The organism is Arthrobacter sp. NPDC097144 (genome assembly GCF_044762205.1).
Lineage (GTDB): Bacteria > Actinomycetota > Actinomycetes > Actinomycetales > Micrococcaceae > Arthrobacter_B.
On record NZ_JBIWDW010000001.1, the window covers coordinates 705,265 to 760,089 of the forward strand.

At 66.2% G+C, this 54,825-nt stretch carries 56 protein-coding genes (1 of these 56 only partly in view); 19 read left to right on the forward strand and 37 right to left on the reverse strand.

Annotation, left to right across the window (positions count from 1 at the left end):
• Window positions 1–135: 135 nt before the first annotated feature.
• Together ACIQXM_RS03270 and ACIQXM_RS03275 are read right to left on the reverse strand one after the other, a co-directional pair.
• Window positions 136–1,305 carry a GDSL-type esterase/lipase family protein gene (locus tag ACIQXM_RS03270; protein ID WP_400927491.1) on the reverse strand — a complete coding sequence of 390 codons (1,170 nt, stop codon included), beginning with the start codon at window positions 1,303–1,305 and terminating at the stop codon, window positions 136–138.
• A gap of 130 nt (window positions 1,306–1,435) precedes the next feature.
• Window positions 1,436–2,260 (reverse strand): helix-turn-helix domain-containing protein, encoded by an 825-nt coding sequence (locus tag ACIQXM_RS03275; protein WP_400927494.1) that lies wholly within the window; start codon window positions 2,258–2,260, stop codon window positions 1,436–1,438.
• Window positions 2,261–2,348: 88 nt separating this feature from the next.
• On the opposite strand from ACIQXM_RS03275, the gene ACIQXM_RS03280 reads away from it, so the two are divergent.
• On the forward strand, window positions 2,349–2,900 hold the full coding sequence (locus tag ACIQXM_RS03280; RefSeq protein ID WP_400927497.1) for a VOC family protein: 552 nt from the start codon (window positions 2,349–2,351) through the stop codon (window positions 2,898–2,900).
• 27 nt (window positions 2,901–2,927) lie between these two features.
• Here ACIQXM_RS03280 and ACIQXM_RS03285 read toward each other — a convergent pair whose 3' ends face one another.
• The 10 genes from ACIQXM_RS03285 to ACIQXM_RS03330 form a co-directional block, all read right to left on the reverse strand.
• Window positions 2,928–3,344, reverse strand: coding sequence for a VOC family protein (locus tag ACIQXM_RS03285; RefSeq protein WP_400927500.1), 417 nt, complete (start codon window positions 3,342–3,344; stop codon window positions 2,928–2,930).
• A 133-nt stretch (window positions 3,345–3,477) separates the two neighbouring features.
• Window positions 3,478–4,440, reverse strand: coding sequence for an AEC family transporter (locus ACIQXM_RS03290; RefSeq protein WP_400927502.1), 963 nt, complete (start codon window positions 4,438–4,440; stop codon window positions 3,478–3,480).
• A gap of 167 nt (window positions 4,441–4,607) precedes the next feature.
• Complete coding sequence (locus ACIQXM_RS03295; RefSeq protein ID WP_400927505.1) at window positions 4,608–4,943, reverse strand: DUF202 domain-containing protein; 336 nt, start codon at window positions 4,941–4,943, stop codon at window positions 4,608–4,610.
• Window positions 4,943–5,317, reverse strand: coding sequence for a YidH family protein (locus ACIQXM_RS03300; RefSeq protein ID WP_400927507.1), 375 nt, complete (start codon window positions 5,315–5,317; stop codon window positions 4,943–4,945). The genes ACIQXM_RS03295 and ACIQXM_RS03300 overlap by 1 nt, the downstream gene beginning before the upstream one ends.
• A 107-nt stretch (window positions 5,318–5,424) precedes the next feature.
• Entirely contained in the window at window positions 5,425–6,630 is a 1,206-nt protein-coding gene (gene mmsB, locus ACIQXM_RS03305; RefSeq protein ID WP_400927509.1) for a multiple monosaccharide ABC transporter permease, read from the reverse strand.
• Window positions 6,627–8,174, reverse strand: a complete 1,548-nt coding sequence (mmsA, locus tag ACIQXM_RS03310) for a multiple monosaccharide ABC transporter ATP-binding protein (RefSeq protein WP_400927512.1) — start codon at window positions 8,172–8,174, stop codon at window positions 6,627–6,629. The genes mmsB and mmsA overlap by 4 nt, the downstream gene beginning before the upstream one ends.
• A gap of 69 nt (window positions 8,175–8,243) precedes the next feature.
• A complete protein-coding gene (chvE, locus tag ACIQXM_RS03315; RefSeq protein WP_400927514.1) occupies window positions 8,244–9,365 on the reverse strand; it encodes a multiple monosaccharide ABC transporter substrate-binding protein in 1,122 nt (373 codons plus the stop codon).
• Window positions 9,366–9,742: 377 nt separating this feature from the next.
• Entirely contained in the window at window positions 9,743–10,534 is a 792-nt protein-coding gene (locus ACIQXM_RS03320) for a glucose 1-dehydrogenase (RefSeq protein WP_400927517.1), read from the reverse strand.
• Between the two features lie 263 nt (window positions 10,535–10,797).
• Window positions 10,798–11,190 carry a hypothetical protein gene (locus ACIQXM_RS03325; RefSeq protein WP_400927519.1) on the reverse strand — a complete coding sequence of 131 codons (393 nt, stop codon included), beginning with the start codon at window positions 11,188–11,190 and terminating at the stop codon, window positions 10,798–10,800.
• Between the two features lie 179 nt (window positions 11,191–11,369).
• Window positions 11,370–12,557, reverse strand: a complete 1,188-nt coding sequence (locus ACIQXM_RS03330; RefSeq protein WP_400927752.1) for an ROK family protein — start codon at window positions 12,555–12,557, stop codon at window positions 11,370–11,372.
• A gap of 129 nt (window positions 12,558–12,686) precedes the next feature.
• Here ACIQXM_RS03330 and ACIQXM_RS03335 point away from each other — a divergent pair, with 129 nt between their 5' ends.
• A complete protein-coding gene (locus tag ACIQXM_RS03335) occupies window positions 12,687–13,844 on the forward strand; it encodes a Gfo/Idh/MocA family protein (protein WP_400927522.1) in 1,158 nt (385 codons plus the stop codon).
• A gap of 36 nt (window positions 13,845–13,880) precedes the next feature.
• Here the strand turns inward: ACIQXM_RS03335 and ACIQXM_RS03340 are convergent, their stop codons facing one another.
• Window positions 13,881–14,270, reverse strand: a complete 390-nt coding sequence (locus ACIQXM_RS03340; protein ID WP_400927525.1) for a VOC family protein — start codon at window positions 14,268–14,270, stop codon at window positions 13,881–13,883.
• A gap of 129 nt (window positions 14,271–14,399) precedes the next feature.
• Here ACIQXM_RS03340 and ACIQXM_RS03345 point away from each other — a divergent pair, with 129 nt between their 5' ends.
• The gene (locus tag ACIQXM_RS03345) at window positions 14,400–14,837 is read left to right on the forward strand and encodes a nitroreductase family deazaflavin-dependent oxidoreductase (RefSeq protein WP_400927527.1); all 438 of its coding nucleotides are present in this window, start codon (window positions 14,400–14,402) and stop codon (window positions 14,835–14,837) included.
• Here ACIQXM_RS03345 and ACIQXM_RS03350 read toward each other — a convergent pair whose 3' ends face one another.
• The 5 genes from ACIQXM_RS03350 to ACIQXM_RS03370 all read right to left on the reverse strand — a co-directional run bounded on the left by ACIQXM_RS03350 (window position 14,838) and on the right by ACIQXM_RS03370 (window position 20,431).
• A complete protein-coding gene (locus ACIQXM_RS03350; protein ID WP_400927530.1) occupies window positions 14,838–16,307 on the reverse strand; it encodes an amidase in 1,470 nt (489 codons plus the stop codon).
• 2 nt (window positions 16,308–16,309) lie between these two features.
• Window positions 16,310–17,575 carry an amidohydrolase gene (locus ACIQXM_RS03355; protein WP_400927533.1) on the reverse strand — a complete coding sequence of 422 codons (1,266 nt, stop codon included), beginning with the start codon at window positions 17,573–17,575 and terminating at the stop codon, window positions 16,310–16,312.
• A gap of 91 nt (window positions 17,576–17,666) precedes the next feature.
• Complete coding sequence (locus ACIQXM_RS03360) at window positions 17,667–18,392, reverse strand: hypothetical protein (protein ID WP_400927536.1); 726 nt, start codon at window positions 18,390–18,392, stop codon at window positions 17,667–17,669.
• Window positions 18,393–18,419: 27 nt separating this feature from the next.
• Window positions 18,420–19,163: a DUF5058 family protein gene (locus tag ACIQXM_RS03365; RefSeq protein WP_400927539.1), complete on the reverse strand. Its 744-nt coding sequence runs from the start codon at window positions 19,161–19,163 to the stop codon at window positions 18,420–18,422.
• Window positions 19,160–20,431: a M20 family metallo-hydrolase gene (locus tag ACIQXM_RS03370; protein ID WP_400927541.1), complete on the reverse strand. Its 1,272-nt coding sequence runs from the start codon at window positions 20,429–20,431 to the stop codon at window positions 19,160–19,162. The genes ACIQXM_RS03365 and ACIQXM_RS03370 overlap by 4 nt, the downstream gene beginning before the upstream one ends.
• A gap of 314 nt (window positions 20,432–20,745) precedes the next feature.
• Here ACIQXM_RS03370 and ACIQXM_RS03375 point away from each other — a divergent pair, with 314 nt between their 5' ends.
• A complete protein-coding gene (locus ACIQXM_RS03375) occupies window positions 20,746–21,822 on the forward strand; it encodes a LacI family DNA-binding transcriptional regulator (protein ID WP_400927544.1) in 1,077 nt (358 codons plus the stop codon).
• An 86-nt stretch (window positions 21,823–21,908) separates the two neighbouring features.
• Here the strand turns inward: ACIQXM_RS03375 and ACIQXM_RS03380 are convergent, their stop codons facing one another.
• The 10 genes from ACIQXM_RS03380 to ACIQXM_RS03425 form a co-directional block, all read right to left on the reverse strand.
• Window positions 21,909–23,372 (reverse strand): dihydroorotase family protein, encoded by a 1,464-nt coding sequence (locus ACIQXM_RS03380; RefSeq protein WP_400927547.1) that lies wholly within the window; start codon window positions 23,370–23,372, stop codon window positions 21,909–21,911.
• Window positions 23,369–24,847: an MmgE/PrpD family protein gene (locus ACIQXM_RS03385; protein ID WP_400927549.1), complete on the reverse strand. Its 1,479-nt coding sequence runs from the start codon at window positions 24,845–24,847 to the stop codon at window positions 23,369–23,371. The genes ACIQXM_RS03380 and ACIQXM_RS03385 overlap by 4 nt, the downstream gene beginning before the upstream one ends.
• Window positions 24,844–25,656: a cyclase family protein gene (locus ACIQXM_RS03390; protein WP_400927552.1), complete on the reverse strand. Its 813-nt coding sequence runs from the start codon at window positions 25,654–25,656 to the stop codon at window positions 24,844–24,846. The genes ACIQXM_RS03385 and ACIQXM_RS03390 overlap by 4 nt, the downstream gene beginning before the upstream one ends.
• Window positions 25,653–26,882 carry a CaiB/BaiF CoA transferase family protein gene (locus ACIQXM_RS03395; RefSeq protein ID WP_400927554.1) on the reverse strand — a complete coding sequence of 410 codons (1,230 nt, stop codon included), beginning with the start codon at window positions 26,880–26,882 and terminating at the stop codon, window positions 25,653–25,655. Before ACIQXM_RS03395 ends, ACIQXM_RS03390 begins: the two co-directional genes overlap by 4 nt.
• Window positions 26,883–26,947: 65 nt before the next feature.
• The gene (locus ACIQXM_RS03400; protein WP_400927557.1) at window positions 26,948–28,336 is read right to left on the reverse strand and encodes an FAD-binding protein; all 1,389 of its coding nucleotides are present in this window, start codon (window positions 28,334–28,336) and stop codon (window positions 26,948–26,950) included.
• Window positions 28,333–29,748, reverse strand: a complete 1,416-nt coding sequence (locus ACIQXM_RS03405) for an MmgE/PrpD family protein (RefSeq protein ID WP_400927560.1) — start codon at window positions 29,746–29,748, stop codon at window positions 28,333–28,335. Before ACIQXM_RS03405 ends, ACIQXM_RS03400 begins: the two co-directional genes overlap by 4 nt.
• Window positions 29,745–30,395, reverse strand: a complete 651-nt coding sequence (locus ACIQXM_RS03410; protein ID WP_400927563.1) for a hypothetical protein — start codon at window positions 30,393–30,395, stop codon at window positions 29,745–29,747. Before ACIQXM_RS03410 ends, ACIQXM_RS03405 begins: the two co-directional genes overlap by 4 nt.
• A 50-nt stretch (window positions 30,396–30,445) precedes the next feature.
• Window positions 30,446–31,150 carry an ABC transporter ATP-binding protein gene (locus ACIQXM_RS03415; protein WP_400927565.1) on the reverse strand — a complete coding sequence of 235 codons (705 nt, stop codon included), beginning with the start codon at window positions 31,148–31,150 and terminating at the stop codon, window positions 30,446–30,448.
• A complete protein-coding gene (locus ACIQXM_RS03420; protein WP_400927568.1) occupies window positions 31,147–31,866 on the reverse strand; it encodes an ABC transporter ATP-binding protein in 720 nt (239 codons plus the stop codon). Before ACIQXM_RS03420 ends, ACIQXM_RS03415 begins: the two co-directional genes overlap by 4 nt.
• Window positions 31,863–32,819 carry a branched-chain amino acid ABC transporter permease gene (locus tag ACIQXM_RS03425; protein ID WP_400927571.1) on the reverse strand — a complete coding sequence of 319 codons (957 nt, stop codon included), beginning with the start codon at window positions 32,817–32,819 and terminating at the stop codon, window positions 31,863–31,865. Before ACIQXM_RS03425 ends, ACIQXM_RS03420 begins: the two co-directional genes overlap by 4 nt.
• Before the next feature lie 28 nt (window positions 32,820–32,847).
• Between ACIQXM_RS03425 and ACIQXM_RS03430 the strand changes: the two genes are divergently transcribed.
• Window positions 32,848–32,952, forward strand: coding sequence for a twin-arginine translocation signal domain-containing protein (locus ACIQXM_RS03430; protein ID WP_400927755.1), 105 nt, complete (start codon window positions 32,848–32,850; stop codon window positions 32,950–32,952).
• Here the strand turns inward: ACIQXM_RS03430 and ACIQXM_RS03435 are convergent.
• Both ACIQXM_RS03435 and ACIQXM_RS03440 read right to left on the reverse strand, forming a co-directional pair.
• Window positions 32,906–33,907: a branched-chain amino acid ABC transporter permease gene (locus ACIQXM_RS03435; RefSeq protein ID WP_400927574.1), complete on the reverse strand. Its 1,002-nt coding sequence runs from the start codon at window positions 33,905–33,907 to the stop codon at window positions 32,906–32,908. The two genes, ACIQXM_RS03430 and ACIQXM_RS03435, sit on opposite strands and share 47 nt — an antisense overlap.
• 13 nt (window positions 33,908–33,920) lie before the next feature.
• Window positions 33,921–35,156: an ABC transporter substrate-binding protein gene (locus ACIQXM_RS03440; protein ID WP_400927577.1), complete on the reverse strand. Its 1,236-nt coding sequence runs from the start codon at window positions 35,154–35,156 to the stop codon at window positions 33,921–33,923.
• A 225-nt stretch (window positions 35,157–35,381) separates the two neighbouring features.
• On the opposite strand from ACIQXM_RS03440, the gene ACIQXM_RS03445 reads away from it, so the two are divergent.
• The 7 genes from ACIQXM_RS03445 (at window position 35,382) to ACIQXM_RS03475 (ending at window position 43,757) form a co-directional block, all read left to right on the forward strand.
• On the forward strand, window positions 35,382–36,152 hold the full coding sequence (locus ACIQXM_RS03445; protein WP_400927579.1) for an IclR family transcriptional regulator: 771 nt from the start codon (window positions 35,382–35,384) through the stop codon (window positions 36,150–36,152).
• A 7-nt stretch (window positions 36,153–36,159) separates the two neighbouring features.
• Complete coding sequence (locus ACIQXM_RS03450; RefSeq protein ID WP_400927582.1) at window positions 36,160–37,044, forward strand: HpcH/HpaI aldolase/citrate lyase family protein; 885 nt, start codon at window positions 36,160–36,162, stop codon at window positions 37,042–37,044.
• Between the two features lie 85 nt (window positions 37,045–37,129).
• Entirely contained in the window at window positions 37,130–37,888 is a 759-nt protein-coding gene (locus tag ACIQXM_RS03455; RefSeq protein ID WP_400927584.1) for a LamB/YcsF family protein, read from the forward strand.
• Window positions 37,885–39,654, forward strand: coding sequence for a carboxyltransferase domain-containing protein (locus ACIQXM_RS03460; protein ID WP_400927587.1), 1,770 nt, complete (start codon window positions 37,885–37,887; stop codon window positions 39,652–39,654). Before ACIQXM_RS03455 ends, ACIQXM_RS03460 begins: the two co-directional genes overlap by 4 nt.
• On the forward strand, window positions 39,651–41,411 hold the full coding sequence (locus tag ACIQXM_RS03465) for an acetyl/propionyl/methylcrotonyl-CoA carboxylase subunit alpha (protein WP_400927589.1): 1,761 nt from the start codon (window positions 39,651–39,653) through the stop codon (window positions 41,409–41,411). Before ACIQXM_RS03460 ends, ACIQXM_RS03465 begins: the two co-directional genes overlap by 4 nt.
• A gap of 84 nt (window positions 41,412–41,495) precedes the next feature.
• Window positions 41,496–42,167, forward strand: a complete 672-nt coding sequence (locus ACIQXM_RS03470) for a GntR family transcriptional regulator (protein ID WP_400927592.1) — start codon at window positions 41,496–41,498, stop codon at window positions 42,165–42,167.
• A gap of 102 nt (window positions 42,168–42,269) precedes the next feature.
• Window positions 42,270–43,757 (forward strand): DUF222 domain-containing protein, encoded by a 1,488-nt coding sequence (locus ACIQXM_RS03475; protein ID WP_400927595.1) that lies wholly within the window; start codon window positions 42,270–42,272, stop codon window positions 43,755–43,757.
• Between the two features lie 60 nt (window positions 43,758–43,817).
• Here ACIQXM_RS03475 and ACIQXM_RS03480 read toward each other — a convergent pair whose 3' ends face one another.
• The 3 genes from ACIQXM_RS03480 to ACIQXM_RS03490 all read right to left on the reverse strand — a co-directional run bounded on the left by ACIQXM_RS03480 (window position 43,818) and on the right by ACIQXM_RS03490 (window position 47,278).
• On the reverse strand, window positions 43,818–44,597 hold the full coding sequence (locus ACIQXM_RS03480) for a putative hydro-lyase (RefSeq protein ID WP_400927758.1): 780 nt from the start codon (window positions 44,595–44,597) through the stop codon (window positions 43,818–43,820).
• Window positions 44,598–44,778: 181 nt separating this feature from the next.
• On the reverse strand, window positions 44,779–45,624 hold the full coding sequence (locus tag ACIQXM_RS03485) for an MBL fold metallo-hydrolase (protein ID WP_400927598.1): 846 nt from the start codon (window positions 45,622–45,624) through the stop codon (window positions 44,779–44,781).
• 70 nt (window positions 45,625–45,694) lie between these two features.
• Complete coding sequence (locus tag ACIQXM_RS03490) at window positions 45,695–47,278, reverse strand: exonuclease domain-containing protein (RefSeq protein ID WP_400927601.1); 1,584 nt, start codon at window positions 47,276–47,278, stop codon at window positions 45,695–45,697.
• Window positions 47,279–47,386: 108 nt separating this feature from the next.
• On the opposite strand from ACIQXM_RS03490, the gene ACIQXM_RS03495 reads away from it, so the two are divergent.
• A complete protein-coding gene (locus tag ACIQXM_RS03495) occupies window positions 47,387–47,977 on the forward strand; it encodes a GNAT family N-acetyltransferase (protein WP_400927604.1) in 591 nt (196 codons plus the stop codon).
• Between the two features lie 9 nt (window positions 47,978–47,986).
• Window positions 47,987–48,910, forward strand: a complete 924-nt coding sequence (gene gluQRS, locus ACIQXM_RS03500) for a tRNA glutamyl-Q(34) synthetase GluQRS (protein ID WP_400927607.1) — start codon at window positions 47,987–47,989, stop codon at window positions 48,908–48,910.
• On the opposite strand, the gene ACIQXM_RS03505 is transcribed toward gluQRS, so the two are convergent.
• A complete protein-coding gene (locus ACIQXM_RS03505) occupies window positions 48,907–49,200 on the reverse strand; it encodes a hypothetical protein (RefSeq protein ID WP_400927610.1) in 294 nt (97 codons plus the stop codon). The two genes, gluQRS and ACIQXM_RS03505, sit on opposite strands and share 4 nt — an antisense overlap.
• A gap of 296 nt (window positions 49,201–49,496) precedes the next feature.
• Between ACIQXM_RS03505 and ACIQXM_RS03510 the strand changes: the two genes are divergently transcribed.
• The 5 genes from ACIQXM_RS03510 to ACIQXM_RS03530 all read left to right on the forward strand — a co-directional run bounded on the left by ACIQXM_RS03510 (window position 49,497) and on the right by ACIQXM_RS03530 (window position 52,961).
• Window positions 49,497–49,862, forward strand: a complete 366-nt coding sequence (locus tag ACIQXM_RS03510; RefSeq protein ID WP_400927612.1) for an ArsR/SmtB family transcription factor — start codon at window positions 49,497–49,499, stop codon at window positions 49,860–49,862.
• Complete coding sequence (locus ACIQXM_RS03515; protein ID WP_400927615.1) at window positions 49,859–50,365, forward strand: SRPBCC family protein; 507 nt, start codon at window positions 49,859–49,861, stop codon at window positions 50,363–50,365. The genes ACIQXM_RS03510 and ACIQXM_RS03515 overlap by 4 nt, the downstream gene beginning before the upstream one ends.
• A complete protein-coding gene (locus tag ACIQXM_RS03520; RefSeq protein ID WP_400927618.1) occupies window positions 50,365–50,853 on the forward strand; it encodes an SRPBCC family protein in 489 nt (162 codons plus the stop codon). Before ACIQXM_RS03515 ends, ACIQXM_RS03520 begins: the two co-directional genes overlap by 1 nt.
• Window positions 50,854–50,867: 14 nt before the next feature.
• Window positions 50,868–51,287, forward strand: coding sequence for a VOC family protein (locus ACIQXM_RS03525; RefSeq protein ID WP_400927621.1), 420 nt, complete (start codon window positions 50,868–50,870; stop codon window positions 51,285–51,287).
• 69 nt (window positions 51,288–51,356) lie between these two features.
• Entirely contained in the window at window positions 51,357–52,961 is a 1,605-nt protein-coding gene (locus ACIQXM_RS03530) for an SLC13 family permease (RefSeq protein ID WP_400927623.1), read from the forward strand.
• Here ACIQXM_RS03530 and tatA read toward each other — a convergent pair.
• The 3 genes in view from tatA to ACIQXM_RS03545 are tightly spaced (at most 51 nt apart) and all read right to left on the reverse strand, a layout consistent with a single transcriptional unit that may run on beyond the window.
• Window positions 52,934–53,197, reverse strand: coding sequence for a Sec-independent protein translocase subunit TatA (gene tatA / locus ACIQXM_RS03535; protein ID WP_400927626.1), 264 nt, complete (start codon window positions 53,195–53,197; stop codon window positions 52,934–52,936). The two genes, ACIQXM_RS03530 and tatA, sit on opposite strands and share 28 nt — an antisense overlap.
• Window positions 53,198–53,248: 51 nt before the next feature.
• A complete protein-coding gene (locus ACIQXM_RS03540) occupies window positions 53,249–53,926 on the reverse strand; it encodes an N-acetylmannosamine-6-phosphate 2-epimerase (protein ID WP_400927760.1) in 678 nt (225 codons plus the stop codon).
• A 19-nt stretch (window positions 53,927–53,945) separates the two neighbouring features.
• Window positions 53,946–54,825, reverse strand: the 3' portion of a protein-coding gene (locus tag ACIQXM_RS03545) for an ROK family protein (protein WP_400927628.1). The gene runs 95 nt beyond the window's last position; only the last 880 of its 975 coding nucleotides appear in the window; its start codon lies beyond the right edge, outside the window; the stop codon is at window positions 53,946–53,948.

Sequence of the window (54,825 nt, forward strand, 5' to 3'; positions counted from 1 at the left end):
CATATAAATAAAAAAAAAATATGCCAAACGTAAAGCAATATATTTGGTAAATTTAGGCGTATTTTTTATTTGATGTTGGGGGGGGGGGGGCGGGCTTACCCCCGCCCCCACCCCTCCTTTCTTGTCTGACTTCGCCTACCTCATAACCCGTTTGGCGGCCTGCCCAAACGGCCCCTCACCCGCAAACGCATACTTGGCAAACCGTTCCCCGATCAGCCGGTGCGTGGCGCTGTCCGGGTGGAGCGCGTCCGGCAGCGGATGCTCGTCGGCATCGGCCGCACCGAACAGTTCAGTACCGTCCAGGTAGTACAGGTTCGCGTCCTCGGACCGCCGCTCCACCAGGGACGCGAGCGCCTCACGGATCACCCGCAGCGTCAGCTGGCCGGCGGCCACGCCCGCCGGCGACCCGGTGGCAATGAACTTCACCTGGTCCGTGGCGAACGACGCCGGATCAAACGCACCCGGCCCCGGAGTGTCCTCATGGATTCCGCAGAAAATGGGCGACACGAGCAGCAGCGGCGTCTCCGGATGCCCCTCACGGATGGTGTCCAGGAACCCGTGCACCGCGGGCACAAAAGCCCGCAGCCGCATCGCATCCAGGTTCACCACGTTGATGCCCAGCTTCACGCTGATGATGTTGGCTGGGGTATCGCGCATCACCTGGGCGGTGAAGGGGTCGACGACGGCGCTTCCGCCCAGGCCCAGATTGTGCAGTTCCACGCCGCCCAGCTGCGCCGCCACGGCGGGCCAGATGCCCGACGGCGTTGCCGCGTTGGATCCGTGGCTGATGGAGCTGCCGTGGTGCAGCCAGACCGGCCGGTCCGGGCGGTGCGCCTGAACCGGCGCGTCGCTGCGCAGTTCCACCAGCTCCACCGACTCGTTGTGCGGCAGCCAGATTTCCACCAGCTTGGACCCGGCCGGCAGCCGGGGAAATCCACTGGTGTGCGAGGGTCCCTCCACCTGACGGGCGGCCCCGGTGGACATGTTCACTTCGGTGTACGAGCCGCCGGTGAGTTCGTCGCTGTGCACCAGTTCGCCGTCGGCCATCAGGTCCACGTGGCCGCGCGGCCGGTCGGCCCCGAGGTAGACCACCCGGGTGGGATGGATGACGAGTTCCAGCTGCTCCGCCGTCGTCGAGAAGGCCAGCCGGACGCTGGAAGGCTGCGACTCGGCCATCAGCAGCTGCGGGTCCGGGAAACGCATGCGCACCGGGGCGGGCAGGCGGTGCGGCCGCAGTCCCCGCGGAGTTGTTTCGAGTTCCGCGGCCCCGTGAACGAGCTCGGGAGCAATGGCAGTGGAAACCATGGTGCCTTTCATGAGGGGTCAGTGGATTGCAGACAGGCAACATTAGTGCATCCGGCCGCCCGGCCTTTCCGGCAGGGAACAGAGAGCTGCGGAGCCGGCAGGGAACCTGGCAGCGGAACTGGCGGGAGGACTATGACCCGCCTGCGGACCGCCGGTAACTGCTGGCCGTGAAGCCAAGGACCTCCCGGAACGCCGCCGCCAGATGCGCATGATCGGCGTAGCCCAGTTCCGCAGCGATGTCCGCAATCGGAGTTTCCGGATTCAGCCGCACCCGTTCCGCCGCCTCCTGCAACCGGTACCGGCGGATCATGGCCAGCGGAGGCAGTCCCACATGCCGCCGGGCCAGTCTCTGCACCGTCCGGACCGAGATCCCCAGCAGCTCGGCACCCTGATCCACCCGGAGCAGTGACGTGTCCGCCTGGATCACGTCCTCCAGCCGGTTGGCCAGCAAAGCATCGGCGCCGGGGGCCCGGACATTGTCTTCCAACCAACGGGCTGCCGCCGCCACCGCGTCAGCACGACGGCGGGACGCGCCGCCATCGTCGTCGCGGGCTTTGCTGTCGGGTTCGTCGTCCGCCGATATGGCTGCTGAGACAGCAGCCAGCAGCTCCGGAGCCTCGAACGGGATTTCGGTATCACGAAGGCTCCCCGGGTCCTGGACGAACACCGGCACCGCCGCCGGACGCAGCAGCATCCCCACCGCCCAGCCCCGTCCGGACAAATCACGGAAGGAACGCCGGGTCGCCGGGCCGGACAGCGTGACGCCGTCGGGCTGGACCACGAGGTTCAGCGCCGGAAAGGGAAGGATTTCCTGCCGGGACACCCGGCCCGGTGCCAGGTTCCACTCCGGAATCCAGAACCAGCGCACCCGGTCCGCGAGCTCCTCCGCCGGAAGAATACGGTGGAAGACGGGCAGCCGCGCCGGGTACAGCGTGCCGCGCCACTGCTCCTCCACCGCTCCCCTTCCATCGCTGTTGCTGCCCGATTTATACCTGTCGCGAATCTTCAAGCCCGGCCCCGGGGACGCTGCCTACGCTGGCACCATGACTACAACAAACAGCCCCAGTTCAAGCCCAAGCTCCGCTTCACATACCCCGGCCTCCCCTAAGGCCGGCGTCTCCGGTGACCACACCTCCGCGGGCATTCCGCACGGCGTCACCACACTGACCCCGTTCCTGGCCGTCCCGGATGCCCGGGCCGCCATCGACTTCTACAGCGATGTCTTTGGCGCCCGGACGGTGGACGTCACCGAGATGGGAGGCGTGGTGGTGCACGCCGATTTGGACTTCGGCAACGGCCGGCTGCAGTTGGGAGAACCGAACCCCCAGTACGGCCTGGTTCCGATGCCCGTCGGAGACGAGGACTGCTATTCGATGGGACTCTACTGCGCCAATGTCGATGAAACGGTCGCCAGGGCCGAGGCCGCCGGTGCAACCATCCGTGAACCGCTGAGCACGTTTGTGTCCGGAGACCGGTTCGCGAGCATCCGCGACCCGTTCGGCGTCCGCTGGTCCATCATGAGCCGGGTCGAGGACCTGTCCGAGGAGGAAAGCGCCCGCCGTGTCGCCGAATGGGCGGCCGAGCAATCCGGGTAGGAGCCGGTCGGGTGAGGAACAATCCGGCTAGGAATCCTGTCCTTCGATGCTGATCATCCAGCTGGTGCCGAACTTGTCATTCAGCATGCCGAACACATCGCCCCAGGGTGCCTTTTCCAGGGGCAGCGTCATCTGGCCGCCGTCGAGCAGCTTGTCCCAGTAGCCGCGCAGCTCTTCGCCGTCGTCACCGCTCAGGGAAATCGAGTAGCTGCTGCCCTCGTCCAGGTTCATGCTGGCCGGTGTGTCCGAGCCCATCAGGACAAACCCCTTGTCCGTCTTCAGGGACGCGTGCATGATCTTGTTCGCCTCGGCGGGGTCTTCGGCCATGTTCATGTCACCGAAGGTGCTGCTTTCCAGTGTTCCGCCGAATACGCTCTGGTAGAACTCCATCGCCTCCCGGGCATTGTCCCGGAAGCTGAGGTAGGGATTCATGGTGCTGGACATGGTGATCTCCTTCAAACATGTGGGATCCCGGACGGGCCGGGGCGTTTTCGTACGCCGCCAGAGTAGGCGCTCGGCCCGTGCGGACGGAAGAGAAAACGCTTAGCGGCTGGTTTCGGGCGAGGCGGCTGGCGGTTCAGCCCAGGAAGACCACGGCCACCACCGGAATGGTCACCAGGGCCAGAATGGAGCTAAGCACAATGTTGGCGGCCGTTGCTTCGGCATTGTCGGTCTCGGCCTGCGCCAGGATAAAGCCCGACGCCGAGGTGGGCATCGCGGCCAGCAGCACCAGCACCTGGTACCAGTCGGAAGGAAGCCCGGGCAGCAGACCGGCGATGAGAACGGTGATCACCGGAAAAACAATCAGCTTCCCCAGTGACGCGCCGATCACCGGAGCGAAGGACAGGTGCCCCGAGCGCAGCGACGTCACGGTGCGCCGGAGCGTCAGCCCGATCGCGAACAGCGCCACCGGGGCGGCGGCCGCGGCAAGCAGGTTGGTGGTGTCCGCTATCGGTCCGGGCAGCGGCACGTCGATTGCCGCAACGAGCAGCCCGGCGGCGATGCCCCACACCACGGGGTTCTTCAGGATGGCCTTGTCCGCGGCGGTCCGGATCTTTGCCCCGAATGACCCTTCTGTTTTCGCAGCGGCCAGCAGCGGAAACAAGATGGGATAGAGCAGCATGAAAAAGAGGTTGTGCGTCAGCTGGCCGATGCCGGCGGCGAGCCCTGCGTCGGACCCCACTATTCCGAGAATGACGGGGACGCCGAGGTAGGCGACGTTGCCGAAGCTGGAACCCAGCGCGTACTGCACCGCCGCCGGGCGGTCCTGCCGGAACAGGAACCGGGAGGCCAGGATGCTCAGCGCGGAGAACAGTGCGCAGGCGGCCACGATAATCAGGGGAAACTGCAGTGGAACTCCCTCGCTGATTTTGGCTTCGGCCACCACTTTGAACAGCAGCGCAGGCAGCGCAATGTAGAACACGAAGGCGCTGATGGCAGGTTCCGCGCCGGCACCGAATTTTGCCGAACGGCTGGCCAGATAGCCAATGAGCATAATCAGGAACAGCGGCAGAATGCTGAACAGGACAGTGGTTAGCACAGCACTCCCGTGCCTGCTGCTCCGATTTTCATGCCCGTTCCCCGCTCTGTTGTGCCGCTTCCGAGACAGCCCGGCCCGCCCGGGCCGGCCGGGCCGGCCCAACCGCTCGATCAATAAATTTCAGGATACAGAAACGGGATCTCACCTTGTGAAACAAGACGAACGGGTCAGGCGGTCAGGAGGACGCCCAGGCCCAGCAGGCCGATCAGCAGGACTGATCCGCTGAGCCAGCAGACGGACCCGACGTCGGCGTGGAATCGTTCGCCGGCAATCCCGCGGACCCGTACGGAATAGCGGCGGCGCTGGGTGAAGTAAATGGCCAGGGCCACCACGCCCGCGGCGGCGACCAGCACCAGAATCCAGGGACCGTAGTGCGGGAGCCAGCGCAGGAACACCAGTGCGGCGGTGAAGAGGGCCAGCACCGTGCGGCCCCAGGACAGCACGGTGCGCTCGGGCTGCAGACCGGGATCCTCATGCCTGGGGACCGGCTCCTGGTCACGCATCAGCCCAGGATAATCAGGGCGACTATGACCCCAGCCGTAACAGCCCCGGCCAGCCCCAGGAACGGAACAATGAGCGGCAGCGGCAACGGCCGTCCATGCCGCATGCTGGATTCAATGGCCACCCACCGTACGGCAGCCCCGGCACTGAGCAGCATCCCGGTCAGCACCAGAAGGATGGCCAGCACTTTGCGCAACGGTTCCGGAAACGCCTCGAGAGCGAACGCCTCCAAAGCCAGTCCGCCGGCGAGGAAGGCCAGGGAGGTGCGGATCCAGGCGAGGAAGGTGCGCTCATTGGCCAGCGTGAACCGGGGATCGGGCTCTGTTCCACCGGGAAGCACTTTGCGCGCGAGCCATCCGCGTTCCTGCTCGGTCATTGTTTTCCTGAGGACTGCATTCTGTCCATGGTAGTGACCCGCCCCATGCAAACGGCGGCCGGGTCCCCAGGGAACCGGCCGCCGTCGTCGTTCCGCAATAAATAGACTTAGCGCGCGCTCTTGCGCCGGCTGAAGCCGAAGGCCACCGCTGCCAGCAGCACGAGGCCCTTGATGATCTGCTGCCAGGCGGCATCCACGGACAGGATGGACAGGCCCTGGTTCAGCACGCCCATCACCAGGCCGCCGATCACGGCGCCAATCACGGTGCCCACGCCGCCCTGGACGGAGGCGCCGCCGATGAACACGGCAGCAATCGCATCCAGCTCAAAGCCGGTGCCGGCCGAGGCCACCGCTCCCCCGGCGCGGGCCGTGCTGACCACGCCGGCCAGACCGGCGAGGAAGCCCATGTTCACGAAGATGAAGAAGTTCACCCAGGTGGTCTTCACGCCGGACATCATGGCCGCGTTCAGGTTCCCGCCCATGGCGTAGATGTGCCGGCCGAACACGGTGCGGCTGAGCATGAACGAGTAGGCCAGCACCAGCACCGCCAGCACAATGAGGATGATCGGCGTGCCGCGGTTGTAGGCAAGCAAATAGCACAAGTACATGATGGCCACCACGGCCACGCCGATCTTGAACACGAAGGACACGGTCCGCTCCCGCGGCAGGCCGAGCCGGCGCAGATCCGCGCGGCCCTTGAGCTGCTGGACCACCAGTGCGATCGAGGCAATCGCGCCGATCCCGAGGGTGACCAGGTCAGGGGATCCGGTGGAGGGAAGGGTCCCGGAGCCGATGGCGTTGAACGGCCGCGGCAGGCCGCTGACCGTTCCGCCGGTGAGCAGCACCAGCGCCACGCCGCGGAAGACCAGCATTCCGGCGAGGGTGACAATGAACGCGGGTATCCCCACGAACGCCACCCAAAAGCCCTGCCAGGCACCGATCAGTGCGCCCACCACAAGGGAGAGGACGACGGCGGCCCACCAGGGCAGGCCCCAGCTGTTCATGGACAGCGCGGCCACGGCGCCCACCGTGGCGACCACCGATCCCACGGAGAGGTCGATGTGCCCGGCAATAATCACCATGACCATGCCGATGGCCAGAATCAGCACATAGGCATTCTGCTGGATGAGGTTGGAGACGTTTCCGGGATAAAGCAGCCGTCCGCCGGTAAGGATCTGGAACAGCACAATGATGACAACAAGCGCGGCGAGTATGCCGTACTGCCGGAGATCAACGCGGCGGCGTCTTTTGGCCGGCGCCGTCCCGCGCGGCGGAAGCGGTGCCTTCGCCTGTTCTGGGGTGGTGGTGCTCACGAGGCTTGTGCTCCTAGGGTCCGGGCGGCGGTCATGTGGCGCATCAGTTCTTCCTGGGTCGCTTCGGCGCGGGGCACCTCGGCGGTGAGCCGGCCTTCGGCGATGGTGTAGATGCGGTCCGAGAGCCCGATCAGTTCGGGCAGTTCGGACGAGATGACGATGACGGCTTTGCCCGCCGCTGCCAGTTCGTTGATGATTCCGTAAATTTCAAATTTGGCGCCGACGTCGATTCCGCGCGTCGGCTCATCGAGGATCAGCACATCGGGACCGGAATAGATCCATTTGCTGAGCACGACTTTCTGCTGGTTTCCGCCGGAAAGGTTCCCCACGACGGAGGACACCGTGGGCGTCTTGATGTTCATCTGCTTCCGGTAGTCATCCGCGACGGAATATTCGCGGTGCCGGTCGATGATGCCCAGCTTTGCGAGTTTGCGCAGCGCGGATGCTGAAACGTTCACCGTGATGCTTCCAATGAGGTTCAGCCCGTAGCGCTTGCGGTCCTCGCTGACGTAGGCGATGCCGTTGCGGATGGCTTCGCTGACGGTGCGGGTGCGGATTTCCGTGCCGTCCTTGAAGACGCGTCCGGAGATCCCGGATCCGTAGGAGCGACCGAAGATGCTCATCGCCAGTTCGGTGCGCCCGGCGCCCATGAGTCCGGCGAAACCCACGATTTCCCCGGCATGGACATTGAAGGAAGCGTTGTCGACGACGACGCGGTCCACGTCGATTGGGTGGTGCACCGTCCAGTCCTCCACCCGGAACTTCTCTTCGCCGATCTGCGGCTCCCGGTCCGGGAACTGGCTGTCCAGGGGCCGGCCGACCATGGCGCGGATGATCCGGGTTTCAATGTCGGCGGTATCAGCCACCGGGAAGGTCTCGATGGTTTGGCCGTCGCGGATCACCGTCACGTTGTCCGCGATGGCGCGGATTTCGTTGAGTTTGTGCGAGATGACGATCGAGGTGATGCCCTGGTCCCGGAGCTGGTCGATCAGCCCGAGGAGGTGGGCCGAATCGCCGTCGTTCAGGGCCGCGGTGGGCTCATCCAGGATGAGGATCTTCACTTCCTTGGACAGTGCCTTGGCGATTTCCACCAGCTGCTGCTTGCCCACGCCCAGCTCGAGGACTTTCGTGGCCGGGTTTTCCTGCAGCCCCACGCGCTCCAGCAGCGCCTTTGCCTGCAGGTTGGTCTGGTTCCAGTCGATCACTCCGCCGCGGGAGACCTCGTTGCCCAGGAAAATGTTCTCCGCGATGGACAGGAACGGGCTGAGCGCCAGTTCCTGGTGGATGATCACGATCCCGTCCCGCTCGCTGTCATTGATCGAGCCGTAGGACACCGGCTTGCCCTCAAGCGTGATGGTTCCCGCGAAGCTGCCGTGGGGGTACACCCCGCTGAGCACCTTCATCAGGGTGGATTTACCGGCACCGTTTTCGCCGCAGACGGCGTGCACTTCACCGCGTTCCACGGCCACCGAGACGCCGTCGAGCGCTTTGATGCCGTTGAATTCCTTGACGATGCCGTCCATGGAGAGGATGACGTCATTCATGCCGTTCTCGTTTCGATACAGGGTCAGCGGGGCGCGGACCTGCCGCGCCCCGCTGTTCCGGAAGGTAGGTCAGAGCCCGATGTCGTCAGCGCTGACAAAGCCCGAGTCGACGAGCGTGGTCTGCACATCCGGCTTGGTCACCACAACCGGATCCAGGATGTAAGTGGGGACCACCTTCACGCCGTTGTCGTAGGTCTCGGTGTCGTTGACCTCGACGTCGTTGCCGGCCACCAGTGCGTCAATCATGGTTTCCACCTGCGCACCCAGTTCGCGGGTGTCCTTCCAGACGGTCATGGACTGGCGGTCGGCCAGCAGCGCCTTGATGTTCGCGACGTCGGCGTCCTGTCCGGTGATCAGCGGCCAGTCGGTGCCGGGCTTGTATCCGGCGCCGTCCAGCGAGGCCTCGATACCCAGCGCCAGGCTGTCATTGGGCGAGAGCACGACGTCGACCTGGTCACCGCCGGTGTAGAAGGACTGCAGGCGGTTGTCCATTTCAGCCTGGGCATCGGCGGACTGCCAGCCGAGGATGCCAATGGAGGTCCACTGATCGTTGCTGGCCGGAGACTTGCCGGACGGCACCACCAGCTGGCCCTTCTCGACGTAGGGAAGCAGGACGTCCCAGGCGCCGCTGAAGAAGAAGCCGGCGTTGTTGTCGTCCGGGCTGCCGGCGAACGGCTCAAGGTTGTACGGGCCCTTGCCGTCGGCCAGGGCGAGCTGCTCTTCGAGGAATTCGCCCTGCAGCTGGCCCACCTTGTAGTTGTCAAAGGTGGCGTAGTAGTCAACTGCGTCGGTGCCGTTGATCAGGCGGTCATAAGCGATGACGGTGACGCCCTGATCCTTGGCGCTCTCCAGGGTGGGGCCCAGGGTCTTGCCGTCAATGGCGGCCACCACGAGGATCTTCGCTCCGCCGGCGACCTGGTTCTGGATCTGGCTGATCTGCTGATCTGTCTTGTCATCGGCGTACTGCAGGTCCACGTCGCAGTCCTTGGCTTCGAGCTTTTCCTTCAGGCCCTCGCCGTCGTTGATCCAGCGCTCCAGGCTGCGGGTCGGCATCGAGATGCCTACGTTGCACTCGACGGCGGAGTCGCCGTCCTCCGAGGCGTCATTGGAACCGGCGGGTGCACATGCCGACATGCCGGCGGCCAGCCCAAGGGCAAGAAAGAGGGTTGAAACATGCTTGATACGGGTCATGGTTGAGCCTTTTGAAAAGGATCCTGCCACTGCTTCTTCGCCTCTGAAGCGGCCGGATCGGACGGATACAACGCTGTAACGCCACTGCCAACGGGAACCCCGCCGACTTATTTGCAGGCCAAGACAACATATGCCAGTGCAGGGGCCGGAACAAGAGGTTTCGCTATCTTTATGCAAACGCAACATCTTCCCGCCGCCCGTCCGCATCTTTCCCGTCCATCCGGCGCCCCGGTACATCCTTCGGACGCCGGGCGGCTCCGGTGCCGGCGAACAAAAAACGGCACCTGCCGGGCGCGAGGCCCGGCAGGTGCCGGAGGGGGAACAACCAGGCGGAGGCAGCGATTCGAGCTGCTGTTTACCGCCTGTTGTGTTGCTTGTCAGTACTTGATGGACTGTCCGCCGTCGATGGGCAGCACGGCGGCGTTCACGTATGAAGCATCGTCCGACAGGAGGAAGGCGACAACGGAGGCAATCTCCGGCGCTTCCCCGTAGCGCTTGGTCGGGTTGACCTGAATGAACTCCTCAGCGGCCTTGCGCGGGTTCTCAGCGTCCAGCTGCAGCATGGAGTTCTCAACCATGGGGGTCCAGATGGCACCCGGAGCAATGGCGTTGATGCGGATGCCGTACTGGCCGTATTCGATAGCCGAGTTGCGGGTCAGCCCCACGACGCCGTGCTTGGCAGCTGCGTATCCGGACTGGTTGCCGATGCCGGTGATGCCTCCGACGCTGGCCGTGTTGACCACCATTCCGGATCCTTGTTCGCGCATGACCTTGAGGACCTTCTCCAGGCCAAGGAACACGCCGCGGAGGTTGATGGCAACGACCTTGTCGAACTCGTCGGCGGTGAAGTTCTCGGTGAGGTTCTGCCGCCCCTCGATGCCCGCGTTGTTAAAGAAACCATCGATGCGGCCAAAGCGCTCCATCGTTGCCGCAACGTAAGAATCGACGTCGGCTTCCTTCGAGACGTCTGCGAGGGTGCTCAGGATCTCGGCTTCGGGAACGGCTTCCAGGACTACTTTCACGGTCTCGTCGAGGCCTGCCTGGGAGATGTCGACGAGCGCCAGTTTTGCGCCTTCGGAGGCAAGGCGGAGAGCGGCGGCGCGGCCGAGGCCGGAACCTCCGCCCGTAATGAGGATGACGCGATCGGTAAAGCGGGCGGTGCTGGTCATGGCTGCGATACTCCTGCCTGGGGTGTTGGAGGGCTTGGGTCAATCAGGGCTTCCAAGTCCAACTTCATGCATTTGCATGAACATTTTCAGGCTATACCCCGACCGACCAAACACCCAATTCCCGGCCAGGGCAGGGTCCCATGAAGAATTCCCCCGCCCCAGGGCCGACGTCGTCACCAGGGATGAGCAGTACCCGCAGCCGAACAAGTGAACAAATGGCCGGCGAAAGTGAAGGCCTGATCAGCTAACGGCGGGACCGGCGGCTACTTCGGCGTCGGCTGTCCGCGGACTGCGGACCACTCATCATTCACCGACGCATCCGCCAGCGGTTCCCAGCCGTTATCCTCCATCAGGGAGACCACGGTGTCGCGGTTGAGGTCGCGCTCCTGGCCTTCGACTCCCGAGGGGTAGCAAACCCACAGCACTCCGCCGGGCTCCACCGCGTCTGCGGCAGAGGACAGGTCGTGCGCCAGGTCCGCGGCCGAACCGGCAAACAGCAGAACGACGTCGGCCGGCATCAGAGAGCCCCTCGCAGCGATGTTCGCCTGGGCAGGCAGGAGCTCGGCAACCTCCGGACGGTCCTGCGCGCCGTAGACCGTGACACGGTTTTCCGGTGAGATTCCGAAGATTCGGGCGGCAGATGAGTCGGATGACATGTGGCGGAGCTCCATTCCAAGGGCGTGAGACTGTGTTTGATAAAAGGTACCCGGCGGCACACCGACCGCCGGACCTTCCATTCTTTCAGGTTCCAGCAGCGCCAGGATGATGCACCGTCTCACCGACCCCGCGCGCCGCAGCAGCGCGCCTGCAATGGGATAAGTGCGGTAGGTGCGCGCTAAACCCCCGCCGCCAGCATGGCGTCGATGCTCTCCGGTGACAGGGCATGCTGGATTGCCAGCATGCCCGCCCCCACCATTCCGGCGTCGAGCCCCGAGGCGGACTGCACAATCTGCAGGTGCTGCGTTGCCAGCGGCATGCTGCGTGAGTAGATGACCTCCCGCACCCCGGCAATGAAGTGCTCCCCGGTCAAGGCCATGGATCCGCCGATGACGATCACCGCCGGGTTCATCATGCTCAGGCAGGCGGAGAGGACATCGCCCACGTCCCGCCCGGCCTGCCGAACCACCTGCACCGCTTCAGAGTCGCCCTGCTGCACCAGATCCACCACGTCGAGGCTGTCCTTGGCAGCCCGTCCCAGCGCCTGGAGCTTCAGCGCCACGGCCGGACCCGATGCCACCGCTTCCAGGCATCCGTGGTTTCCGCAGCGGCAGGGCAGGTCCTCTCCGCGGGGCCCCCGGATGTGCCCGATGTCCCCGGCCACTCCGTCCGCGCCGCGCAGCAGCGTTCCGTTGGAGATGATGCCGGCACCAATACCCGTGGCCACCTTCACGAAGATCAGGTCCTGGACTCCGGACCAGGCCAGCTCGCGCTCCCCCACGGACATCACGTTGACGTCGTTGTCCACCAGCACCGGGACCTCAAAGTGCTCCTGCAGATAACCGGGGACATCAAAACCGTTCCAGCCGGGCATGATTGGCGGATTGATCGGCCGGCCGGTGGTGTGTTCCACCGGGCCCGGAACGCCGACGCCGATCGCGAGCAGGTCCGCCGCGGACCGGCCGGCCCGCTTCAGCAGCTCATCCCCCACTTCCGCTACGGCGTTCAGCACCGCTTCCGGACCGTCGGTGACCCGCACGTTCCGGGAGCCGTCCTGCAGGCGGATGCCGCCCAGGTCGGTGAGTCCCACGCGCAGGTGCGAGGCGCCGATATCCACGCCCAGCACCACTTTGGTTTCGGTGCGCAGCGCAAAGCGCGACGACGGCCGCCCGCCGGTGGAGACGGCGTCGTCCACCGGCGCCACCAGCCCCAGTGCCATCAGCGCTTCCACCCGCAGGGCGATGGTGGAGCGGGCAACACCGAGCACATCCGCGAGTTCGGTGCGGGTCCGCGGCCTGCCGTCGCGGAGCAGCTGGAACAGCTCGCTGGTCCCGGAGACGGCGGGCAGGGGCTTCCGAGTATCGATCACCGTGTCATTCAAACACAGCGGCAGGGTCCTTATGTCGACCGGCAGCACAATCCCGGCATTCCATCGTCGAAAACTGTTAGGGTGACCGCAAGCACACCCCGCCCCCGGCTGACGCAAGGAGAAAACATGACCACGGAAAAGCCGCTGCGGATAGCCATGGTGGGCCACGGATGCATGGGGGCTGCGCATTCGCAGGGCTGGCGGGTGGCTCCCCGGTTCTTCGACCTGCCACTGCGCCCGGAAATGGCGTTGCTGGTGGGCCGCGATGCTTCCCGCACAGAGGCTTCCGCGCAGCAATGGGGCTGGGCCGAGGTTTCCACCGACTGGCGGGAGGCCGTCACCCGGGAGGATATCGACGTCGTCGACATTGTCACTCCGGGTGCCTCCCACGCGGAGATCGCCGTTGCCGCGCTGGAGGCCGGCAAGCATGTGCTCTGCGAGAAGCCGCTGGCGAACACCGTGGAGGAAGCCCGTGCCATGGCCGACGCCGCCGAGCGCGCTGCCGGCCGCGGTGTCCGCGCGATGACGGGCTTCACCTACCGGCGGCTGCCGGCCACCACCCACGCACGGAATCTGGTGGCTGACGGCGCCATCGGCACGGTGCGCCAGGTCCGCGCCCGCTATCTGCAGGACTGGCTGGTGGATGCTGATGCTCCCATGTCCTGGCGGCTGCAGCAGGAGCACGCCGGATCCGGTGCGCTCGGCGACCTGGGCGCGCACATCGTGGACCTGGCCCAGTACGTCACCGGCCATCACCTGACCGAGGTCAGCGGCACCCTGCAGACCCTGGTTCCCACCCGTCCCCTTCCGGGGAACGACGGCGGTGCCGCCGAACGCGCGTCCGTCACGGTGGATGACGCCGCCCTGTTCACCGGCCGCTTCGACGACGGCGTCCTGGGCACCTTCGAGGCCAGCCGCATGGCCACCGGCAGCAAGAACGCCCTGCAGCTCGAGATTTCCGGCAGCCTCGGCGCCCTCCGCTTTGACCTGGAAAACCTGAACTACCTGGACTTCTATGACACGGCGGCCGCCCCGGACCGCCAGGGCTTTACCCGGATCATGGTGACCGAACCGGAGCATCCCTACGTTTCGGCCTGGTGGCCCGCCGGGCACTCACTGGGCTACGAGCACGGCTTTGTCCACCAGGCCAAGGACCTGGTGGAGGCGATTGCGGCCGGAACCCAGCCCGCGCCGTCGTTCGCTGACGGCCTGCAGGTGCAGGAAGTGCTCGGAGCCGTATCCCGCAGCGCGGACAAGGCAGGCAGCTGGACGCCCGTCCGCTAAACGCTGCCCGCTGGCCCGGAACTACTCGGCCCGGAACTACTGGGCCAGCGGCGAGAGGACTTCCACCCGGTTGTTGAAGGGGTCGCGGCAATGGAACCGCTCATAGCCTTCAAAGGTGTGCCGTTCCTGCCAGGACACCTCGAACCCGCGGGATTCGATCCGTGCGCCCAGCTGTTCGAGTTCTTCGGCGGATGCCACCACCAGCGCGGGGTGGGCTTTCTGGGCCGGAACAAAGGGTGAGTCGACGCCCAGATGGATTTCAGCCACGACGCTGTCGCCCTCGAAGGCCCGGAACCAGCAGCCGCCCCGGCCGGCCAGCGACGGCGGTTTGGGAACCTCGGTCAGTCCCAGCGCTTCGGCGTAGAAGCTGCGCGCCTGGTCCTCTCCGTCTTTCGGGATCGAGACCTGAACATGATGTAGCCGCATTGTTCCCCCGGGATTCGTGCTTTCTGAAGTGCTTTGGCGTGTGTCGCGGCAGCTAAGGCCGCGGCAGCAATCATCATGGCACAGCAAGGCTTACTGGACCTTGCCCCGGCAAAGCGGTTGACTGTGCCTATGCCTCTTACCGGTGAATACGCCCCCAGTGCCAGCAAGTTCGCCCGCCAGCAGGCGGAACTGATTGAAAGCTCCGGCGGAACGGAGGGCACCACCCTCAACGGCCGCCCCGTCATCCTGCTGACGACAGTCGGTGCCAAGTCCGGAAAGCTGCGCAAGACGCCGCTGATGCGGGTGGAGCACGACGGCGACTACGCCGTCGTCGCCTCCCTGGGCGGCGCCCCCAAGCATCCCGTCTGGTACTTCAATATCCTGGCCAACCCGCACGTGGAACTGCAGGACGGTCCGCAGAAGTGGGACATGCGCGCCCGGGAAATCAGCGGCGAGGAGAAGGCTGCCTGGTGGGAGCGCGCCGTGGCCGCCTATCCCCCGTACGCGGACTACCAGGCCAAAACGGACCGGGAGATTCCGGTGTTTGTCCTGGAGCGCATGGAGTAATCAGCCCATGCCCGCCCCGTCCCCAGTCGTCAGGGCAGGGGCCCGGCGGGCATATCCGGTGGCCTGTTCAAAGGCCGCCGCCACCTGAAGCAGCTGGAAGTCCTCCCCGTGGTTCATCACCATCTGCAGCCCCACGGGAAGCCCGTCAACGCTGAATCCCGCAGGCATGGACAGCGCCGGCAGCCCGGTGGCTGATATGACGCAGGCCGAGCGCATCCAGTCCAGGTACGTGGGAAGTGCTTCGCCGTTGATGGTCTCCGGGTAGCGCAGCATCGCGTCGAAGGGCAGCACCTGTGCCGCAGGTGCCAGCAGCACATCGTAGCCGCCAAAGAATTCATGGACCTTCAGTGCCAGCCGGGTGCGCGCGGCCGCGGTGTCCGCGATGTCCTGGCCCGTCAAGACCCTGCCCTGCTCCACGTTCCAGCGGATTTCCGGCTTGATCAGCTCCGCGTGGTCCCGGACCAGATCTCCCAGAGAGTGCACAAACTCCAGTGCCCGCACGTTGCGGAACACCAGGTCTGCATCGCGCAGGTCGGGGCAGGCCTGTTCCACGCTGGCCCCGAGCTCCTCGAAGATTCCAAGCTGGGCTTCCAAGACGGCCAGCACCTGCTTGTCCACCGGGATGCCCAGGCCGAAATCCGGGGTCCAGGCGATTTTCAGCCCGGTCAGGTCCCTCTGCAGCGGCTGGGCGAAGGTTTCCGGCGGAATGGAGGGCAGGACTTCCGGCCCGGGACGTTGTCCTGCCACTGCGGTCAGCATCAGCGCAATGTCCGCCACGTCCCGTGCCATCGGCCCGCTGCGCGCAAGCCAGCTCCACAGATCGGAGGACGGCCAGGTGGGCACCACTCCTGCGGAAGGCCGGAAACCCACCACATTGCAGAACGACGCCGGGATCCGCAGCGAACCGCCCATGTCGCTGCCGTCGCTGATCGCCTGGATGCGCGCGCCCAGGGCGGCCGCCGCCCCGCCGCTGCTGCCGCCGGCGCTGAGCTCGGGGGCATACGGGTTGGTGGTTGTGCCGAAGACGTCGTTGAAGGTGTGTGAACCGGCGGCGAACTCGGGGACATTGGACTTACCCGTGGTCACCGCCCCCGCAGCCTTCAGCCGCGCAATGATCAAATCATCGGCATCGGGAACAAAGTCCCGGAACAGGACGGACCCCTGCGTGGTGCGCATCCCCCGCGTGTTGTGGGTGTCCTTGTGCGTCATCGGCAACCCGTGCAGCGGCGGCAAACTGTCCGCCGCTGAGGCTCCCGCGGCGGCGGTGCGCTCGTCGGCAGCGGCCGCCAGCGCCTGGGCGCCCTCCGGATCCAGCGTGACCACCGCATTGATCCGGCAGTTCACTGCCGATATCTGCTGCAGATGCGCGTCCAGGGCTTCGCGGGCTGACAGTTCCCTGGCCCTGATGGCACCGGTCAGCTCGACGGCGGACATGGCCTGGATGGCTTCGGCTGACGGTGAGATCCCCATGCTCACGCCCGTCCGTCCGCAGCCAGCCGCGTGCCGATGGCGGCGAGCGCAGCTGCCAGTCCGGTGCTCAGGGTCGGCTCCAGCTCGGGAGCGAATTCCGGGGAATGGTTTCCTGCCACCGCCTCTCCGGCGTCGATCCTTTCGGCACTGGTGGAACCGAACATCCAGTAGACGGAAGGAACCCCGATGGCGTCCGCCAGCAGGCCGAAGTCTTCGCTGCCCATCACCGGCGGAACCACACTGACGTTGTCCTCGCCCAGCGCCGCGCGCAGCTCGGCCAGCACCTCGGCGGTGGCCTCCGGATCGTTGTAGCAGCGCGGGAAGCTGGAGATTTCCTCGATCAGCGGCTCCGGGGCGTTGGAGGCTGCGGCCTCCGCAGCGATGATCCGCCGCAGGGCGGCCAGCACCTGTTCCCGGATGGCCGGTTCGAAGGTGCGCACGTTCACGGTGAACTCGGCGCTGCCGGGAATGATGTTCTCCTTCAGCCCGCCGTGGAAGGTGCCGATGGTGATCACGGCGGAGTCCCGCGCCGGGACTTCCCTCGAGAGGATGGTTTGGATCCGGACAATCATGTGCGCGCCCAGCACGATCGGATCTATGGACTTCTCCGGCTGCGAGCCGTGCGCCTGCTTGCCGATGACGGTGATCTTCCAGGAGTCCGCCATGGCCATGGCCGTGCCGCTGCTGATCTCCAGCCCGCCGGCAACGCCGGGCCAGACATGCTGTCCGTAGATCACTTCGGGCTTCGGCGCCTTGTTCCACAGGCAGTCAGCGACCATGGCCTGTGCTCCGGCGGCGGTCTCCTCGCCGGGCTGGAAGATGAACACCACGGTTCCGGACCAGGCATCGGTGCTGCGGGCCAGCAGTTCGGCACTGGCCAGGGCCACGGACATGTGGGTGTCATGGCCGCAGCCGTGCATCACCGGAACCGCTGTGCCGTCCTCCAGGGTGCCGGTGGCAGTGCTGGCAAAGTCCAGGCCGGTGTTCTCGACGATGGGCAGCCCGTCGGTGTCCGCACGGAATCCCACCACCGGTCCGTCCCCGTTGCGCAGGACGCCGACGACGCCGGTTCCCCCGCAGGTGAACGCGTCAAGCCCCAGCTCCTGCAGCCGCTGCAGCAAAAACGCTGCCGTGTCCGATTCCTGCATGGACAGTTCAGGGTTGGCGTGCAGGTGGCGGTACGTGTCATGCATTTTCTGCTGGTCAGCGGCGGTATAGCTGTAGGCGGAGAGGATGGCCGGTGCTGCGGTTGCGGTAGTGGTGTTCATGGAATGAACCTTTCAGTTGCGGGCGTGGCCCGGAGGAGTGAGGACGCCGGCGTGCGGCGGTGCACGCCGGCGTCGTTGTGGTTAGGCGGTGCTAGTTGACCAGTTCGGCCTTGCCGGCGGCGGCGTTGCGGTCCCGGACGAACCAGGCCAGCACTGCGGTCACCAGCACGCTGACACCGGTGGCCAGCTTGGCCAGGGCCGGCACAAGCGGGACCAGGACGAAGACGACCAGCAGTGCAACGCCCACGGCCACAAAGGTGATGCGCGGCTGCTTGGCAGAGACCACCAGCTGCACGATTACGGCGCCGATGATGGCCGGAAAGATGTAGATCCGGGTGACCTCCATGACCTCCAGCGGAATCAGGCTCAGCAGCCAGGTGCCCAGCAGGCCCACGAAGAAGAGCATGGACAGCACGTGCACCATGGCGGCGCCGCAGATGGCCATGATGGCGGAGAAGTCGGCTTTCTTGGTACCGGATTTTGCGCCGATGGTGGCCTGGGCAACCATCGCGGCTGGCAGCAGCTTGTTGGCCAGGTTGCCGATCATGAACGCCTGGTACATGGCGGCCGGTCCCAGCACCGGGTAGTAGGTGATGGGTTCAACGAACCAGAGGACAAAGAATGAGGCCCCCACGGCGAGGGCTGCGGTAAGCACCATGGTGCCGGTGACGCCGAGGTCTGCGAAGAACACCAGGTAGGCGGGCCCGGCGAGGGACAGCAGCAGGGCCGCGATCATCGTCAGCTGGCCCCAGCGGGAGGTGGTCCGGTCGAATTCGGCGAGTGCGGAGGCGTTGGTGCTCGTGGCGGTGGTGGACATAAGCCGTTCTCCTTCGAGGATGGGGGGTTAGGCAGCGGCGGTGTGGGCGAGGTAGGCGATGACCAGGCCGAGCACGATGGAGATGCCAAGTCCCCACTCGCGCAGCCACGGTGCCTGCAGCCGCTTTGCCAGGAACAGGCACATGCCCATCACGGCGGCGGAGGCAGCCACTGTTATCACGTGCACTCCGCTCTTGGGCAGTTCGGCCACGCCCAGGCTCGCGAACGCACCCAGCAGCGCGGCGGTGGGGATAATCGCCATCAGGCCGGGGTTGACCTGGCGCAGCTTGGTGTCGCCGCGCCGCAGCAGCGGGGTGAAGATCAGGCAGCAGACCATCCACATGGCGCCGGAGAGGCTCATGGCGGTGAACGCCACCGCGTAGACGGTCTGCGTGTAGTCCGCTCCGCCCAGTTCCGCGCCCATGGTGCCGGCGGCGATGGAGGCCGACGCCGTCTCGGTCGCCGCGGAGCCCACCAGGCCGATCCGGGTGAGGACGGCAGGGGTGCCGAACAGGGACAGCAGGGCGATGCTCACCAGCACCACGGCCAGCGACGGACCGATGGCAGCCACCGCTCCGGCACGGAAAGAGGCCCGCAGTTCGGTCTGGGAAATGTCCGCGGCCGGTCCGGCCTTGGCTGCGGCCTTCATGTAGATCAGGCTCTGGATAATGACGACGGCGAACACCGCCAGAGCGAAGACCCAGAGGATGGGCGTGTTTGCCACCCCGAGGATGTTGGTGGAACTGCCGTCGCGGGGAAGGAGAGGGCTCATAAGGTACTCCTTTGGGTTGTGGGGGGAGTGCTGGAAAACTGGTGCGAATCCAGTTGCAGCAGGGTGTCCGCCAGAACACGGACTCCGGTTGCTATCTGGTCAGTGGCCGTGAATTCCTCCGGGCAGTGGCTCTTGCCGGCGGCGGACGGAATGAAGATCATGCCCATGGGAGCCAGTGCGGCCATGTGCACGGCATCGTGTGTGGCGCCGCTGGGAACGGGCATCCAGTCAATGCCGGCAGCTGAGGCGGCGTCACCGGCAAGATCCTGAACACTGTCCGAGGCGCGGACCACGGTGTTGTCAGTGGACCAGCTCAGGTCCGCTTCGACGTCGTGCTCTGCGGCCTTGGCCGCGATCTCGGCGGCGAGCCGGCCGCGGGTGCCGGCAAGCCAGGACTCGTCGACGCTGCGCACTTCCCCGTAGAGGCGGACCAGCGACGGCACCACGTTGGGTGACCGGGACGCATTTTCCAACCGGGTCACCGTGGCCACGCCGTGCTTCGGTGCGCCGCAGCCTTCCGCCCGGATGGCCAGCACCGCTTCGGCGGCAGCCACCATGGCGTCCCGGCGGTCGTCCATGGGACGTGTTCCGGCGTGGTCGGGCGTACCGGTGAAACTGGCCACCAGGCGTTCGATGCCGGTAATGGCAGTGACGATGCCGATGGGTTTGCCGCGTGCTTCCAAGGTGGGTCCCTGCTCAATGTGCAGCTCGAGGTAGGCATGCGGACGCCGGCTTCCCGTCCAGCCTTCGAAGGACAGCAGCGCGGACGGATCCACGCCGAAGTCCGAATAGGCCGCGGCCAGGGTTCGGCCCGAATAGTCGGTGCGGGCCAGGTCAGTCGCTGTCAGCTCCCCTGCCAGGGCGCGGCTGCCGAGGCAGCTGAGGCCAAAGGGGTTGGATTCTTCGCCGAGGAAGTCGACAACCAGCAGATCCCGTTCCAGGACAGCGCCGGATTCGCGCAGCATCTGCACGGCCTCCAGGGCGCCCAGCACGCCGACGACGCCGTCGAACCGTCCGCCGCCGTCCACGGTGTCCGTGTGGGAACCGGTAACCAGCGGTTTGGCGGCGGGGTTCCGTCCTGCAAGCCTTCCCACCAGGTTTCCCGCCGCGTCCCTGTGGACCTCCAGCCCGGCGGCCTTCATTTGATCCGCCACCCACTGCCGCGAGTCAAGGTAGGACTCGCTGAAGACCTCGCGGGTCCACCCCGGGCGGCCCGCGGCGTGGAATTCCGCCAGGCCGGCCAGGGCTGCATTGAGCCGGCCTGTCATTTCTCCGGTATCCGGCAACGGCACAGACAATGGCTTACCTCCTCAAATGCAATCGTTTGCACAAAGACGCTTGTAAAAGGCCCGGATCCGGGGGTTCTGACGATCCCCGCAGCGGGCTTGGGCATCACCATCACACGACGGAGCAGGGGGCGTCTAGGGTATTCGGAGTTTTTTCAAATTATTTCTTTCGGGACAATGCTGAAAGTAAATTCTTTGATTCGATTGTGTAAACCCTTCAGCACCCGCAAATTGATGGCTTACACTGGCTCATCCGGTGCGCTTCGGCAAAACCGGTTCCTGAACCCCTGGAAGGCTTGCCCATCAGTTCCGACCGCAGCAGACCCCTTCGTCGTCCCGCCACCCTTGAGGACGTCGCCCGGCTTGCCGGTGTCCATGCCTCCACCGCGTCGCGGTCGCTGACAGAACGCCCGGTGCGGATCAGTTCAGCCACAGTGGCACGGGTGCGGGAGGCCGCCCGGACCCTGGGCTACCAGCGGGACAACGCCGCAGCGGCACTGCGCACCGGCAACTCCAAGCTGATCGGCGTCCTGGTCCACCGGTTGACGGATTTGGCACTGTCCACCATGTACGGCGGTGTTGACGCCGCGGCTGCCGCGGCCGGCTACAGTGCGGTGGTCGCCAACGGGCTGGACGACCCGGCGGTCCGGCGCGGACGGCTGGATGCCTTGCTGGCCCGCCGCATCGACGGCGTGATCCTGGCCGATGCGCGGCTTGATGACACGTTGGCCGGGCACCTGCAGGAACTCGGGGTGCCCTATGTCCTGGCCATGCGCACGCTGCGCGGTCATTTGAGCGTCAGCACCGATGACCTGGAAGGCGGCCGGTTGGCGGCGCGGCACCTCTTGGAACTGGGCCACCGCCGCGTGGCCGTGGCAGCCGGAGATCCGCTGGCCAGCACCGGACGGGACCGCACCGCCGGGTTCAGGGAAGTGTTTGCCGCCGCAGGCCTGCCCGTTACGGACGGGCGGGTGGCCGCCACGGGGTTTGGGGTGGCAGCCGGGCATCAGGCCGGAGATCTGCTCTGCCGGTTGGATCCTGCGCCGTCGGCGGTCTTTGCGGTGGATGACCTCACGGCGGTGGGTGTTATTGGCGCCCTGCGGGACGCCGGAAGGACCGTGGGGTCCGACGTCGCGCTGGTGGGGTACAACGACGTCGAACTGGCCGCGGATCTGCCGGTGCCGCTGACCTCGGTGCGCTCGGACCGGGATTTGATGGGCCGGCTCGCGTTGGAGCTGCTGCTGGACCGGATTGCCGGCCGTGAGGTCTCCTCGGTGCTGCTGCCTCCCGTCCTGGTGCCCCGCGCGTCGACCCTTGATCCGCGCCCGGACGGCAATTCGCCGCTCCGTCCTGGTGCTCGAACCGGCCCGTGACGCCCCAACGACGACGGCGAAGCCGCCTGGGCTCCGCCGTCGTCGTTGTTGTTAGGGTGCGGAAAACTCCTGCGCCTCCCCGGGTGCTAGTTTCCGGAGCGCTTCACATACTTGCCCCGGGGTTCGCCGACCATCTGGCCGTCCCCGAAGACCTGCGCACCGCGCAGGTAGGTGTCCGTCACGGCCGCCGTGAGCTCGAAGCCCTCAAACGGGGTGTAGTCCTGAGTGGACATGGAGTCCTCGGCACGGACGGTGTACTGCACGCCGTCGTCCACCAGGCAGAAGTCTGCGTCGAAGCCGACGGCCAGGTCACCCTTGCCGGGCATGCCGTAGCGCTCAGCCGGGTTCTTGGAGACCAGCTCCGCGATCCGGTTGTAGGACAGCCCGCGCTTGCGGCCCTCGGAGATCATGCCCGGCAGCAGGTATTCCGCGCCGCCGAACCCGGACTTGGCCAGGAACACGTCATCACGGGGGTCGCCGAACTTGGTTTCGTCCTTGCAGCAGGCGTGGTCGGAGGTGACCCAGGAGAAGTCTCCGGCCAGCAGGTGTTCCCACAGCGCTTCGACGTCTTCCGGGGAGCGCAGCGGCGGGTTGACCTTGCCGCCCATGTTGGCGGTGTTGTAGTCCGCCAGCAGGTGGCCCACGGTGACCTCACGGCGGAAGTTGATGTGCGGAAAGGTCTCCTGCATCATCATGGCCGCTTCGATGGCCTTGCGGGAGGACAGGTGCAGCAGGTTGATGTTCGGCAGCTCGGTTTCGTACGCCAGGTAGGAGGCGATGGTGATGGCCAGGCCCTCGGAGTGCGGCGGCCGGGACGCACTGTAGGCCTCCAGGCCCTTCAGCTCGCCGGCGTCCTCCACCAGTTTGGTGTAGGCCCGCATGATTTCCGCGGTCTCGCAGTGCAGGGACAGGGAGATCTGGTCCGCGATATCCGCGTACTTCGGATCCCGGCGGGCCTTTTCGATGGCGCGCATGACAAATTCGAAGTGCGCGTAGTCGTAGGAGTCCTCCGGCGGAATCATCAGGAACTTGCCCTGGTCGCTGGACTTGCCGTGCAGGCCGTGGATTCCGTAGAACATGAAGATCTTGAAGGACGGCACGCCCATGTCCAGCAGGTCGGGGATTTCCTCGATGTGTTCCTTGAGGATGGGTGCCACGTGGAAGCCGTAGTCGATGTAGGCCCGGCCGTCCGCGGCCTCCAGGATTTCCGGGAAGATCTCCTTGTAGGGGCCGGACTTGTTCAGGTAGTAGGCGCCGGTGCGGATGTAGGTGATGCCGCTGGTGACGCCGCCCTGCGCGCTGGCGCGGCTTTCGGACTCGGTGTCCTCGCCCAGCTCGTTGTAGATGCCCCAGTGCTGGTGGACGTCCACCACGCCCGGGAACAGGTGCTTCCCGCCCCCGTCCACCACTTCGGCGGCGGTGGCGGGATCAATGTTGGCCTCGATGGCGGCGAACTTGCCGTCCTTGACGGCAAGGTCGAGGGCTTCGGCGCCGTTGCCGCCGGGACGGACAACCTGGACGTTCTTTACCAGCAGGTCATAGTTGCTCATTTGTTTCCTCTTTCTACATTGGGGAGGTTTGCGGGGGTGCCGGGCACCGGGGTGTCGGCTGTGGAAAGGTCCTTGAACAGGACGGAGAGGTCAGTGCAGTCCTGCAGCGTCCGGCAGGTCTCGCGCAGATGGTCGCGGGCGGCCGGGGCCAGGGTGCGGCGGGCATTGTCCTCGAATTTGCGGCCCAGGTCCTCAAAGCCCAGCGGACGCTGCGGCCCGCCGCGGGTGGTGAGGACCTTCTCGGTGACGGTGCGGCCGTCGGTGAGCCGGGCGGTCAGCACGGCCGGGAACTGCATCGGGAAAATCGCGGTGCATTCGTCGTCGGGCACCACATCCACGCGGGCCATGATGGCCCGGCGGACGGGGTCCTTGGCGAGCTCGTCCGTGTAGTCGTCCAGGCCCACTTCCAGGCCGCCGCCGCCCAGCAGCCCGGCGGCCACCGCGTACGGTCCGGAGAACTGGGCCATGTAGCCCGTTTCCGGCTGCTGCTTGACCGCCAGCGGTTCGCCGATGGTGCGCAGGTTCGGTGCCGGCACGCCGAGGGTGAAGGATTCGACGTCGTCGGGCCCGATGCCGGCGCGGCGCAGCGCGGCCGCGGCGTCCACCGCGGCGTGGGTGAAGTGGTTGGCCGGATAGGGCTTGAAGAAGATGTCCGGCACCTGCCACTGCTCCCCCAGCCCCTCGGTGATGGCGTCCGGACTGTACTTGCCCTGCAGCCACGCCTGGAAGAAGCCGAACCTTCCCTCCAGCACGGTGGGCGGGCCGGTGAGCCCGTAGCGGACCAGTTCCACCGCGCTGACGGCGGCGTGCGCGGCCCAGCCGCAGTGGATGCGCTTGACCGTGCCGCCGGTGCGGTTGGATTCGATGATGCCCGAGGCCATGGACGCGGTGACGCCCAGCGCATCGGTGACCAGCTGACCGTCGCCGAGCAGTGCGGCTACCCCGGCTGCGGCGCCCATGGCCCCGCAGATGGAGGTGGCGTGCTGGCCGTGCTCAAAGAAGGTGGAGTTCTTCGCTTCCACGTCATAGCCGGCCATGCCCAGCCGAACGCAGATTTCCAGTCCGACGGCGATGGCGCGGATGGTCTCCCGTCCGTCCTTTCCGGCGGCCTCCGCAGCGGCAAGGACTGCCGGGATCACGCTGGCGCTGGGGTGCAGCACGGAGGGCAGATGCGTGTCGTCATAGTCCAGCGAGTGGGCCAGGACGCCGTTGACAAACGCCGCCTGGCTGGCCGGCAGCCGGTCAGCGATCCCTACGGCGGAGGCCGACGGCGTGCCGCCCTGGTCTGCGGCCCAGCGGCGGGCGGCCCGGCTGGTGTCCAGTGGGGCTGCGGCGGCGGCGATGCCCAGGATGTCCAGCACCCGGGCCTTGACGCTCTGAATCACCTCGTCGGGCAGGTCCTCGTAACGGGTTTCCGCGGCGAAATCGCCAAGTTGCTGTGCCAGGGTCCGTTCCCCGGCGTCGACGGCGCTCATGCGCTCACCAGCGCCAGCGGGCGGACGGGGGATCCGGTGGCGCCGAAGATGTTCAGCGGCACCAGGACAAACGTGAATTCGTAGATCCGCCGCTGGGCCAGTTCCTCCAGGTCCAGGGCTTCGATGATGTAGATGCCGTTTTCCACCAGGAACACCCGGTGCGCCGGCAGGGAGGCGTGGCCGCCGCCGGGGGCCAGGCGTTCAAAGGCGATGCTGTCCGCACCGGCGGCATGGATGCCCTGCGCGGCGAGCCATTCGGCGCCGTCCTCGCTGATGCCGGGCACTCCGGAGTCCTTGCCCACGTAGGCGGTGCCTTCGGTGAACCTTTGCCCCCAGCCGGAGCGGATCAGCACCACATCTCCTTCGCGCAGGTCCACCTGCTGGGCGGCCAGGCAGCCCTGCAGGTCTGCCACGGTGATTTCATAGCCGCCCTCCAGCACGTCGACGCCGAGGTGCCCGGCGGCGTCCAGGAGGATGCCGCGGCGGACCATGGGCTCGATCGTGTGCACCCCGTGCTCCACGTATTTGCCGCCCAGGCAGGACTGGCCTGCGTCCGCCCCGCCGAACAGCTTGCCGTCCTGGCTGACGTGCGCGAGCGCATCGATGTGGGTGCCCACGTGGGTGCCGGTGGTGATCATGTCATTCGCGGCGCTGCCGCCGTCGGCGCGGACCATGTCCCCGTGCCGGCGCGGCAGGGTGTGCCAGAACTGCGGATGGTTGGGTGACTGCGGCATGCCTACGCTCAGCTGCCGGCCAAGATCCACGAAGGTGATGCCGTTGGTGACTGCTTCCAGCAGTGCATCGCTCATTTGATAACGTCGCTTTCCCTGAGACTGGAGACCTCTGTGTCCGAGTAACCGATTTCGTGCAGTATGTCCGCGGTGTCCGCGCCGAGGCTGCGCCCGGTGAACCGGATCTGCCCCGGGCTTTTGCTGAGCCGGAACATCACGTTGTGCTGCAGCAGCGGGCCGAGTTCCGGGTCTTCCACCTCAAGCAGCATCTGGGTTTCACGGATGTGCGGGTCCTCCACCACATCGCGGGCGTCATAGACGGCCGCGACGGCGGCACCTGCCGCGGAGAAGGCCGCCAGCACATCTTCCCGGCTGCGGTCCGCGATCCAGCTTCCGACGTACGCGTCCAGTTCCTCCACGTGCTCCACGCGGGTGTTCCCGGCGGCAAACCACGGCTCGGCAATCACTTCCGGATGCCCCACCAGTTCCATCACGCGCTCGGCAATGCGCTGTGCGCTGGTGGAAACGGCCACCCATTTGCCGTCCTTGGTCAGGTAGGTGTTGCGTGGAGCGTTGTTGGTGGAGCGGTTGCCGTGGCGCTGTCCCACCTCGCCCAGCTGCTGGTAGACGGTGGGGCTGGGTCCCACCGCGGTCATGATGGGTTCCAGGATGCTCATGTCCACGGTTTGTCCCTCGCCGGTCTGGTCCCGGTGGCGCAGGGCCATCAGGACAGCGGAGGAGGCCGCGATGCCGCAGATGCTGTCTGCCAGTCCAAAAGCCGGAAGGGTGGGCGGGCCGTCTGCCGGTCCGGTGAGATGGGCGAACCCGCTCATGGCCTCGGCCAGCGTGCCGAAACCAGGCCGATCCTTGTACGGGCCGGTCTGGCCGAAACCGGTCAGGCGCACCAGGACCAGTCCGGGGTTCAGCTCCGCCAGCACTTCCGGGCCCAGTCCCCAGCGCTCCAGGGTGCCCGGACGGAAATTCTCCACCACAACGTCGACCGTCGCAGCCAAACGCCGAAAGACCTCTGCACCGTCTGGTGTGCTCAGGCTCAGACCGAGGGTGCGCTTGTTGCGGGAAATCTCCTTCCACCACAGGGAAACCCCGTCTTTGCTCTCTCCGTGTCCGCGCATGCTGTCACCCATTCGCGGGTGCTCAATCTTGATGACTTCAGCACCGAAGTCACCAAGCATCTGGCAGCAGAGCGGGCCGGCAAGAATGGTGGACGCGTCCAGGACCCGCAGGCCCTGCAGCGGACCGGTGCCTGTGCCTGATTGCTCAGGGGATACAACTTGCTCGCTCACGTTGTCTTGTTCCGTTCTCATGGTTGGTTCAAATCTGGGGGGTTGCTTCGCCCGTGGGACGGCTGTCAGGGGCCCTGCGGGTCCGGACCGTTGGCGGCTGCATCTTCGGCTGCCAGCAATGCCAGTCCCAGGGCCGGCAGCAAACCGTTGCCGGCCAGATAGCCGCCCGCCCCGTGCCCGGAGATACCGTTGGCTGCACCGCCCGAGGCGTAGAGCCCGGCGATGGCGGTGCCGTCGGCTTTCAGTACCCGGGCGTTGCCGTCCACCCGGAGCCCGCCCTGGGTGTGGAAGAGGGCGGGAACCACTGAGATGGCACCGATTCTTCCGGCCAGGGGCTCCTCCCAGTGGGTCCGGCCGTAGCTGTCCGCGGCCTCTCCGGCTGCGATCCGCTGTGTCTGGTCCAGGGTTTGCTGCAGTCCCGCAGCGCTGATCCCGGTGGCGGCGGCCAGTTCGGCGGCATCATCGGCCCACTTCAGGGCGCCTGATTCAACGGTCGCCTGGAAGTCCGAGAAGCTTTCGCAGGCCTCGAAGATCCGTTGGTCAAGCACTATCCAGGCCTGCCCGTTGGCGTGCTTCAGGGATTCCAGGGCGTACTCGGAATATCCCATGGTCTCGTCGCCAAAACGCTGGCCTTCCGCATTCACCAGGAATCCCCCGTGCATCACGGTGGCCCAGCCGGCCAGCGTTGCCGACGCCGCTGCGAGCGCTGCATGGCCCTGGTAAGCATCCAAATAGGCCGTATCGGCGCCAAGCCCGGTGCCGATGCGCAGTGCGTCTCCGCGGGATTCTTCGCTCCCGTAATACTGGGCACCGGCAATTTCGGGAAGGTGCTTGCGGACCAGTTCGGTGTTGTTGCCGAATCCGTTGGTCGCCAGCAGGACAGCTCTGGTGGGGATTTCCTCGTCCCCGTCCGGGGTCTGCACGACGACGCCGGTGACCGCTCCAGCGTCGGTGGTCACGTCCATCAGCCGCGCGGGGCTGTACAGGTCAATCAGGGGTTCAGCGGCAACTCGTTCCCAGATGCCGTCCAGCAGTGCAGTGCCGATTCGGCCCGGAACGGTATGGCAGCGGTGGCTGCTGTGTCCGGGATAGGAGAAATCCGTCACCAGGCTCAGGGGCAGCTTGAGGTCATCGGCCATCCATTCCACCAGCCGGGCGCTGACCTTCGCCAGCGCTGCGGCGAGCACGGGATCCGCGGTTCCCTTGGTCTTTGCCATGATGTCCGCGACAAAAGCCTCCGGCGAGTCACGGACCCCGGCCTCCGCCTGCCAGCGGGAGCCGGCTCCGGGGATCATGGCAGTGGACATGGCGGTGTTGTTGCCGCGGCGGAAATGTTCATTGGGTTCAACCACCAGGACGGACAGTCCCAGCTGGGCGGCACGCAGGGCAGCGATCAGCCCTCCGCCCGCGCCGGCAACCACCAGATCGGGTCCAGCGAAATCGTCTTCGCTCATTGGGCTTCTCCTTCCGGGGAGGTCATCGGGGCTATCAGGGTGTTGAGGAGGGCTGCTGCATCGGCTGTGGCCGGCAGGCCGCGGACTGCCTCATCCAGCCGGCTGGCTGGGCCGGCGCCGATCAGGGCGGCCAGTTTGGTGCCGAGGCCGGCGCGGTCCAGCGGGAAATGATCGACGTCGCCGCGCGGGTTGGGCGACTCGGCAGCGGTAACGGTGCCGTCGGTGAACCGGATCTCCAGCCGGGTGCGCCGCTGGTCCGGCAGCACCCGGTCATACGCCGGATCGGCCGTGACGCTGACCTTGGCTGCCAGCTGCTGCGCGGCGTCGAACCCCGGAGCCTGAGGGGCCATGCTGGCCGGAGAGATTTCCCCGGCCAGCAGCGCGTTGGCCACTACAAACGGAAAGTCGAACATGGCCGCGAGCCGGTTCCGGGGCCCGCCGTCGCCGGCCCCCGGGAACAGCGGCGCGGCCAGGGAATGGGTGTGCACCCGTACTTCGGTGACCCGGTCCGGATCGAAGGGCTCCGGCCGCAGTTCCAGGGCAAGGTCCACGGCTCCGTGCGTGTAGGAGCAGGAGGAGTGCAGCTTCGCGTAGCCCTGCGGAAGCAGCCAGTCCCGGCCGAGTCCTTCCACCAGCCGCTCCGGGTCCAGGGTGCCTGCCAGCGTACCCAGGCTCATGACTGCTGCACCGTCATTGCCTGTCAGTCCGGAAGCGGCCAGCCGAGCGGCGTTCAGTCCGGCCAGGTTGGCGCCGGCGGCCCAGAGGTTGCGGGTGTACTGACCGCCCAGCACCATGTCCCAAGCGGCTACCTGCACCAGCCCGGCGGCGGCGTCGATGGCGGCCGCGATCTGATCCGCCGGCAGCCGGCGGATCAGGGCAGCTGCGCAGGCAGCACCGGTGGCGCCCCAGTGTCCGTGGGTGTGCCAGCCCGGGTTACGGGTCAGGGCTCGGCCAAATCTGGCGGCCACTTCATAGCCTGCGGCCACGGCGGTGAGGAATTCCTTGCCGGACACCGGCCGGGATTCTCCCTGGACGGCGGCCATCGCGGCGAAGACTACGTGCACGGCGGGGTGGCCCTGGGCGTGTTTGTTGCCCTCATCCAGTTCCAGCTGGCAGGCGGCCACGGCGTTCAGGAACGCAGCTGTCTCGGGGGTGGAGCTGATTCCGCTGCCCAGCACGGGACAGTCCCCGGGTGCGGCCTGCCAGGCGGTGCACAGTGCCTGCTGTTCCGGTGTGCCGCCGCCGGCCGCCGTGACGCCCCACAGATCCGTGAGCATGAGGGCCAGGCGTTCACGGACCGGTTCGGGCAGCCCAGCGTAGTCCAGGTCCGCGGCGAAACGGGCCAGCTTGTCCACGGCTGAGCCGACGGCGGCGGCAGTTTCGGCCAGTTCCGGGCGGGCAGCCAGGCTCATGCCGGAACCTTGCCGACGTCGGTGAGCAGGCCTGCCAGCTGCAGGGCCAGGGCGGTGGGGTCCACCAGTACCGGGCCGCCGGGGCTCCGGCGGGTCAGGTTCACGGCGGAGCAGGCGTTCAGGACATAGTCGGCAGAGAGCCCGGTCAGGGCGGAATCCACGGCCTTGTTCCAGCCGGAATCGTCGGCAATGTCCGCCAGCGCCAGGCCCAGCACGGAGACCGGTTCATGCAGGCCCAGCCCGTAGGAGGCGATTTTGCGGTCCAGTTCCCGGGCGATGGCATCGTTGCGGGCCACCGCGCCGAGGGTGGCCCCGGCGCCGGCGAGGAAATTCGCCCCCAGCCGGGTCAGGCCGAGGACCGGGCGGAGTTGCTCGCGGGCACCCGGGCCGACGCCGGGATCCAGCACGCAGTCGGGCAGGAACGCGTCCACGCCCTCCGGATCTGCTGCCGCGAACCATTCGGTGACGGCTGTCTCGGAGGCGGCGACGTCGTCGTCGGTCTCCAGCGCGCGCGGCACCGAGGAGCCGGTGCCAAGGTTGTGCAGGCGGACGGTGAGATGAGCCGGGACCAGCCGGTCATAGCGGTCCTGCCGGCGCCTTAATTCGCCCTCCGGGACAGCGATGGGGGTCACTGCAAGGATCTGCATGGGGTTCCTTTCAATCTGCCGGGTGTGCAAGGTGCAAGATGTTCCGGGCTTTACATGCCCAGATAGGCCTTGCGCACCTCGGCGCTGTCAGCGAGTTCGCTGCCGGTGCCCTCCAGGACAATCGCGCCGCTTTCCATCACGTATGCCCGGTCCGAGATCGCCAGCGCCTGGGAGGCGTTCTGTTCCACGATCAGCACCGTGACACCGGTATCCCGGATCCGGGTGATGGCATCCAGCACCTGCGCCACCAGGTTCGGGGCCAGTCCAATGGACGGCTCGTCCAGGGTCAGGCAGGCCGGCCGGGCCATCAGGGCCCGCCCGATGGCCAGCATTTGCTGCTGCCCGCCGGACATGGTGTCCGCGCGCTGGGTGCGGCGTTCCTTGAGGATGGGAAAGAGGTCAAAAACCTGTTCCAGCGAGGAAGCGATGGTGTTCTTGGGCTGGGTGTAGGCGCCCATGGTGAGGTTCTCGAACACCTGCAGGTTGCCGAACAATGCACGGTCCTGGGAGACGTGCACCAGCCCGGAACGCACCAGCTTGTCCGGACGGGTGTTGTGCACGGGTTCGCCCTTGAACTTGATGCTGCCCTTCGAGGTGGAGATCAACCCGGCCACGGCACGCAGCGTGGTGGTTTTCCCGGCGCCGTTGGCTCCGATGATGGAGACGATTTCGCCTTCTTTCACCCCCAGGGTCAGGTTGTGCAGGATTTCCAGCCGCCGGTAGCCGGCGGAGACGGCGTCCAGTTCCAGGATCATGAGTAGTCCTCTCCGAGGTAGGCGTCGATGACCTGCTGATTGGCAATAACCTCTTGGGGCAGGCCGAGGGCCAGCTGGCGGCCCTCGTGCATCACCAGCAGGCGTTCGGACAGGGCCATGACGGCGGCCATGATGTGTTCGACGAACATCACGGTGACACCCTCGGCGTGAATGCTGCGCAGCAGGTCGATGATCGGTGCGCGTTCGGTGGGGACCAGCCCGGCCAGCACCTCATCCAGCAGGATCATGCGCGGTTCCAGGGCCAGTGCCCGGGCGAGTTCCAGCCGCTTCAGCCCGGCGGTGGGCAGGGTGCCGGACATGGAATACATGTAGGTGTCCAGGCCCACCCGTTCCACCACGGCCGCTGCGTGCTCACGGGCCTTGTGCGGGGAACGGAATTTGTTGTGCGAGGCGATGGTGACGTTCTCCAGCACGGTCATGCTCTCGAACGGGCGCATCAGCTGGAAGGTCCGGACCAGACCCTGTGAGGCCGTTTTGTCCGCGGACCACCCGGTGATGTCCACGCCGTCGAACATCATTTGTCCGCTGGAGGGCGGGAGCTGGCCGGACAGGACGGAAAACAGGGTGGTCTTCCCGGCACCGTTGGGGCCAATGATCCCGAAGAATTCGTGCTCGGGGATCTCAAGCGTGGTTTCCCCCAGCGCCTTGAGTCCGCCAAAGGATTTGGAGACACCGTCCAGGGTCAGCAGGCTCATTTGCGCATCCTTTCGCGGATGGTTCCGTAGATGCCCTTGGGCAGGAAGATGACAATGACAATCAGCAGGGCCGCGTACACCGCAACGTCCAGGCCGCTGGTGCCCTGCAGGAATTCCAGGAACGGCGGGGGGTTGCGCAGCAGATGGGCAATGAGTTCGGAGAGCGGCCCCACGACGGCGGCACCGATCAGCGGACCCCAGATGGTCCCGACGCCGCCGATCACTGCGGGAATGATGGCGTCGGTGGAGACGTGGATGCCGAAGGCCTGGTCCGGGCCCACGAAGAGGTAATACTGGCTGTAGTAGGCGCCGGCCACGGCAGTGATTGCGCAGCTCATGGCCACCGTGATCAGCCGGTATTTCATCACCTTGATCCCCAGGGATTCCGCCGCCGTCGCGTCGTCGCGGATGGCCTGGGCAAACTGCCCGGCACGTGAATGGGCAAAGTAGATGGTCGCGGCCATGGCCAGGCCCAGGATGACCAGCGGAATCCAGAAGTACAGCTTGGAATCCTGGTCGAACTGCAGCATGGCCCAGGATTCCTGGGGCAGCAGGGGCACGTTGATGCCGTCGGTCTTGTTCAGGAAGCCCAGGTTCTGGCTGAGCAGATAGAACATCTGGGCGAAGGCGAACGTGGCCAGCGCAAAGTAGGAGCCCGCCAGCTTATAGCGCAGGCAGAAATAGGCGATGGTGAGGCCGACGCCCGCGGAAAGGACCGCGCCGATGATCATGGACAGCCAGGGCGAGACGCCAAAAGCGGTCAGGAGGTAGGCGTCGGTGTAGGCACCGACACCAAAAAACACCGCGTGGCCGAAGCTGAACATGCCGCCGAAGCCGCTCATCAGGTTCCAGCCCACCGCCATGATGGCGAAGATCAGGGTGCGGACCGCCACCGGCTGCGCGGATTCGGGCAGGATATAAGGCACAAAGAACAGGGCCGCAAGGACGATCACGAGGAAGGTGTACTGGCGTTTGGCTCCGGTGGCCGGGCGCAGGGCTTTTTTAGGTGCCTGCGGGGCGGCGGGGGCGTCGGTGGCCGTCATTGTTTTGCTCCGAACAGTCCCTGGGGACGCAGAAAGAGAATAAGGACGAAGATCCCGAAGACCAGGATCAGTGACCCGCTGCCCGGCAGGTACAGGGACCCGACGGTCTGCAGCACGCCGATGAACAGGCCGCCCACCAGGGCACCCGGAATGCTGCCCAGCCCGCCAAGGACCACGATGACAAAGGCGAGGGTGGTGAACTGTTCCCCGGCTGTGGGCACCAGTGTGGTGAACGGGGTGATCAGGCCGCCGGCCACGGCCACCGAAGCCGCACCCAGCCCGAAGGTCACGGCGTAGACACGGCGGACGTTCACGCCCACGAGTGATGCACCGGTGCCGTTGGCAGCCACCGCGCGGATGGCCAGGCCCATGGAGGTCTTGCGCAGCACCAGGGTCAGTCCCGCCGCCACAAGCACCGCTCCGGCAAAGGCAATGATCCGCTGGGTGTCAGCGAGCGCGCCGAGGATTTCGATGCTGCCGCTGATCGGCGCGTCCACACTCTTGGGCCGGCCGCCGAAGACCATCAGCAGCACGTTCACGATCAGCAGTGAGAGTCCGAGGGTGACCAGGAGCGGCCGGTCATGGCTGGCATCTTCGGTGAGCCTGTTGAGCAGGGCTGTCTGCACCAGCCAGCCGAAGCCGAACAGCAGCGGGATGGTCAGTACCACCGCAACGTACAGGTTCAGGCCCAGGCTGCTCTGCAGGACGTAGACCAGATACATGGACAGGGTGAGCATGGCGCCCTGGGCGAAGTTCACGATGCCCAGGACACCAAAGATGAGGGTCAGGCCCAGCGATACCAGGGCGTAGACCCCGCCCAGCAGGAGTCCTGACACCAGATACTGGGTGACAAGGGATGCTTCCCGGTCTCCGAGCAGGTAGATGAGCGCCAGGCCCACCACCGCAATCCCGCCGATGGTGAGGGTGATGCGCACGCCGCCGGCGGTCAGCGGGTTGCTTTTGGCAGCGGGCGCCGCCGGAGCTTCTGTAATAGCCATGAATTCCCTGCTTTTAGTTGCCGGAGCCGGTCGGGAACACAAGGTCCGCGGTGGCGAATTCCTGGGGGAAGACCTGCTCCACCTTGCCGTCCAGGACCTGCATGACAATGACCGTGGCGTTGGTGTTCTGCCCGTCCTCACCGAATTCGATGGGCCCGTCGAAGGCAAGCAGCGGATCTTCCAGGCTGAGGCCCGCAATGGCGTCACGCAGCTCTTCCGGGTCGGCCGAGCCGCTCTTCTCCAGGCCTTCGGCGATAACCTCCACCGCCTGGTAGGAGAGCATCGATGCCGTCTCCATGGGCTTGCCGTACTTCGCTTCGAAGCGTTCGCGGATGTCGGCGGCGCGGTCACTGGTGGCGCTGTAGTGGTAGTTGGCACTGAGGACTTCGGTGCCGGCGTCGCCCGCGGCTGCGGGGAAGGACGTGTCGTCAAAGGCTCCGCTGGCAATACCGAACACTGCCTTGGTGTCATTGGCCATCGAACCCACGGCCTTGGCCACCAGAAGGTTGTCCGGGTAGTAGCCGGTCACGGCAATGATGTCCGGGTTTCCGGCCAGGGCCTCGCTGACCTGGGTGGTGGCGTCGGAGAAGTTGCTGCCGGAGTAAGTGATTTCCTTGGTAATGGTGATGCCCTGCTTCTCGGCTTCCTCCTTGAAGGCCGCGAAGACCGAGTCGCCGAAGGCACCTTCAATGTGGATGTAGGCAGCCGAATCAATCGGCTCGCCGGTCTGCTCCCCCATGGCTGCCAGTGCCTGTGCCCCGGCCTGGCCCATGCTGCTGGCATCCGGCTGGATGCGGAAAGTGTTTTTGTAGCCCTGTTCCAGGATCTTGTCATCCACGGCCACATCTACGACCAGGGGAACCTTGGAACGCTCGGCCACGGAGGCAACATTCTGGGTGACGTCGGACTGATAGGTGCCTACCAGGGCAACAGCGCCCTCACTGATGAGCCGCTGCGCTTCACTCTGTCCCACCTGCGCCTGGCCCTGGCTGTCCCCGTCGCTGAGGGCCAGCTGTGCCCCGCCCAGGGATTCGATGCCGCCGGCGGCGTTGATGTCCTCCACAGCCAGCTTCGCGCCGTCGTTCATCAACCCGCCTACTCCGGCGAGGTTCCCGCTGAGCGGGTGGACGGAACCGATGGTTACGGTTTCCACGGACTCCGAACCGGAATCAGCGGATTCGGACGAACATGCTGAGAGCCCAACGAGGCTGGCAACCAGCACCGCTGCGGACAGGGCATTTCTTTTCATGACGGTATTTCCCTTCATATGCCTGGAAGCCGGTCCGCTGAGCGGAACGCAACAATGAAGCTTTGTTCCGCTCAACGGACTGCCAATGGGGGGTGCAGCAAGGCTTTCGACCCATTGTGCACGACTGTGACCTGGATTACTAGCTGGAAATCTGAAGTTAACCTGTTGGAATCATTCCGCCCACCGGAACAGTAAGATAGAGTCACGTTCCGGAAAGGAAGAACCATGGCGCCGAATTCAGACTTACAACCCACGGTCGGTGGGACCGAGGCAGCGGATCGGGTGGCCGACGTATTGCTGCTGTTCAGCCGCGCCGACGGCGCCTTGGGCGTTTCCGAGATTGCCCGCACCCTGAAGCTCAGCAAGGCGGTGGTCCACCGGATCCTGCAGTCCCTGGGCTCACGCGGGCTGCTCTCCACCGTTGACGCCTCCGGCAGCTATGTTCTGGGACCGGCTGCGATCGGCATGGGCAACAAGGCCTGGGGCCAGCTGGACTTTCGCACCATTGCGGCACCGGTACTGCGCCAGTTGCGTGATGACACCCGGGAAACCACCACCCTGTCGGTGCTGATGAACCATTCCCGGCTGTACGTGGACCAGTTTGAAAGCCCGCAGGAAATCAAGATGGTGGTGGACATCGGCGCCCGCCATCCGCTTCATTCGGGCGCCTCCAGCCGTGCGATGATCGCTTTCCTGCCCCCGTCCTACGTAGAGGAAGCCGTCTCTGCGCTGAAGCAGTCCAAACCGGATTTCAACGAAGCGGAGTACCGGCAGCTGCTGGAATCCGTCCGGCGCGACGGATACGCAACATCCTTCAACGAACGCAACATCGGTGCGGCGTCCATCGCAGCACCGTTCTTCGACAAGACCGGCAATGTCCTCGGAGCCATCAGCTCCTGCGGGCCGATTTTCCGCTTCAGCACCGCGGATACCGCGGGCCATGCCGCCAAAGTAACCGCTGCCGCGCGTGAAATCACAAGGCTGCTGGCCAGATAGGAACACCATGCCCTCCACCCCGCCGGTCCTCCCGCGCTCCTTTCTTTACGTCCCCGGCATCAAGCCGGACCTCTTTCCCAAAGCTGCAGCCGGTCCGGCAGACGCCGTGATCCTGGACTTGGAGGATGCAGTTCCGGTGAACCGCAAGGATGAAGCGCGGACATCAGTGCAGTCCTGGCTGCTCGCACAGCGCGAGCGCCCTTCATCCCGTCCGGGCACGGTACGGCAGCAGCAGTGGGCACGGCTCAATGCCGATGACTTCGCAGCCGACCTGCAGTGCATCGCTTCAACGGCATTGGACGGTGTCTTCCTGGCTAAGTGCACGGCCTCCTCCCTGCAGGAAACCGCCGGCCTTTTGGCGGACCTTGAAGCGGAAGGCCGTCTGGCTCCGGGGGTTGGAATCATCGGCCTGGTCGAAGATGCTGCGGCCCTCATGGATCTGGTGTCCATCACCGGCTCCCGGCGCCTGGTCACGCTGGGCATCGGAGAAGTGGACCTCATGGCGGACCTGCGGATGTCCCGCGGAGCAACAACCGAACCAGCCCTGGATTCGATCCGTGCCCGCATCGTCATGGCCTGCTCATCCGCCGGGCTGAGTGCCCCGGTGGCGCCCACTTCCACGGACATCAGGGATCTGGAAAGCTTCGAGCAGACCGGACGGAAAATGCAGGACTTGGGGTTCCGCTCCCGCACGGCGGTGCACCCCTCGCAGGTCCAGGTGATCAATCATGTTTTCACCCCCGCCCCTGATGCCGTGGAGGCGGCACGGGAAGCTCTGGCGGTTTTCGACGGCGGCAGCGGCGGTGTCACAGTGGACAGCAGCGGCCGCATGATTGACGCTGCAGTAATCCGCTCAGCCCAGGAGACGATTGCGCGCGCGTCGGCGTCCTAAGGCCGGCACGGCATCCGCCTGAATTGTTCATGACGTGATCGCGCGCACTGTAAGATCGCCTTTTCCGATCTAGTGCGGAGGTCCCATGCCGGTCATTGACCTGAACAGCGACGTCGGCGAATCCTTCGGGAACTGGCAGCTGGGCGATGACGCCGCTATCTTCGAATCCGTCTCCAGCGCCAATGTGGCGTGCGGCTTCCATGCCGGCGACCCCTCCACCATTGCGCAAACCTGCCGCGACGCCGTCGCCGCCGGGGTCACGATCGGCGCCCACATCGCCTACCGGGACCTGGCCGGCTTCGGCCGCCGCTTCCTGGACTGCTCCTACATGGAGCTGTTTGACGACGTGCTGTACCAGCTCGGTGCGCTGCAGTCCCTGGCCCGGGCCGCCGGCGCCGAAGTCCGCTATGTGAAGCCCCACGGCGCCCTGTACAACACGATGCTCCACCACGAGATGCACGCGCAGGCCGTAGTGGACGCCGTCGCCGCCTTCAACAAGGACCTTCCCCTGCTGCTGCTGCCCGGCGCCGTCGCACTGGATCTGGCAGATGATGCCGGACTGCGGGGAGTTGCCGAAGCCTTCGCGGACCGTAACTACAACGGGGACGGCACTCTGGTTTCGCGCAGCGAAGCCGACTCCGTCATTCACGACGCCGGCCGGGTCACCGCTAACATGGTCCGCCTTGCCACCGACAGCACCATCACCGCCGTCGACGGCACAGTGCTGCCGATGGATGCCGCCTCCATCTGCGTCCACGGGGACACTCCGGGCGCTGCCGCCATGGCCCGCGCCGTGCGCTCCGGCCTGGAGAACGCGGGCGTCACCATCGAGAGCTTCGTGTGAGGCCATCGCCGGTCACCGGCATCCGCCCCGCGGGGACCCGGGCGCTGCTGGTGGAGCTGGATACACTGGCCGATGTCACGGCGCTTCACGCGGAGCTGAAGGCCCGCCCTTTCTCCGGACAGGTCGATGTCCTCGCGGCCGCCGGCACCGTCCTGGTCCGGTTCGCGGGCCGGCGCGAGACGGTTGCCGCTGCCGGACTCCTCGAGACCTTGGACCTGGAACGCGACGCCGTAATCCCCGACGCCCGCACCGTCACCATTGACACGGTGTACGACGGCGCCGACCTCGCCGAGGCGGCCCGCCGCACCGGCCTTTCCCCGGAGGCTGTCATCGCCGCGCACTCGGGCGTCCCCTGGCTCGCCGCCTTTGCCGGCTTCGCCCCCGGTTTTGCCTACCTCACCGGCGGGGATCCGGCCCTGGACGTCCCCCGCCGCGGCAGCCCCCGCACCAGCGTTCCCGCCGGTTCCGTCGCTTTGGCCGGCGGATATTCAGCGGTCTATCCCCGCGAATCCCCCGGCGGCTGGCAGCTGATCGGCCGCACCAATGCACCGATGTGGGACCTCTCCCGCCCCAATCCTGCTCTCATCCGCCCTGGCGACCACGTCATCTTCCACTCCATCCGCGAACTGGTTCAGATAACCACCCCAAGAACGCAGGATCGGGCTGACTCTGACCTCACCGCAACGGCAGGTGCCGAGGGGATGGGGAGTCTCGTGAGTCCCGCATCAACGACCGAGGAACGAGGGAGTTGCCTTAGGGACGATGAGACTTCTCATCCCAACCAACCCGGTCACACGTCGCTGGAGATCAAAGCTCCCGGCCTGCAGTCTTTGATTCAGGATTTGGGCCGCCCCGGATATGCCGACCTCGGCGTATCCGCCGCCGGCGCCGCTGACACCCGCTCCTCGCGCCAGGCCAACCGGCTGGTCGGCAACCCGCCCGAGGCTGCAGTGATCATGAGCCTGCTCGGCGGCCTGGAACTGACCGCTCACGGTGACGTGGTGCTGGCACTGTCCGGGGCAGAACTTCCCGCCTCCGTCACCTCACCCGCCGGCGACCGCAACCGCCCCGCACCGCTGAACACTCCGTTTGCACTGCTCAGCGGTGAAACCCTGTCCCTGGGTGCTCCGTACCGCGGGGTGCGCTGCTACCTTGCCGTCCGCGGCGGAATTGACGTTCCCCCCGTCCTGGGCAGCCGCGGCACCGACACGCTGAGCGGTATCGGCCCGCTGCCGCTGGTTGCGGGGGTCCGGCTGCCGGTGGGGAAAGTTTCCTGCCTCGTCCCGGTGGGAGCTCCGGAGCCGTCTGCGCTCGCTGACACCTTTTCCGCAACCGGGCCGGCAGTGCTGCGGATTACGGCCGGCCCGCGGCAGGACTTGTTCGGCCCCGACGCCGTCGAGTCCCTCACCGGCCACGTTTGGCTGGCCACGAGCGAATCCAACCAGATCGGTGTGCGCCTGGAGACCGATCCGGCGGATCCGGCGGCCCGCCCGCTGGGCCGCGCCCGTGGCGGGGAACTGGCCAGCGAAGGCGTGGTGGAAGGGTCGCTGCAGGTCCCGCCGTCGGGCCTTCCCGTCCTCTTCCTTGCACACCACCCGGTGACCGGCGGTTACCCGGTGATCGCCGTCGTCGTGCCGCAGGATATGCCGGTTGCCGCCCAGCTGCCGCCGGGCCATCCGGTCCGTTTTGTTTTTGTGAACCCCGACAGCCTGGTGCCGCTCTCCCCCGCGGCCGCAGCCGGGATGTCTGCGGAAGGAACCCGTTGAAGAAGGTCCTGATCGCCAACCGCGGCGAAATCGCCGTGCGCGTGGCGCGTGCCTGTGCCGATGCCGGCATCGCCTCCGCCGCCGTGTATTCGGATCCCGACGCCGATGCCCTCCACGTGCGCCTGGCCGATGAGGCCTTTGCGCTGCATGGTTCCGCCGGTGCGGAGACCTATCTGAACATCCCCAAGCTAATCGCCGCCGCCCGGCGCGCCGGAGCCGACGCCGTGCACCCCGGTTACGGTTTCCTCTCTGAGAACGCTGATTTTGCGCAGGCCGTGCTCGACGCCGGCCTCACCTGGATCGGCCCCTCGCCGGAGGTGATCCGCGCCCTGGGCAACAAGGTGACCGCACGCGGCATCGCCGTCCGCGCCGGTGCACCCCTGGTGCCCGGAACCGACGGGCCGGCAGCGAGCGCCGACGAGGTCCGCGCCTTTGCAGAAGAACACGGTTTGCCCGTGGTCATCAAGGCTGCCTTTGGCGGCGGTGGACGCGGCATGAAGATCGCGCGCCGGATGGAAGATGTGGAGGACGCGTTTGAATCAGCGGCCCGTGAAGCGGTGTCCGCGTTTGGCCGCGGCGAGTGTTTCGCCGAACGTTTCCTGGACCGGCCCCGACACGTGGAAGCGCAGGTGCTGGCCGATACGCACGGCAACGTCGTCGTCGTCGGCACCCGTGACTGTTCGCTGCAGCGCCGGAACCAAAAGCTTGTGGAGGAGGCACCGGCGCCGTTCCTGAGCGAGGAGCAGCGTGCAATCATCTCTGCGTCGGCCAGGGCCATCTGCCGCGAGGCCGGTTACACCGGCGCCGGAACCGTGGAATATCTGGTCTCCCCCGACGGGCTGATCAGCTTCCTGGAGGTCAACACCCGGCTGCAGGTGGAGCATCCGGTGACCGAGGAAACCACTGGAGTGGATTTGGTCCGCGAGCAGTTCCGCATTGCCGACGGACTGCCGCTGACCCTGGCCGAAGATCCGGTGCCGCGTGGGCACGCCTTTGAGTTCCGGCTCAACGCCGAGGATCCCGCCCGGGGTTTCCTGCCCGGGCCGGGACGCGTGGAAACGTTTGAACCGCCCACCGGGCCCGGAATCCGGGTCGATTCGGGCGTCCGTTCCGGCTCGGTGGTGCCCGCCGAGTATGACTCGCTGATGGCCAAGCTCATTGTCTGGGGCGAGGACCGGCCGCAGGCGCTGCGCCGTGCGCGGGCCGCCCTGGATGAATTCGTGATCCGCGGCGTACCCACGGTGCTGCCGTTCCACCGGGCCGTGGTTCGTTCCGAGGCCTTCACCCGTACCGGCGAGCTGGGGGTTTACACCACGTGGATTGAGTCCGAATTCGCCGAACCGCTGGCTGCATCCCCGGAGATCGCAGCCGCCAAACCCGGAGCCGAGCGCGAGACCCTGACCATCGACGTCGACGGGCGGGCAGTTGAGGTGGGCGTTCCGTCGGCGCTGCTGAATGCATTGCGCTCCGGCGGCGGCGCGGACACAGGAGGTGCCGCGGGCGCAGCGGGCGATGGAGCCAGCGGCGGGCTCACCGCGGAGGACGCAGATCTGGTCTCACCGATGTCCGGAAGGCTGGTGAAATGGATGGCCGACGACGGTGCGGAGCTGGCCGGGGGCGATCCGGTGGCCGTGCTGGAGGCCATGAAAATGGAAACCACAGTCCGTGCCCACCGCACCGGAGTGCTCTCCCGCGCCCCGCTCACGCCGGGCAGCGCCGTCGCCCGCGGGGATGTTTTGGGCGGAATCGGCTCCTAGCCTTCGGAAGTCCGGGCGGCCCCCCCTGCGGTGGTCCGTTGCTTCCTTCATCCCTGCCGCTAGATTAGGACCGTGCTTACTAATATGGGGGATATTAGCGCTGACCGCGCGGGACATGTAACCACCACTGCCTGGGTGGCCGCCGTGCTGCGCAGCCGCATAGCTGCCGGAGATTTGCCGCCGGGAACAAAGCTGTCCGAGCAGCAGCTCGCGGCGTCACTTCAAGTCTCCCGGAACACCCTGCGGGAAGCGTTCACCATACTCGCCAGCGAATCCATCGTGACGCGCTACCCCAACCGGGGAGTATTCGTTGCCTCGCCCGGTACCGGTGCGGTGCGGGAGATTTACCAGATGCGGCGGATACTGGAGCCCGCCGCAGTCCTCTGGGGACCTGAACTGGATCTTGCGCGGTTCGATGCGGTGATACGCGAGGGAGAGGAAGCGAAGTCCCGCGGGAGCATTCCGGACATGGCCACGGCCAATCAGAACTTCCACCAGACGGTGGTGTCAATGTCCGGCAGCCCGCATCTGCAGCAGGCGATGAGATGCCTTCTGGCGGAGATGCGCCTGGTTTTCCACGCCATGTCCACAAAACCGGACTCTCATATCCGCTACGCCGACGAAAATGCGGTATTTGTTGAGCTGCTGCGGGCCGGCCGCCGCTCTGAGGCCGCCCATGCGCTGCGCGGTTATCTGGACGCCGCCGAAGCTGACCTGCTGGAGCATCTGGAGTCTCTTGAACAGCTGCGGATTTAGCTTTCTCCTCCACAGAACGGTCCGTCTGTGTTCCCTTCGTTTCTTGTCCCCAGGGGGCGAAGCGTTGGAGACACGGCAGTTCTGACTTGGTGGAATGGAGGAATGCAGCGCTTCGAGTTCAACGCAGTCCCCGGCGAGTCCGGGCCGGGAACGCCCGAAAGTCCGGGTGGATTGACCGGCACCCTGCAGGTTCAGAATGTTCACCGCCTGAGCAGGGATGAACTCCTTGTCACCCTTGAACGGCTGGACGCACTCCTCGGATGGGCGCAGGCGCAGCAGGCCCGGGGTGTTGCCCGGCTCGAAGCGCTCGTCGTTCAGGAGATGGCTCCGGATAAGGACTGTGATTCCCAAACCGTTTCCCGGCTCGCGGCGTCAGAGGTAGGCGCACTTCTCTCCCTTCCTCCGCTGGCAGCACAGCGCCTGGTCGGTGAATCCACTCTGCTGTGCGACACCTGTCCGGCGACTCTGGCTGCCGTCGAGGCGGGCAAACTGAGCTACCGCAAGGCCCAGGTCATTTGCTCAACGGTGGCGTCGCTCCGGGACCCCGACCGCACCCGCTTGGAAGCCCGGCTGCTGGAGGAGGCCGGCGGTCGAACCGCCAGCCAGTTGGACCGGCTGGCACGCCGGCTCTACGAAGGTTTGGTGCCGGACGCGGAACTGACACTCCGGCACCGTCGCGCGCGGGAAGGCCGAAGAGTGTGGCTGGAACCGGACCGGGACGGAATGTGCTTTCTCTCTGCTTGCCTGTCAGCGGCCGAAGGGCAGGCCATCTTCAACGGGTTAACCGCTTGCGCCCGGGCCGAGCAAAGCGCCGGTGACGCCCGTGGAACTGATCAGCTGCGAACGGACATTTTGACCTCGCTTCTTCTCGGCACCGCTGACATTCCGCAGCAAGCTGGAATTACCGGACATCCCTCATCAGCTGCTGAAAGCTCTTCACCGGAATCCGGCACCCACCCGGAACCCTCCGCGGCAAAGTCCGCGGCAAAGCAGGCAAAGCAGGCAAAACAGACAAAACAGCGGATCACGCCCGAAGTCATGGTGCTGATCAACGCAGAAACAATTCTCGGCCTGGACGACCGTCCCGCGGAACTGCACGGGTACGGGCCCATCAGCGCAGAATCCGCCCGGGAGTTGCTGCGGCACATGGGGCGTTGGACAGGGCTGCTGCAGGACGCGCAAAGCGGTGAGATCCTGAGTGTCGGCCGGCAGCGGCGGATACCCACAGGACTGCGGCGCTGGCTGCAGGCACGGGATTCCACCTGCCGCTTTCCCGGATGTGTGGCCAACGCCCTTACCGCCGAGATTGACCACACCATACCGTGGGCGCGCGGCGGACCCACTTCACACGACAACCTCGAATGCCTCTGCCGCAAACACCATTGGTTCAAGACCAACGGCTTCTGGAAAGCTCACCAACCCGAACCCGGTGTGCTGGAATGGATCTCTCCCGCCGGCAGAACGTATCGGACTCAAGCGTACTTCCCGTCCTCCCGTCTTCTGCCTGGCCGGCCTGTTCCGGACCAGGAATCCTGCCCGGAGCCTGATTCTGACGCGTGCGAAAGTGAGCCAACGGCACCGCCGTTCTAGGTCTGCAGCACGGCATCTCTTAGAAGGGTCCCGCATGCCTGGCCCGCACATGCGTGGTGATTACACCAAATACGAGCTGTCCCGGGCATCAGTAATGAGCATGTGCCCCGAAGCGTGGCCGATGGCCAGTGAAGGCTTCGACTCCATGACTGCAGCCTGCGGCGTCACGCCGCAGGCCCAGAACACCGGCACATAGCCTTCCCGGATCTCCACCGGCTCGCCAAAGTCCGGGTGTCCCAGATCGGCGATGCCCAGCTCCCCCGGATTGCCTACGTGCACGGGAGCGCCGTGAAGCGAAGGATAGTGCGAGGTGATGCGCACGGCGTCGGCTACCTGGGCAGCCGGAATCGGACGCATGGAAACCACCAGGGGTCCGCTGATTCTCCCCGCCGGCTGGCACCGAATGGATGTGCGGTACATGGGCGCATTGGTGCCCTGATCGATGTGCGCAATGTGGATGCCGGCTTCCTGCAGGGCCGCTTCGAAGGTGAAGCTGCAGCCCACAATGAAGGTCACCAGATCATCGCGCCAGTACTGCGTGATGTCCGTGGGATCTGCAACCTGCTCCCCGTCCACATACACGGCGTAGCGCGGGAGGTCGGTCCTGATGTCTCCGCCGGCCAGCAGCGGCCCGGACGTTTCACCGGGATTCAGGACACCCAGGATGGGGCAGGGCTTGGGGTTGCGCTGGGCGAAGAGCAGGACGTCGAAAGCCTGCTCCTTCGGAACGATAATCAGGTCTGCCTGCACGTAGCCCGCCGCCCAGCCCGCGGTCGGAGTGACCAGCCCGCTGCGGAAGAGCAGGCGTGCTTCCGCCGGGGACAGCGCCTCTGTGGACACTGCCTCTGCAAGCGGATGCCTCGTCCCGCGGACGGAGGTTGAAGGCTCGCGGACGGGGTTCACAGCCTCGTGGACGAATTTCAACGTCTGGTGAACGGAATCCAGAAGGGGTGCTTCGGACTTCAGGGCGCCTGCTTTGGATTTCACATTGACATCCTTTCGGCGGAGCTGCTTGGTGCTGTTACCGCATGGTCCGTCCGTAGGTGGGCTCGGCCAGGCCTCCCGCCGGACCTGTAGCCACGATTCGCCGCTTGGGAACTGCGGCACTGGCGCGGACAGCTCCCACCGCCTCCCGCACCCCAATCCTGACAGCGGGACCATGACCAGGCAGCAGCAGTGAAGCATCCAGCCTGCCAAGCTGCGACAGGGAGCGGCGAGCGCCGTCGTCGTCGCCCTGAAACATGGAATCAAGCATCTGCGGGCCCTTCAGTCGGCTGATTGCATGGCCCGTGACCAGCGCATCGCCGGTAACGACGGCGCGGGCGGCCGGCAAATAAAAGGCCGTGTGGCCCGGTGTATGACCGGGAGTGGGAACAGCCACCGGCGACCCCGGCAGGGCGGCCAGTTCGACGTCGTCGTTCCACGCCGTAGCGCTGGGCACCACCACCCGAGCGGCACCGCCGGAAGTCAGGACGTACCAAGCCCACTGCGCCACAGCCGGCTGCCAAGACCTGCTCAGGATGCGTCCAACGGATACCTGATCCTTGTCCTCCCCCCGCAGATAGGGAAGCTCAGCAGCACTGCACAGAACGGGAATGCCGTAGGCGGCGGCCAAATAGCCGGCCGTTCCGGCATGGTCCACATGGGCGTGGGTGATCAGAACGGCAGCAGCGTCGGCAGGATCCAGACCGGCGTCCTGCAGAGAAGCCAGCACCAGGGGCAGGTTCCCGGGATATCCGCCGTCAATGAGCGTGAAGGCTTTCCCGTGGCGCAGGATGATCCAGTTGGACGCCGGACCCTCAGCGAACCACACATCCTGAGCCGGTTCCGTCAGCGCATATCCCCGGCGCCCATGTCCACCGCGCATTCCGCCACCTCCTCTAAAGAGGTATATCCCGGCCTCGGGCGAGCCGCAACGGCGTTTGCTTCGGCGTTCGCTACTCGGCTGAGGATTCGTAGAAATTCCAAGCGGTGACCTGCTCGGGAACCGCCAGCGCGTGCTCACCGGCGGGGACGACCGACTGCAGCCAGCTGAGCTTGGCTCCGGGACGGCCGCGGTGGGCCAGGACCATGGAGCCGAGCATGAACATGTCTGCAACAGGGGCGAAAACCGCAACGCCCTCGACCACGAACGGGCCGCCCAGGGCATCAAACACCGCCGTCACCAGGTCTCCGTGCTGAACACTGCCGAGCAGGACGTCCATGAATTCGTTGTCCGGGACGTGGGCGGTCAGGGCGGTCACAAACGCCGCGTCCTCGTCCTGCAACACTGCCAGGGAGTGGATGTCCCGCTCGGGCTTGCCGTTGTTTTCGATGCTGCGGTGGCCGAGCATCCGCACCCCGAGCACCGGGGATTTGAAGGTGGTTCCGGCCACCCGGAACACCCCGTAGTGCTCGCTCTTGAAGGTTGCAGCGGCAAGGTCGGCAGGGCACATCATGTCCAGGACGCCGCCCATGCCTTTGACATCGCGGCGCTTGGGCAGGGCTGGCAGGGTTTCCGCCAGGGACAGCGGCGCGACGGCGGTGGGCGGCAGCGCCGCAGCCGCGGCACCGTCCACAACGGCGTCATCCACAGCCCCGGCGGGCTCAGCCTCCAGAAGCTGCCGGAACGCCGCTTCGCCCATGATGTGCAGGCTCTGTCCCTTGGCCCGCAGGTCCTGGGCCTTCTGCACGGAGCGGCTGACCACGGCGCCGGGCCGCAGCATCTGAGCGTCCCAGTCGCCCACCACCAGAAGCGTGGTGCTGCGCGTCGGGGCGTGGTTGTTCAACTCTCCGCCGTGTTGCAGGACCAACTGCTGCAGGACCGGGCGTTCCACGGAAAAGTCTCCCGTGAAGGAGACCATGTGCCCGCCCAGTTTGGCTGAGATCACTGCCACCGGCGTGGTGCGGTCCAGGGCAGGGCGAGGGGCGTACCGCTGCGCCCGGGCAGCTGGCGGAACCGCTGCGGCCGGAGTTCCGGCAACTCCTGCCGCAGACGTGGATCCGCAGAGCCGCAGAACGGCGTCAATGTCTGCCAGCCCTTCCCGCAGGGCCAGCCTGATGGTGATGTTGGCGCAGGCCTCGGCGTCGGCGAGCCCGTCGTGATGCTGGAAGCCGCCAAAACCCAGGGCTGCGTGGACGGTGGGCAGTTTGTGGTTTTCCAGAGGCAGCAGCGCCTGCGCCATTTTCACCGAGCAGCCGTACCGGAATGCCTTGGAGGCAATTCCGGCAGCTGAGCTGGTTTTGCGGAAAACGTCCAGGTCAAAGGCGGCATTGTGGGCGATCACGGCGTCGTCGGCAATGAATGCGGCAATCTCCGCATGCACCGCGGCCCAGGTGGGAGCCGCAGCAACCATCGCTTCGGTGATGCCGTGAATGGCGATGTTGCGCTGTTGGAACCCTCCGCCGTCGGTGGGCCGCAGGAGCCACTCTCCCCGGTCGACAATCCGGCCGTCCCGAACCTTCACCATGCCCAGGGCACAGGCCGAGGCCCGCGATCCGTTGGCTGTTTCAAAGTCGATCGCGGTGAAGTTCAGTGTCATGTTGTGTGCAGGTTCCTTGGAATTTCTGACCGGGCTCAACCCGGCAGCGATAACCGCAAATGGCGGCCCTCCACCTTACCTGCAATGACCGTCTGGCAGACTCGACCCATGACGGACCCCGTGGACCTGGCCTGGCTGACCTCCCCCGGCGAGGTGACACCACTGCTTCGACAGCAGCTTGCCGGCTGCTGGCAGGAAGTAGCCAACACCGGAGGTGCTGTGGGGTTCCCCTTCCCTCCGGTCTCCGACTCGGACGTCGCCTCCGCCGTGGCAGGCATGGTCAGCGCACTGGATCTGCCGGAGAACCGCATCCTGACGGCGGGCACCAACAGCCGGCTGGCGGGGTGGTTGTTTCTGGCGGGCAACTCCAGCAAGCTCACCGCGCACTGGGCACGGGTACTCCGGGTGCAAACGGCTCTGGACTTCCGCGGATACGGCGTCGGACGCGCGCTCATGAGCGAAGCTGCCCGGGCAGCGGCCGAAGACTTTGCCCTTGAGCAGTTGCATCTTGAACTGCGCTCCGGCCTGGGCCTGGAAGGCTTTTACCGTTCCTGCGGCTGGAGGGAGACCGGACGCTGGCCCGGAGCACTCCGCCTGCCGGCCGGAGACCGCGACGAGGTACTGATGGTGCTGGACCTGCAGCACACGGCGGAAGTTGCCGGTACAGAACCGCCTCTCCCTGAAAGGCAGGACTTGTAAAGTGGGACGGTGACCGCGCCTTCCTCCCCCGCCGCCAGGACCTCGACAGCTGCGGGAGCCGGCCGCTTCGCTCCCAGCCCCACCGGAGACCTGCACGTGGGAAACCTGCGCACCGCGGTCCTGGCCTGGCTTTTTGCGCGGTCCAGCGGACGCGCTTTCCTGCTGCGGGTGGAGGACCTGGATCCGGAGCGGTCCCGGACCGAAGCGGGGCAGCTGCGGGACCTTGCCGCCGTCGGACTCACCTGGGATGCCGCCCCGGTCCGCCAGTCCGAACGCACCGCACTGTACCTGGCCGCCGTCGCCCGCCTGGCCGAGGCGGGCAGGGTCTACGAGTGCTTCTGCACCCGCAGCGAAATCGCCGACGCACCCCGGGCACCGCATGCCCCTCCGGGTGCCTATCCCGGGACCTGCCGCAACCTCACTGAGGCTGAACGCGCCCGACGGCGGCAGGATCGTCCCGCGGCCCTGCGCCTGCGCGCCGAGGTGGATCACTACACCGTGAACGATCTGCTGCACGGCGCCTACACCGGCCCGGTGGATGATCTGGTGCTGCTGCGCAACGACGGGGCGCCGCCCTACAACCTGGCGGTGGTGATCGACGACGCCGCCTCCGGAATTGATCAGGTGGTCCGCGGCGGAGATTTGCTCACTTCCGCTCCCCGGCAGGCGTATCTCGCCTCGCTGCTGGGCCTGCCGGAAGTGCAGTATGCGCATGTGCCGCTGGTGGTGAACCCGGAGGGGAGGCGGCTGGCGAAGCGCGACGGCGCCATCACCTTGGCGGCAATGGCCCGCAACGGCCTGGATGCCACCGCAGTGAGGGACCTGATTCTGGCGTCCCTGAACCTCCCGCCGGGAACGCTGGACGAAGCGCTGGAGACGTTCGCACCGGCGTCGCTTCCGCGCGGGCCCTGGACTTTTCGGGCGGCGTCCTAGTTGCCGCCCAGGCGAATGCCTATCGCGACCACGAAGGCCACGAGTCCGATGATTCCCACGACGGCCGCGTCCCGCCGGTGGTGCAGCCACAGCCAGGAGGGTCGCCCGCTAAAGAATGCGTAGAGACCGGTCAGCAAAAGTATCAGCCCCGCCATGCCCACATATCCGGCTGCTCCGGAGGCAACACCCTGGGCGATGACCAGAAGCAGCATGACCAGTCCGAAGATGAAACTCCCCCAGTGAAAGGCCGGCTCACCGGGGGCATGAGATCGTGAAACCGAGCTAGTCATGGTCTTCCCATCCTTGAGCCGCCGGCCGAAACGCGGCGGATATAGGCGGCGGATACACAGTCCGCAGGTTGCCCTTTCCATTGTCCGGCGGCAGTCCGTGCGTGTGAATACCGCCGGCAGCACCCCGCGCGGAGGCCGAAGCATTCCTTGGTCCAAAGATGAACTTTGCCCGAACCGTTGACGGTGTTTCCCGGCGGGCGTAGCTTCGTAATCAACCGAGAGGTTGAACAACCAGCACCTTGATTACCGCTGAACAGTGACACCGCTGAAGAGAGACACAGAAGCTGACCCACGCCATGAACACTACGGAGGATGCGGATCTGGACCGGGCATTCCTGGCCCTGGCTGATCCTGCACGGCGCCGCATCATCGCCCGGCTGTCCCGGGGCCCGGCAACGGTCAACGAACTGGCGGAACCCTTCGAGATCTCCAAGCAGGCCGTCTCGAAGCACATTCAGGTCCTCGAACAGGCGCAGCTCGTCACGCGCAGCCGTGACGCCCAGCGCCGGCCCGTCCACCTGAACCCCGCACGGTTGGAGGCACTCACCGCCTGGATTGACCAGTACCGGTTGATCCGCGAGGAGCAGTTCCGCAGCCTTGATGCCGTGCTCAATGCACAGGCCGCTGGGAAAGGCGGCCGGCAGTCAAAGGAATCATCATGACCAATGCACTGGAGCTCAACGTCCCGGACGGACTTCCGTTCATCAATTTCTCCCGCGAGGTCGACTATCCCGTGGCCTCCGTCTTCCGCGCCTACGCCGAACCGGACCTGATCCTGCAGTGGCTTGGCCCGCGCGGCATGAAAATGGAGATCAACCACTACGATTTCCGCACCGGCGGTTCCTACAGCTACATCCACACCGGTCCGGACGGGGTGCCGTACGAATTCCGCGGCATCTTCCACACGGTGCGCGAAAACGAGTCCGCCATTCAAACCTTCGAGTTCTCCGGGTATCCGGATGTGGCCAGCCTCGAGTTCATGACACTTGTTGCGCTCGACGGCGACCGCACGCGGATCAGCGCGCATGCCGTCTATCCCTCCATGGAGGCCCGGGACGGCATGGCTGCCTCGGGCATGGAAGCCGGCGTCGCCGAAGGCTTCGACCGGATGGACGAGCTGCTGGCCCAGCTTCAGCCGGGAGCAGTGCAGGGACGGGGTGCGTGATGAGCAACCCGCTGACACTGAGTACCCCCGAGGGTGAACCCCTGATGGAGTATTCGCGGGAGTTCGATTTCCCGGTCCATGACGTTTTCCGCGCCCACATGGATCCGGAGATTTTTGCCCAGTGGATCGGACCGCTCGACGTGGCAACGCGCATCGATCAGTTCGAGGCACGCACCGGCGGCGCCTATCGATTCGTGCATTCCAGGGGCGACGACGAGGAGTATGCCTTCCGCGGGGTATTCCACACGGTGCGCCAGGATGAGTTCGTGCTGATGACTTTCGAATTTGAAAGCACTCCGGAAGTGGTGACCCTTGAATACACGATCTTCACGGCACTGCCCGGCGGCCGGAGCCTGCTGACCGGCCGCTCCCTGTACCCCTCGGTGGAATCCCGCGACGAATTCCTGTCCAACGGCATGGAAGCCGGCATGTCCGACGGCTACAACCAGCTGGACGACCTGCTCTCCCGGGCTGGATCCACACCATAGAAAGCAGGTGCATCATGGATTGGACACTGGAAGTGGTGGTGGTCCCGGTCAGCGACCTGGACCGGGCCATCACCTTCTACCGCGAGCAGGTCGGCTTCGCGTTGGATCACCGCACCGTCAACGGGGACATGGACTTTGCCCAGCTGACGCCGCCGGGATCGGGGTGTTCCATCGTGATCGGCAACCTGCCGTCTCCGCAGCCAATGGAGCCCGGATCGATGAACGGGATGCAGCTCGTGGTCTCAGATGCCCGGGCTGCGCGGGAAGAGCTGCTCGGCCGCGGAGTGGAGGCGGGTGAAATTACGGTCTTCGACGAGCGCGACGGCGGTACCTTCTTCTGGTTCTCGGACCCGGACGGCAACACTTGGACGGTCCAGGAAATGAAGGTGCGGGCCGAGCACCCCCTGATTCCGCACAGCAGCCGGACGCTGTGACCCCCATGTCAGGCCGCCGGGGACGCTGATCCATCGACATGCCGGCTTTAACCCACTTGACTGGGTTTTATGCAGGCGGCTCTGGATCCGATGTGGGCAACATATGCGGTGCTGGCGCTGGCCGTGCTGGGCTTCATGACAAACCGGGTTCCGCTCGTCATCGTCGCACTGTTCGTCCCCCTGGCGTTGTGGGCCACGGGGGTGCTTCCCCTGGACGAAGCCCTGCAGGGCTTCAGCGATCCCGTTGTACTGTTTATTGCCTCGCTTTTCGTCCTTAGCGACGCCCTGGACGCCACCGGCATTACGGCCTGGATCGGACAGCAGCTCGAGCGGCGCTCCTCGCTGCGCGGAGCCGGGCTTCTTCTGGCGATCATGGCTGCCGCGGCAGCGCTCTCTGCCGTGATCAGCATCAACGGTGCCGTGGCAGCGCTGCTGCCTGTGGGCATCGTTGCAGCGGGACGGTCCGGCGTCGTTCCCTCACGCATGCTGATTCCGCTGGCCTTCGCGGCCGGCGCGGGTTCCCTGCTGACCCTGACGGGGACGCCGGTGAACATCATCGTTTCCGAAGTCGCTGCTGAATCAGGCGGGCGGGAGTTCGGGTACTTTGAGTTTGCGCTGGTGGGACTGCCGCTCGTCATCCTCACCGCGCTCCTCGTGGTGGCCTTCGGCGGACGTCTCCTGCCTGAGCGGATCCCCGAGCGGGTTCCGGGAAACACCGCTGACCCGCGCGAACGGGTGCGGTCCTGGCAGGAAAGATACGCGGCCGACCTTGACGCCGGGCGGCTGTTCACCGGCGGTGAGGGGGTGTCCGAGGTTATCGTCGCACCGCACTCGAGCCTGATCGGGCGCACCGTTTTTCCCGGAGAGGTCATTGGGGACGGGGACCTCGTGGTGGTGGCGCTTCGCCGCGGCGGCGCCCCGTCACCCGGCCCCGGGGTGCCCGCACCAACGGGTGAGCTGACCCTCCACACAGGCGACGGCGTGCTGATCCACGGTCCGTGGGATGCCCTGCACCGCTACACCGACTCGTCCGACGTGATCGCCGTCGAGCCGACCCGGAACCTCCAGCGGAGCATACCGCTCGGACGCGGCTGGCGCCGCTGCCTTGCCGTGCTCATCGTCGCTATCGTCCTACTGGCAAGCGGCGTTATTCCTCCGGCCATCGTGGGACTGCTCGCGGCTGGTGCGCTGGTGGTCCTGCGGGTGGTCAGCGTCCCCCAGGGATTCCGCGCAATCTCATGGGACACCGTGGTCCTGATCGCAGGACTCATCCCGCTCTCCAACGCTTTCGTCTCCTCGGGGGCCGCTGACCAGATTGCTTCATTTGTTGACCGGATCACCGGCGGAGGGTCCCCACGCTTCGCCCTCCTTGTAATCTGCGTGCTCACCCTCATCCTCAGCCAGGTCATCTCGAACGTGGCAACAGTGCTGGTGATGGCGCCCGTGGCAGTTTCCTTTGCCCAGTCACTGGACGTCAGCGTGCAGCCGTTCATGATGGCGCTGACCGTGGTGGGCGCCGCAGCTTTTCTCACCCCTATTGCCACACCGGCGAACCTCATGGTGATGCAGCCGGGCGGATACCGATTTGGCGACTACTGGCGCCTCGGGCTGCCCCTGGCCCTCATCTTCCTTGCGGCCGGGGTGCTTTACGTGCCGCTGATTTGGCCCTTCTGAACCGAATCCGGAGCGGCAGGGGCCGCCGGGGCAGGCGGAGCGGCATAGGCCGCCGCCGCCGGTGCCGGAGTCTCAGGCGCAGGCGCCGGGTTTTCGTCCTTCATCTGCCGTACCTCCGACCGGAAAATACGCAGCGACTGGCCGGCGCTGCGGGCCAGACCGGGAAGCCGCGGTGCGCCGAAAAGCAGCAGTGCGAGGGCGATCACGATGACAAAATGCCAACCTTCAAGTTTCATGGGCACATCCTATCCGCCGCAGCTCGGAACTCCGGGTCAATGAGGAACAGTTCAATCGGCAAGCGCGCCCGCGAACCACCCGGTGATGGTGGTCGGGTGGGTGATCGCGGTACCCACGACGACGGCGAACGCGCCGGCGTCCAGGCATGCCCGGGCCTGCGCCGGGGTATGGATCCGGCCCTCGGCAATCAGCGGCCGGCCCAGGTCCAGTGCGGCGATCTCGGCGATCAGTTCCAGGTCCGGCCCGTCGGTTTTCGGCCGCTCCCCCGTGTAGCCGGCCAGGGTGGTGCCGATCAGGTCCGCTCCCGCATCGGCTGCGGCCTTCGCGTCCAGGGCGGAACCGCAGTCAGCCATCACCAGCGCCCCGGTCTGCTCATGAAGAGCAGAGATGGTGTCGGCGAGCGTAAGCCCGTCCGGGCGCGGCCGGCGGGTGCCGTCAATGGCCACGATGTCCGAGCCGGCAGCAACACAGGCCAGGGCATGCTTCAGGGTGGGGGTGATGAAGACGCCGTCCGCCCCGTCCTTCCACAGGCCGATCATCGGAACGTCCACCGCGGCACGGGTCTGTTCCAGGTCGGAGATGCCCTGGATCCGCACTGCGGCAGCACCGCCGACCACCGCAGCCTGTGCCATCTGGGCCATGGTGCGGGGGTCCCGCAGGGGTTCGCCCGGATAGGCCTGGCAGGAGACAATCAGCTTCGATTCCAAGGCTGAGAGATCAACGCTCATGTGACGTGTTGCTTGGGGTTCAGACACGGGTTTCCTCCGGAACATTTACGCGGTCAAAGGCAAGTTTGGCGGCGCCCACCACTGCGGCGTCGGCGCCCAGGACAGCCGGCACCACGGGCAGGCCGGCCAGCGGATCCATCAGCTCGGCGCGCAGCGCGGTGAGGAACGGGTTCCACCACAGTTTCCCGGCTGCGGAGACGCCGCCGCCGATCACCACCATGGCCGGATCCAGCACGTTGGCCAGCCCGCCCACTGCCTGTCCGGCCGCTTCAGCTCCAAGGGTCAGCGCGCGCAGGGCCACCGGCTCTCCGGCGGCCGCGCGCACCGAGATGTCCCGGGCCGTTGCGGCATCACCGTCGCCGCCCAGCCGGCGGTACAGATTGCTGATGGACGGGCCGGAGGCGATGGCTTCCAGATGCCCGGCGCGCCCGCAGCTGCACGGCAGCGCACGGCCGGCGTCGTCGTAGGCGTAGGGAGAGGCGAGATGCCCCACGTGCCCGGCCACTGCCCGCTCCCCCGTGTGCGCGGCGCCGTCCAGGATCAGGGAACCGCCGACGCCGGTACCGACGGCCACCAGCAGCGTGGACGGCGCGCCGGCGGAAGCACCCTGCCAGTGCTCGCCCAGGTTGTGGGCGTGCACGTCGTTGACGGCATAGGCGGGCAGCCCGGCCTCCCGGCCCAGGTGTGCGGCGAGCGGGGTGCCGGCCCAGCCGGTGAGGGAATCGGTGGCTGACACCACCGATCCGTTCCGCGCGTCAATCACCCCGGCGGAGCCGATGCCCACGGCCACCGGCAGCAGTCCGGCGGTCCGGGCCTGCGCCAGCAGGGATTCCACCAGCCCGACGGCGGTAGCCAGGATCGCTGCCGGGCCGGCGGTTGCCGGAGTGGGCCGGGAAGCC

What these genes read in the sequence shown, in the direction of transcription:
- ACIQXM_RS03270 (WP_400927491.1), bottom strand. Translation starts at nt 1,305, where the DNA reads ATGGTTTCCACTGCCATTGCTCCCGAGCTCGTTCACGGGGCCGCGGAA.
- ACIQXM_RS03280 (WP_400927497.1), top strand. Translation starts at nt 2,349, where the DNA reads ATGACTACAACAAACAGCCCCAGTTCAAGCCCAAGCTCCGCTTCACAT.
- ACIQXM_RS03285 (WP_400927500.1), bottom strand. Translation starts at nt 3,344, where the DNA reads ATGTCCAGCACCATGAATCCCTACCTCAGCTTCCGGGACAATGCCCGG.
- ACIQXM_RS03295 (WP_400927505.1), bottom strand. Translation starts at nt 4,943, where the DNA reads ATGCGTGACCAGGAGCCGGTCCCCAGGCATGAGGATCCCGGTCTGCAG.
- ACIQXM_RS03300 (WP_400927507.1), bottom strand. Translation starts at nt 5,317, where the DNA reads ATGACCGAGCAGGAACGCGGATGGCTCGCGCGCAAAGTGCTTCCCGGT.
- mmsA (WP_400927512.1), bottom strand. Translation starts at nt 8,174, where the DNA reads ATGAATGACGTCATCCTCTCCATGGACGGCATCGTCAAGGAATTCAAC.
- chvE (WP_400927514.1), bottom strand. Translation starts at nt 9,365, where the DNA reads ATGACCCGTATCAAGCATGTTTCAACCCTCTTTCTTGCCCTTGGGCTG.
- ACIQXM_RS03320 (WP_400927517.1), bottom strand. Translation starts at nt 10,534, where the DNA reads ATGACCAGCACCGCCCGCTTTACCGATCGCGTCATCCTCATTACGGGC.
- ACIQXM_RS03325 (WP_400927519.1), bottom strand. Translation starts at nt 11,190, where the DNA reads ATGTCATCCGACTCATCTGCCGCCCGAATCTTCGGAATCTCACCGGAA.
- ACIQXM_RS03335 (WP_400927522.1), top strand. Translation starts at nt 12,687, where the DNA reads ATGACCACGGAAAAGCCGCTGCGGATAGCCATGGTGGGCCACGGATGC.
- ACIQXM_RS03340 (WP_400927525.1), bottom strand. Translation starts at nt 14,270, where the DNA reads ATGCGGCTACATCATGTTCAGGTCTCGATCCCGAAAGACGGAGAGGAC.
- ACIQXM_RS03345 (WP_400927527.1), top strand. Translation starts at nt 14,400, where the DNA reads ATGCCTCTTACCGGTGAATACGCCCCCAGTGCCAGCAAGTTCGCCCGC.
- ACIQXM_RS03350 (WP_400927530.1), bottom strand. Translation starts at nt 16,307, where the DNA reads ATGGGGATCTCACCGTCAGCCGAAGCCATCCAGGCCATGTCCGCCGTC.
- ACIQXM_RS03355 (WP_400927533.1), bottom strand. Translation starts at nt 17,575, where the DNA reads ATGAACACCACTACCGCAACCGCAGCACCGGCCATCCTCTCCGCCTAC.
- ACIQXM_RS03360 (WP_400927536.1), bottom strand. Translation starts at nt 18,392, where the DNA reads ATGTCCACCACCGCCACGAGCACCAACGCCTCCGCACTCGCCGAATTC.
- ACIQXM_RS03365 (WP_400927539.1), bottom strand. Translation starts at nt 19,163, where the DNA reads ATGAGCCCTCTCCTTCCCCGCGACGGCAGTTCCACCAACATCCTCGGG.
- ACIQXM_RS03370 (WP_400927541.1), bottom strand. Translation starts at nt 20,431, where the DNA reads ATGACAGGCCGGCTCAATGCAGCCCTGGCCGGCCTGGCGGAATTCCAC.
- ACIQXM_RS03380 (WP_400927547.1), bottom strand. Translation starts at nt 23,372, where the DNA reads ATGAGCAACTATGACCTGCTGGTAAAGAACGTCCAGGTTGTCCGTCCC.
- ACIQXM_RS03385 (WP_400927549.1), bottom strand. Translation starts at nt 24,847, where the DNA reads ATGAGCGCCGTCGACGCCGGGGAACGGACCCTGGCACAGCAACTTGGC.
- ACIQXM_RS03390 (WP_400927552.1), bottom strand. Translation starts at nt 25,656, where the DNA reads ATGAGCGATGCACTGCTGGAAGCAGTCACCAACGGCATCACCTTCGTG.
- ACIQXM_RS03400 (WP_400927557.1), bottom strand. Translation starts at nt 28,336, where the DNA reads ATGAGCGAAGACGATTTCGCTGGACCCGATCTGGTGGTTGCCGGCGCG.
- ACIQXM_RS03405 (WP_400927560.1), bottom strand. Translation starts at nt 29,748, where the DNA reads ATGAGCCTGGCTGCCCGCCCGGAACTGGCCGAAACTGCCGCCGCCGTC.
- ACIQXM_RS03410 (WP_400927563.1), bottom strand. Translation starts at nt 30,395, where the DNA reads ATGCAGATCCTTGCAGTGACCCCCATCGCTGTCCCGGAGGGCGAATTA.
- ACIQXM_RS03415 (WP_400927565.1), bottom strand. Translation starts at nt 31,150, where the DNA reads ATGATCCTGGAACTGGACGCCGTCTCCGCCGGCTACCGGCGGCTGGAA.
- ACIQXM_RS03420 (WP_400927568.1), bottom strand. Translation starts at nt 31,866, where the DNA reads ATGAGCCTGCTGACCCTGGACGGTGTCTCCAAATCCTTTGGCGGACTC.
- ACIQXM_RS03435 (WP_400927574.1), bottom strand. Translation starts at nt 33,907, where the DNA reads ATGGCTATTACAGAAGCTCCGGCGGCGCCCGCTGCCAAAAGCAACCCG.
- ACIQXM_RS03440 (WP_400927577.1), bottom strand. Translation starts at nt 35,156, where the DNA reads ATGAAAAGAAATGCCCTGTCCGCAGCGGTGCTGGTTGCCAGCCTCGTT.
- ACIQXM_RS03445 (WP_400927579.1), top strand. Translation starts at nt 35,382, where the DNA reads ATGGCGCCGAATTCAGACTTACAACCCACGGTCGGTGGGACCGAGGCA.
- ACIQXM_RS03450 (WP_400927582.1), top strand. Translation starts at nt 36,160, where the DNA reads ATGCCCTCCACCCCGCCGGTCCTCCCGCGCTCCTTTCTTTACGTCCCC.
- ACIQXM_RS03455 (WP_400927584.1), top strand. Translation starts at nt 37,130, where the DNA reads ATGCCGGTCATTGACCTGAACAGCGACGTCGGCGAATCCTTCGGGAAC.
- ACIQXM_RS03470 (WP_400927592.1), top strand. Translation starts at nt 41,496, where the DNA reads ATGGGGGATATTAGCGCTGACCGCGCGGGACATGTAACCACCACTGCC.
- ACIQXM_RS03475 (WP_400927595.1), top strand. Translation starts at nt 42,270, where the DNA reads ATGCAGCGCTTCGAGTTCAACGCAGTCCCCGGCGAGTCCGGGCCGGGA.
- ACIQXM_RS03485 (WP_400927598.1), bottom strand. Translation starts at nt 45,624, where the DNA reads ATGCGCGGTGGACATGGGCGCCGGGGATATGCGCTGACGGAACCGGCT.
- ACIQXM_RS03490 (WP_400927601.1), bottom strand. Translation starts at nt 47,278, where the DNA reads ATGACACTGAACTTCACCGCGATCGACTTTGAAACAGCCAACGGATCG.
- ACIQXM_RS03495 (WP_400927604.1), top strand. Translation starts at nt 47,387, where the DNA reads ATGACGGACCCCGTGGACCTGGCCTGGCTGACCTCCCCCGGCGAGGTG.
- ACIQXM_RS03505 (WP_400927610.1), bottom strand. Translation starts at nt 49,200, where the DNA reads ATGACTAGCTCGGTTTCACGATCTCATGCCCCCGGTGAGCCGGCCTTT.
- ACIQXM_RS03510 (WP_400927612.1), top strand. Translation starts at nt 49,497, where the DNA reads ATGAACACTACGGAGGATGCGGATCTGGACCGGGCATTCCTGGCCCTG.
- ACIQXM_RS03515 (WP_400927615.1), top strand. Translation starts at nt 49,859, where the DNA reads ATGACCAATGCACTGGAGCTCAACGTCCCGGACGGACTTCCGTTCATC.
- ACIQXM_RS03520 (WP_400927618.1), top strand. Translation starts at nt 50,365, where the DNA reads ATGAGCAACCCGCTGACACTGAGTACCCCCGAGGGTGAACCCCTGATG.
- ACIQXM_RS03525 (WP_400927621.1), top strand. Translation starts at nt 50,868, where the DNA reads ATGGATTGGACACTGGAAGTGGTGGTGGTCCCGGTCAGCGACCTGGAC.
- ACIQXM_RS03530 (WP_400927623.1), top strand. Translation starts at nt 51,357, where the DNA reads ATGCAGGCGGCTCTGGATCCGATGTGGGCAACATATGCGGTGCTGGCG.
- tatA (WP_400927626.1), bottom strand. Translation starts at nt 53,197, where the DNA reads ATGAAACTTGAAGGTTGGCATTTTGTCATCGTGATCGCCCTCGCACTG.
- ACIQXM_RS03540 (WP_400927760.1), bottom strand. Translation starts at nt 53,926, where the DNA reads ATGAGCGTTGATCTCTCAGCCTTGGAATCGAAGCTGATTGTCTCCTGC.